Source organism: Saccharothrix sp. CCNWYY140, assembly GCF_037401995.1.
In the GTDB taxonomy this organism is placed as follows: Bacteria; Actinomycetota; Actinomycetes; order Mycobacteriales; family Pseudonocardiaceae; genus Actinosynnema.
Map to the genome: position 1 here is coordinate 1 of NZ_JBBEGC010000001.1, position 57671 is coordinate 57671.

Consider the following 57671-nt stretch of genomic DNA (forward strand, 5'->3'; position numbering starts at 1 on the left):
ACCAGTTGGTGAACAACCCGAAGTTCATCGAACCCCAGCTGTCGCCGAAGTCGTGCGTGGTCCCGTAGACCAGGTGCTTGCCGTTGTGCATGACGGTGGTGAAGTCCTTGAGCGACACCCAACCCGACCTCGGGTTGGCCAGCACACCCGTCGACGTCCAGCGGTAGGTCGACGGCAGCGAGCACCCGCCGCCCTGCGAGGTGGTCGTCGTGGTGGTGCCGCCGCCGACGCGGACGAGCTGCCACTGCTGGTTGGCGCCACCCCAGTCGCTGTACTGCACGACGTTGCCGCCGTCGTTGGTCGCCGCGCCCTGCACCTCGACGGCCTTGTTGCTGTTGCGGTTGATCAGCCGCACGTAGCCGCCGTCGGAGTCGGCGAGCCGGAACTGCTGGTTGTTGCCGCCGTGGTCGGACCACTGGATGATGGCGGCGCCGTCGGCCGTGGAGGCGCCGGACACGTCGAGGACCTTGCCCGACAGCCGCGACTTGACCCGGTAGTAGCCGCCGCCGGAGTCGACGAACTGCCACTGCTGCTGGTTGCCGTCGTTGCGGGTCCACTGGGTGATGCGGGCGCCGTCGTTCGTGGCGAGGTTGTAGACGTCCAGCGCCTTGCCGCTGTTGCGGTTGATCAGCACGTACCAGGCGGTCGTGTCGACGGTCGCCGCGGACGCGGGCGCCGCGCTGAAGGCCGCCACCATCCCGCCGAGCAGCATGGCGACGGCAGCGGTGACACCGGCCACGCGACGCCCTCGGGATCGTCGAACGGCGGTGGGCGGGTGATGGCCAGATCCGACCATGTCCGTGCTCCTCTTCGCTGAGGTGGGTGCGAACCGCGGGCAACATTCACACGACCGCGTGCGCCGAGCGGGCCTTTGTGCGGACACTTGTCAGGTCGGCGTGGACAATCCCGGTACCGGAGGCGGACACACGGACAGGGATGCCACTGGCGCGGGTGCCGGTCGCATTCTCCAAACTCTGGAGGACGATCTCCGTTCGGTCAAGGTGCGACGAAAAAGTTTCGGACGGCATTGTCGATTGCTAAAAATAACGCGAATACGTTTAGCAGGTGAGCCCGCTGCGGCCGAGCGGAGTAGTGCCACAAGAATGCTTAGCCCGAAAAACAATCACGGAATTGGCGCGCGGTCGGGGACCCCCGGCACCGATACCCCCAGGGGGTGTGTATCCTGGCGGCGTGTTCAGCCGTGCGCGAGCTCTGCGGTGGGTCCTCGTGTGGGCCGTCGCGCTCGCGCTGGTCGGGATGCACCACCTGAGCACGCAGCAACCCGGCGGCCACGCGGCGGCGAGTGCCGCGGTCGCGGTCGACGACTGCTGCCCGCACGCCGGGACGTCCGAGCACGCGCCCACACAGGACGGTGGGCACGACCTGCTGCACCTGTGCCTGGCGATCCTGTCCGCCGCTTTGGTGCTGGCACTGACCTTGCTCGCGGCAAACAGCTTGGCGAACTCGACGAACGTCCACACCTTCGCCGCGCGGGTGGCGAGGCTGCGCGCACCTCCCTTAAGACCACGCGGTGCACCGGCACTGCTGGCGAGCCTCTGCGTCCTGAGGTTGTGAGGGTCTGTCCACAACGGACACGACCTTGTCGGACACCATTCACAGAGGACACCATGACCAGGAAGAACCTGGTCGGGGCGGCGCTTGCCGTCCTGACCACCGGACTCGTGCTCGCCGGCTGCGGCTCCGAAACCGGTAGCGGCCACGACATGAGCACGATGCAGAGCACGACCAGCGCCGCCGCCACGCAGTCCGGCGATCGCAACGACGCGGACGTCACCTTCGCCCGCGGCATGATCCCCCACCACATCGGCGCGCTCGACATGGCCAAGCTCGTCGAAGGCCGCACGTCCAACCCCAAGGTCCTCGACCTCGCCGCGCGGATCGAGAAAGCCCAGGACCCGGAGATCAAAATCATGACCGGGTGGCTGAAGAACTGGGGTGCCGAAGTGCCCGCCACGACCGGGATGCCGGGCATGGACCACGGCGACGCCGGCCACGGCACGGACTCGGCGGAGCTGGAAAAGCTCAAGCACGCCAAGGACGCCGAGTTCGACACGCTGTTCCTGGTGATGATGATCAAGCACCACCAGGGTGCGATCGACATGTCGAACACCGAGTTGCAGCAGGGTCGCAACGCGGAGGCCAAGGAACTGGCCCAGCGGATCGTCGACGGCCAGCAGGCCGAGATCGACGAGATGAAGAGCCTGCTGCCCGCGGGCTGAGTTCCGGTTCCCCCGCGTCACGCCCGGGAGGCGTGGCGCGGGGGCTCGGTCTCCGCGGTTCGCCACTGGGGTGTTTCGGGGATTCGCGCCGCGTCGGGCGTCCGTAGGTTTCGCCTCGTCACAGGCACTTTCCGAAGGGATCGGCGATGGCGGTCAGCGGGCACGAGGCGGAGCAGGTCGAGCGGGCCAACGGCAGTGGGCGGGTGCCGGTGGTGTTCATCCACGGGTTGTGGTTGTTGCCCGGCAGTTGGGCGCGGTGGGTGGGGGTGTTCGAGGACGCCGGGTACGCGGCGGTCGTGCCGGACTGGCCGGGGGACCCCGAGACGGTCGCGGAGGCCAACGCGCACCCCGAGACGTTGGCCGGGCACACCGTCGGCGAGGTCGCGGACCACGTGCAGGAGGTGATCGGCGGGTTGACCCGCAAGCCCGCGGTGGTCGGGCACTCGTTCGGCGGGCTGTTGACGCAGATCCTCGCCGGGCGCGGGGTGTCGGCGGCGTCGGTGGCCATCGATCCCGCGCCGTTCCGGGGTGTGCTGCCGCTGCCGGTGTCGTCGTTGCGGGCGGCGTTGCCGGTGTTGGGCAACCCCGCCAACCGGGGCCGGGCGGTGCCGTTGACCTACGAGCAGTTCCGGTTCTCCTTCGCCAACGCGGTGCCGGAGGAGGAGGCGCGGGCGTTGTTCGAGGAGTTCGCCGTGCCCACGCCGGGCGCGCCGCTGTTCCAGGCGGCGTTCGCGAACCTCAACCCGTGGACGGAGGTCAAGGTCGACACCGACAACCCCGAGCGCGGCCCGTTGCTGATCGTCAGCGGCGAGAAGGACAACACCGTGCCGTGGGCGATCGCCAACGCGTCCTTCAAGCAGCAGAAGGACAACCCGGGCGTGACGGAGATCGTGGAGCTGCCGGGCCGGGGCCACTCGCTGACCATCGACCACGGGTGGCGCGACGTGGCGCAGACGACGTTGGAGTTCGTGAAGCGGTTCGCCTAGCGCAGCACCAGGCGGATCTGGCGGCGCGAGGTCACGTCGAGCTTCCGGAAGACCTTGCGCAGGTGGTACTCGACGGTGCTGACGCTGAGGAACAGCGTGGTCGCGATCTCCTGGTTGGTGGCGCCGTCGGCGACCAGGGCCGCGATCCGCGCCTCCTGCGGGGTCAGCTCGGCGGTCTCGGGACGGGCAGCGGTCCCGGGACGGGCGGCGGCGGTGCGGGGGCTGCCGCCGGCGGTCTGTTCGGTGCGGGGGCTGCCGCCGGCGGCGCGCAGCTCCTGTTCGGCGCGGCGGGCGAACGCGGTGGCGCCCATGCCGGTGAACAGCTCGTGGGCGGTGCGCAGACTGGTCGTCGCCTCGGCCCGTCTGCGGCGGCGGCGCAGCCACTCGCCGTGGAGGAGGTGGGCGCGGGCGAGGTCGGGGGTCAGCGGGGTGCGGCCCAGGCGGTCGACGGCTTCCCGGTGGTGCGGCTCGGCGTCCTCGGTGGTCAGGACGCTGGCGCGGGCCAGCAGGCCACGCGCCCAGGGCGTGCCGCTCGCCTCGGCGCGGTGCGGACACGCCTCCACATGGATGACGCCATCAACGAAAACAATGACCCAAGGGCAAACATGTGCTGCGACCATTCTTGGTGTCATCCGTCGGCAAATCCTTCATCGCTCCGGACGGCGTCCCCGATCACCGTGCGGCCCCGGGTGGCCGGGGGTGCGAGGAGGCGAGGATCGAGCCGACCCGTTCGATCACGGGCAGGGTCTCGTAGAGCAGCCGGCCGAGGTTCAGTCCCTTGTCCCCGAGCACGACCATCAGGGACACACCCCCGATGGCGTACACGGCCATGTAGCCGGCGCTGCCGAACACCACGGTCTGGCTGAGCACGATCGAGTGAATCGACCTGTTTCGTGTAACTCGACAAGTCGACTGTCCGGTTTCTTTGCCCACATATTCGCGAATGATTGACACGGCTCCCACTCGGCACCACGGGCACCCGCCGGCCGGTCTGCCCGCCGGCCGTATCCTGGGTCGTCCACCAGCCCGTATCGAGCGAACGACGAGAGGCCGAGGGTGACGGCGACGACCAGCGACATCGAGAAGGCGGCCGAGGTGCTGCGCGCCGGTGGCCTGGTGGCGCTCCCGACCGAGACCGTCTACGGACTGGGCGCCAACGCCGAGGACCCCGCCGCGGTCGCCCGCGTCTTCGAGGCCAAGGGCCGACCGCCCAACCACCCGTTGATCGTCCACATCGGCGCGGCCGAGCAGCTGGACGACTGGGTAGCCGACGTGCCGGAAACCGCGCGCCTGCTCGCCGAGCACTGCTGGCCCGGCCCACTCACCCTGGTCCTGCGACGCGGCCCGCGGGTCCCCCTAGCCGCAACCGGCGGCCTGGAGACGGTCGCCGTGCGCGTCCCCGCCCACCCCGTCGCCCTGGCCCTCCTGTCCGCCTTCGGCGGCGCGATCGCGGCCCCCTCCGCCAACCGCTTCGGCTCGGTCAGCCCCACCACAGCCGCCCACGTCCGCGCGGACTTGGGAGACGCCGTCGACTTCGTGCTCGACGGCGGCCCCTGCGACGTCGGCGTCGAGTCCACCATCGTCGACGCCACAGGCGAAACCCCCACGATCCTGCGCCCCGGCGGCGTGACCCGCGAGGACCTCGAAGCGGTACTGGGCCGCCCGATCACCGTCGGCACGACAACCCGTGTCCGGGTGCCAGGACAACACCCTTCGCACTACGCGCCCCGCGCCCGGGTCGTCCTGGTCGAGCCCGACGAGATCCCCGCCGAAGCACAACGCGCACAGGAGGAGGGCCACCAGGTAGGCGTCTTCCTCCCGCCCTCCCTCTCCGACACACAGGTAAAGGCGCACGCCGTCGTGACGGTCCCGTCTTCCCCAACCGCTTACGCACGCGGCCTTTACGGATACCTGCGCGAACTGGACGAACTGGGCTGCGACCTCATCATCGCGTCCCTCCCCCCAGAACAAGGCCTGGGCCTGGCCCTGGCCAACCGCCTCCACCGCGCCGCCGGCCCCCGCTGACGACCCGAGGCTCCGCGGGGAGCAGGAACGCACGCAGCCGCCACCGTGCCGCCGGACGACCCGACCTCACCCCCTCGGTGGCACCTCACCCGTCGCGACCAGCAGCGTCCGTCTGCTCATTCCCCAGCATCCCCGTCCTGCCGAGCCGCACGCCGAACCCAGAAGTCCTTGCCGTCGCTCCACCGGATCGTCCCCTCCACAAGATCACGGACGAACAGGGCGAGGTAGTTGTCCGGGTGCGCCGCGGAAACGGCTTCGGCGGCCGGGAGCATGTCCTCCCGGATGATCCGCACGATGTCGGCTGCCTGCTCATCGTCGAACTTGGCCAGCGCGAAGATCAAAGTGGGGGTTTCCCGCAGGAAGGCCGCGACCTCCTGGTCCCGCACGCGATCCGCGATGAAGTAGATCACCCACGAGGCCGCCCCGCTGGTCGCATCCCAGCTGAAGGTCTCGTCCGGGTGATCACCCGGACGGTTGAGGAAGAAGCTCGCTGACATCGCAACGTCCTTACGGGATGATGATGAAAACGCGAGGCCCGAGGGTCTTGACGTACTGCTCCATGACCGCCAGTTGTTGCGGCGAGAGGTTGATCGCGTAGATGGGCACGTAGTCCGCTTTCGCCAGGTGCGACGGGATCTTCGCGTTCTGGAAGTTGGGCCACGCGGTGTCGAAGTAGGAGCCTGCGATGGTGAGCGCGTCGTAGGTCTTCCCGTTCGTGTCGATCCAGTCCGGGGTCGGCGGCGTGGTCTTGCCGTGGTGCACGACCGGCACCCGGGTCAAGTGCACGCCGAGGTTGTTTTCCAGCCACACCGCGATGTTGTACTCGTTGACATCGAACCTGTTCCCCGTCGCGGGGTCGATACCCAGCCACACGCGGCGCTCGGCCTCGGCCAGCTCCGCGAGAGAGATGACCTTGCCGGCCGTGGACTGGCGCACCAGGTGCGTCCGGGTGGTCAGCCATTCCATGACCCCGGCCAGTCGGAGGCCGATGGCGGCCGACGTGCCGCCCGCGTACGCGGCGGCCGTCCAGGCGTGGAAGAAAGCCATGCCCTCCGGCGCGAGCGACAGCATGATGCCGTTGCAGACCACCGACGCGATGCACGCCCCGACGGCGACCGTGGCGATCAGCAGCGTCTCGGCGACCAGGGCCGTCCGGACGATGACTCCGAGGACGTCGAGGAGCACGTTCGCCGCGTCCAGCTGGACCTTCGACGCGAAGTCCGGGCTGAGCACCTCCGCCGTGCAGTTCTGGTAGAGCGGGCTCTCCCGGACGTGCCCGTAGAGGTTGTCGCACAGCGCGCCGTTGACGAAGGCGCGTTCCGTGCGTTCCTCCGCGGTCGCGGTGATCATGCGGATGCACTCGGCGCGCTTGTCGGCGTCGCCGCTGTACCTGTTCTGGCAGTACTCGCCCTGGCGCAGCCTCTGCAACGCGATGGCGTCGTCGATCTTGCCGATGGCGGCCTCGAACGCCGCCTCCGCCGCCACCTGCGCGGCCCGCGCGTCCTCGCCGGCGTCGATCTTGGCGGCGTAGGCGCGCTTGGCCGAGTGGTAGGCGTCCTGCGCGAAGCCCGCCGCCTGGTCGGCCGACGCCTGCGCGTACACCGCCGACCTGGACGCCGCGCGGGCCGAGGACTGCGCCGACGCGGCGGCGGACGCGGCCGTGCGCGCCGAGTCCGCGGCCTGCTGGGCCGACCGTTCCGCCGACGCGGCGGACTCGCGGGCCGACTGCGCGTGACCCGCCGCCTCGCCGGCGAAGTCCCGCGCCTGCTGCGCGTACCCCGAGGCTTCCTCGGCCGCCCCGCGTGCCACGGCCGCGGCGGCCCGGGCTTCGAAGGAGTTCTGCACGGCGGTGGCCGCGGCGCTCGCGGCCTGGGCGAGGTAGCCGGACACCTCGGCGATGTGGGTGGCCGAGTCGGCGTCCTGCCGCAGCGCCGTGTACCGGCCCACTTCCAGGTAGTCGTGGACCACCGCGGGCGGGCCGTCCAGGGCGGCCTGCGCCATCGCCTTGGTCGCCGGGCCGCTGTCCGGCGCGGCGATGATCTGGTTGACCTTGACCCGGTCGTCCACCACGGCGGTGTTGAACCGGATCCGATTGAGGAAGTCCCGGTACGCGGCGCCGGTGCCCGCGTCCAGTGCCCGCTGCGCGGCCGACGCCGTGGCGGTGCGCCCCTGCTCACGCGCCGTGTTGAGGATGTTGTTGACCTTGACCCGGTCCTCGGTGTCGCGGCCCGGGTAGTCCTGCTCCCGCAGGAACCGGCGCACGTCGGCGTCGGAGCCCGCCAGCGCCGCGTTCGCCGCGTCGCGCAGCGCCTGGCTGCCCCGCTCGGCCACGGCCGCGAGGGTGATCCGGTCGTCCCGCGCGGCGGCGGTCTCGATGCCCGTCCGGACGTAGGCGGTCACCTCGGCGTCGGAGGCGATCAGCGCCGCGTCGGCCGCGGCCTTCGACCACGGGCCGCGCGAGTCGGCCAGCCGCAACGCGATCTTGCGGCCGTGCGACACGACGAGGGCCGGGTCGGCGCCGGCCGCGGTGGCCTCGGCGATCAGGCGGTTGGTCTCGGCGTCGCGGGCGGCGGCCTGTTCGGCGTCCCACGCCTGGGCGGCTTCGACCTTCTTCACGCCTTCCTTGGCGCGCATCGCGGAGACCCGGACCTTGTCCGCCTGCACGGCCAGGCGCTCGCTGTCGGCCGTGCGCGCGGCGCCGAAGATCTCACGGGCCTGGGTCGCGGCTTCCAACGCGGTGGTCGCGGCGGCGGTCGCGGCCTCCGCGTGCCTGGCCGCCTGCTCCGCGGCGTTCGCCGCGTTCCCCGCGTGCTCCGCCGCGTCGTCCGCGGCTGCCGCGGCGGTCAACGCGTCCTGCGCGGCCCGGCGTGCGGCGTCACGCGCGCGGTCGGCCGCGTTGGCCGCGACAACGGCGAACGCGTGCGCCGCGTTGGCGGCCCGAGTGGCCCGGTCGGCCATCGCTCGGGCGTGCGCTGCGGCGTTGCGCGCGGTGGCGCCGTCCGCGCCCGCCGCGGTGGCGTGGTCGGCCGCCTCGGCCGCGGCCTCGGCAGCCGCCGCCGAATTGGCGCCCGCGCTGCTCGCGGCCTGCGCCGCCGCGTCGGCGTTGCGCGCCGCGTCACCGGCGGCCGACGCTGCCGCCGCCGCCTCCTCGGCGCCGTCGGCGACACTGCGCGCGAACTGCGCGGCCGTGCGGGCGTCGGACGCCCGGCTCGCGTCGTCGACCGCCGCAGCCGCCGCGGAGTAGGCCCGCGACGCGGCCTGTCCGGCCATCGAGGCCGCGGTCGCCGCACGCGACGCGGCGTTCGCGGCGATCCACGCCGCCGAGCTCGCGGCGTTCGCCGCGCCGACGGCGTCCTGTGCGGCCACCGCTCCCCGCTCGGCCGCGTCCGCCGCCTCGGCCGCGGCCTTGGCCGCCTCGGCGGCGTTGCCCCGCGCGCTCTCGGTGGCGTCCGCCGCCTTCTGCGCCGCCGCCTTCGCGAGCGCGGCCTCGGTGACCGCGCGGTCGGCGGCGTCCTTGGCGCTCTGCGTCTCCTGCGCGGCGATCCCACTCGCGACCTTGGCCACGCCGGCCAGCTCCGCGACGGTGGCGGTCTCCTGGTCACGTGCTTGACCGATGGCCCAGTCCACGTCGAGGAACTGCTGGAACGCCTCGATCGTGCCGGCGTCGAGCGCGCGCTGACCGAGCTCGCGGGTGCGCGGCCCGGCCACGGCCACCACCTGGTTGACCCGCAGCCGCAGGTCCAGGGTGTGCGGGGCTCGCCATCCGTCGGTCAGGAACGTGCTGAGCGCCTCGTCGGTGCCGTTGTCCAGCGCGGTCTGCGCCGCGGCCCGCAGCTCCGGTCCGCCACTGGCCATCAACTGGTTGACCCGGACGCGGAGGTCCACGGAGTGCGGGGTGACCCAGCCGCTCTCCAGGAACGCGGTGACCGCCTCCGCCGTGCCCGCGTCCAACGCCCGCTGCGCGGCCTCCTTGACCACGAGACCACCGGTGTCGCGGATCTCGGCGACCCGGGTCCGCTCGTCGGCCTTGGCCGGGCCCGCCACGCCGCCGTCGAGGAAGGCCGAGATGTCGGCGGCGGACCCGACGAGGGCCGCCGCGGCGGCCTCCCGCACGGCCGGACCGCCCAGGCGCCACAGGCTCACCACCCTGGCGCGCTCGTTGCCGCGATCGACCTCCTCCGCGACGGCCTGCGGTGCGACCAGCAAGCCGGCGGTCGTGGTGAGTGCTATTGCAAATCCCAGTGCACGCCGCAATCGGCGGGCTGACGAGCGCATGATCCCCCCTGGGTCACACAAACGTGGCCGAACCCGGGAGCGATCCACGGGCCGACCGGACCTTAGCCGGTGCCCGGAAGAGTGCGCCAGAACGATCCTCACGCAACGCCCGATCGGCCGTCGAACGACGACGCCACCGCGAAGGCGCCCTGCTCGACCGCGTCGACAGCTCACCGGACAGCACCCTCGGCGGGCGAATGCCGTGGGGTCGGGGCGTTACAGGACGTGGGCGCGGATTTTGTGATCTGGCCCTCCCGCTTTCTCGCTACGGCGTCGAGACGGGTCGCCGGTAACGTGCCTCCCCGGTCGGTCCGGACGTGGTCCGCGACCGGCGGGGGGCACGCGCGGAGGGGTCCGCGCGTCTTGATCGTGGGGGCTGTGGCACACGGCGGCGAAGACCGCCACTTGCCGACTCCTGCCTTGCCTACCCGGTAGCGCCAACCACCGTCGCGCGCCCGCGCGGCGGTGGGTTCGTTGCAGCGGAACGGAAGGAAGAGGGGGAGGAAGATGAAATCGTTGTCGCGCGCGCTCACCGCCGCGCTCGTGGTCGCCGCCGTGGCGGTCGGCGGCATCGTGGTCGCCCAGGCCCAGCAGTCCACGACGTCCGACGAACAGCAACCGCTCGTCGAGGACTTCGCGTACCCGAACGCGGACCGGATCCTCGCGGAGGACAACGTCAAGCTGATCTCCGGCGACGGGCACATCCTCTACGTGCCGTGCGCCCAGCAGCCGGTCAACGGCATCGGGCTCATGGAGGTCCGGTCGACCGACCTGTCGATCGGACCGGACGAGGACGGGCTGATCTGCTTCAAGGTCACCGCGTCCAGCGGCTACCTGACGCTGCTGGTGCCCGACGTGTTCGAGATCCGCGGCGACGGTTTCGGCTCGACCGCGGGCCACAAGGGCACCGCCGTGGTCCGTTCCGAATCCGGCGAGCAGCGGACCGTGGACATCAAGCCCAACGAGTCCCAGCAGGTCGGCATCGGTGTGCCGGGCGGATCGCCGGACACGTTGCTGCGGTTGGAGGTCAAGCCGTGAGATCGAGGACGAGCGTTGCCCGCTTGACCGCTGCGAGCGTGGTCCTCGCCGGCGCCGTGCTGGGCACCGTGCCGGCGTCGGCGGTGTCCGGGGGGACCGTCGTGCCGAACGGCCAACTCCCGCAGGTGGTCAAGGTGAGCCTGGAGGGCAAGGCGTGTTCGGGCGTGGTGGTCGGCTACCGGTGGGTCCTGACCGCCGCGAACTGCTTCCCCGGCAACCCCTTCGGGGGTGAGCCCGTCACACCGGCGAAGGTGGTCGTGGACTCCGCGGTGGCGGACGTCGTCGGCTTGGTGCGCCGCGAGGACCGCGATGTCATGCTCGCCGAACTCTCCAGGAATGTGACCGGTGCGCTACCGCTGAGCGACGTCGCGGTCGCGACCGGCGGGTCGGTGCGCGCGGCCGGTTTCGGCCGGACGGCGACCGAATGGGTGTCCGACCGGCCGAGCGCCGCGACCTTCACGGTCACCGCCTCGTCCACGACGACCCTGGCCCTCGCCGGTGTCGACGGCCGGGACCTGTGCAAGGGCGACGCCGGCGGTCCGGTGCTGCGTGACGTCGACGGCAGCCCGCAGGTCGTCGGGATCGCCGGCACGTCGTGGCAGCACGGCTGCCTCGGCGCCGCCGCCGACGTCCGGCAGGGCAGCACCGCCACCCGGGTGGACGACATCGCCGGCTGGATCCGCGAGACCGTCTCGCCCGACCGCGCCCGTTTCGGTGCGATCGTGCAGCACGGCTACTGCATGGAAGTTGCCGATGGCCGCACCGAGGACGGCGCGGCCATCCGGTACGCCGACTGCGCCACGACCGACGACGCCAAGCAGCGGTTCACCAAGGCCACGGACGGCACCCTGCGGGTGATGGGCAAGTGCCTCGACGCGGCCGGCGCCGCCGTCGACCAGGTCGACCGACGCGTCCGCCTGTGGACGTGCGACGGGTCCGACCAGCAGAAGTGGACGGAGACCTTCGGTGTGAAGTCGCCGTGGAACAACAAGTGCCTGAACTGGCGCACGATCGCCGCCGGCACCGCGGTGACGACCGGTGGGTGCCCGGTCGGGAACATCTACGACCCCATCCTGCCCATCCGGTTCGCCGGCTTCGGCAACCTGGTCGGTGAGGGCTCGCAGTGCCTCGACGTGACCGGTGGACGGACGGAGGAAGGCGCCCCCCTGCGCAACGCCGCCTGCGTCGCGCCCACCTACCTCGCCACCGGCTCGCGGCAGAACATCACGGCCGCGCCGGACGGGTCGTTGCGGGTGTTCGACAAGTGCCTGGACGCCGCCGGGTCCCAGACCTCCGGTGTCGTGGGGTTGCGCACGTGCAACGGCTCCAGCCAGCAGAAGTGGCAGATCCGCGCCAACCGGAACATCGTGTCGACCTGGAACAGCCTGTGTCTGAGGGCGACCACCACCGAGAACGCCACCACCGTCCAGTGCCAGGCGGTGCCGAGCCAGCAGTGGACGCTCCGGGCGCCCGCGTCGCTCCCGGCCGGCGGTGACCGGCTGGTGCGCGGCGAGGAGTTGCGGGCGGACCAGTCGAAGTACTCGCCCGACGGCCGGACCCGGTTGACCATGCAGCCCGACGGCAACCTTGTCCTGTACAACGCGGCGGGCACCGTGTTGTGGCACACCGCCACCTACGGCACCGGGGCGACGTTCGCCACGCTCCAGGCCGACGGCAACTTCGTGGTGTACACCGCGCAGCGCCAACCCGTGTGGCAGACGCACACCTACAACTCCGCAGCGCAGCGGTTGGTCGTGCAGACCGACACCAACCTGGCGCTCTACGGCCCGGACGCCACGGTGTTCTGGCACCGGATGCAGTAGCCCGGTGAACACCTCGCCCGCCGTGGTCCGGCGGGCGAGGTGTTTCGGGGTCGTGAAGTGCCCGTTCGTCCCAAGTCCGGCGCCGGGGACCCTGCCGGTCAACCCCCAGGTCGGCGGGGTGTCGTTCCACGACTGTGGCGGGAAGTTGGGGGAACCGTGAGCGCGCGGGGCGGTGCGCCTATAAGGTCTGTGCCCACACCGACGAAACCAGGGGGGCTGGCCATGTCGGGCGACGAACGAGCGCGTCTTGAGGCGCGCAACGCCGCCATGAAGGAGCAGGTGCACAGCCTGCTCGACACGTTCCACCGGCAGACCGAGATGCTGCGTGAGGCGCAAAGTGCCGCCACGCAGACCACGGCGACGCTGACCTCACGTGACGGGCTCGTGCGGGCCACTGTGGACTCCTCCGGTGTGCTCTCCGCCCTGGAGATCACGCCGTCCGCGTTCGAGCGGTCCACTCCGGAAGCCTTGGCGCGGTCGGTCGTGCAGCTGGCGCGGGAAGGTGCGGCGCAGGTCAAGCAGCAGGTCGCGGAGTTGATGTCGCCGCTGACCGCCGACCTCCCGGACCTGGCCGACCTGGTGGACGGCGCGCCCTCGCTGTCCGCCCTGCTGCCCCGCTTCGAGCAGCCCGAACCGCCGGTCGAGGCCGACGAGGGGTCCTTCGAGGACCGCAGCGCCCTCGCCGAGCGGCCCCCGGCACCGCAGCCGCCGCCGCGTCCCGCGCGACCGGCGACCGAGGACGAGGACCCGCCGGCCTCGTGGTTGCGAGGTGGGTACTGATGGCCGGCTTCAGCATCGAACCGGACGTCGCCAAGCAGTCCGCGACGACCCTCGCCGACGCCGCCGACCAGTTGGAGGCCGCGGGCACCGCCCTGTCCCAGGCGCTCGCGGCGGCCGGGGCGTGTTGGGGCGCGGACGAGTCCGGGCAGGAGTTCGCCAAGGACTACGTGCCCGGTTCCGAGGGCGCGGTGAAGGCGTTCGCCTCGTTGACCGAGGGGTTGCGCGCGATGCGCGGCAGCGTCGTGGACGCCATGACCGCCTACGAGACGGTCGAGGACGGCAGTGCGCGGACCTTCTCCCGTGGTGTGTGAGCGCGTGACGGTCGTGCGGCGGGGGCGGTAGCGCCGTGGGCATGGAGATCCCCGACGAGGTCAAGTGGCTGCTGCCCATCGTGGTGGGCGAGAGCTGGCCCGAGGGCGACGAGGACCTGTTGCGCGACCTGCGCGACGCGTGGCACCAGGCCGCCGCGGCTGTCCCGGACGTCGGTTCGGCCGCCGACCGGGGCGCCGCCGCTGTGATCGACGTGTGGACCGGCGAGAGCGCCGAGGCGTTCGAGCGGGCGTGGCAGAAGTTCGTGGAGGGCGACGAGGCCTACTTCACGTCCTTGGCGGAGGCGTGCCAGGCCTTGGGCGACGCGTGCGACGCCACCGCGCTGGACGTCGAGTACACCAAGTACCTGATCATCGCCTCGCTGATCATGCTGGCGATCTCCATCGCGGCCATGATCGCGTCCGCGGTGGTGACCTTCGGCGCGTCGACGGCGGGCATCGTGCCCGCGCAGATCGCGACCCGGGTCGCCGTGCAGATGATCTTCCGGCAGCTGTTGCAGAAGCTGGCGCAGCAGGGGTTCAAGAAGGTCGCCCAGCAGGTGCTCAAGCGGGTGCTGCGCGAGGTCGCGGTGAACGTGGCCGGCGGGGTCGCGCTGGACGTCGCCATCCAGGGCGTGCAGATCGCCTCCGGCGACCGCAAGTCGTGGGACTGGAGCAAGACCGGCGACGCCGCCGTGGGCGGTGCGGTCGAGGGCGTGGTCGGCGCGGCGTCGGGCGCGGTGCCCACGGGCGCGACCCGCGGGTTGTCCGACAGCGTCGGCGGGCAGATCGCGGACAGCGCGGTACGAGCCGCCACACGCGGCGCCGTGGAGGGCGTCGCCACCACCGTCGGCGAGGCCGCCGTCACGGGCGACTTGGACAAGCTGACCGCCAAGGACGTGCTGATGGGCGCGTCCGGCGGGGCAGTCGACCGGGGCGTGGGCGGCGCGACCGACAGCATCCGCTCGCTGGGCGACATCGACGTCCCCACCACCACCCCCGCAACCGGCACCACACCCCCGGAAACCCGCTCCCCCTCTTCCTCCTCTTCCTCGACACCCGGATCGCCTGTCGACCCCGACACACGCCCGGACTCGACACCAAGCCCACAACCCCGCGGCACGACCACCCAATCCGCCGCCACCACACTCGACCCTCCCGCACCCTCCACTTCGGGCACTGCTCCGGCTACTGCTCCGGGCGGCACTTCGGGCGGCACTTCGGGTGGCACTTCGGGTGGCGCTGAGCAGACGTCGTCCCAGCGGTCGACCGGCGGGTACGGCATGGCACCGCCACCTGCCGGGTTCGGCCCGCAGCCCGGCGGAGGCGGGGCCGCGGCACGCCCTGACACGCCGGGGCCGTCCACCAGCGGTCAGGGAGGGGCCGGGCCGCGCCCGGGAGGCATGCAGCCGTCGTTCCAAGGCGCATCCGGTCCCGCCACACCCGCCCACCAGTCGGGCGGACACCAGCCATCCGCTCACCAGGCATCTGCGCACCAACAACCCGGCCACCAGGCGCCTGGGCACCAGCAGCCCGGCGGCCAACAGCCTGGTCACCAACAGCCTGGTCACCAGCAGCCGTCTCCGCAGTCCTCCTCGGCGGGCGCGCCACGGCCGTCGTTCGGCCCGGGTGGATCGCCGGCGTGGGCGGGTCCCCAGCAGTGGCAGCCACCGCTCGGCGGATCGCCTCAGCCCGGTCCCACGGCTCCGCAGGCACCCGGCCCGCACCACGGACCTCCTCCCGGCGGCCCGGCCATGCCGCCTCACGCCCCACACCCCGGCGGCCCCGCCACACCACCCGGCACCGCCTCACCCGCGAGTTACACGACACCCGCGGGTCACACGACCCCTCCGGGCCACACCACGCCCCAGTCGACCGGCACCGCACACCACGCGCCGATGTCCGGCCCGCAGCACATGCCGATGTCCGGTCCACAGCACCCGACGTCAGGCCCCGGTGTGCCGCCCCCACCTCCCGGACAGCGCCCAGGACGCGGCCTGCCCCCGCTCGGCGGGATGCCCAACCCTCAGCGAGCCACTCCCGGCAACGGCCCGCACGGCTCGGCCACGCCACCTCGCCCCCTGCCACCGCGACACAGCGGCCCACCACGCGGACAAGCAGGAGCTGTACCCCCACACGCCCCGGCACGCCCAGCAGGCCCACCGACAAACCGCCCACGCCCAGACCTGCCACCACCACCGGCCACCCGCCCACGCCCAGACCTACCGCCACCTCCGGCCACCCGCCCACACCCACACCTGCCACCACCCACCAACCAGCCACGCCCGGACCTGTCGCGCCCCGCCAACCGGCCAGGCCCCGACCAGCCGCGAACCACCGACCGGCCAGGCCCGGACCAGCCGCGATCCGCCGACCAGCTCCGCCCGGACCTGCGGCCACCCGCCGACCAGTCACGCCCGGTGCGGCCCAGCACCACCCCACCCCCTGCCGGCCGCCCGTTGCCCGAGCGCACCCCGCCGCCGAACCAACCCACCGACACCCGCCGCGACACCTCGTCCCAGCCCGAGCCCGCCAGCCCATCGGAGCCCACCAGCCCGCCAGCGACGCGCCCGGTCCCGGACGCCGCCGACCACCACCAGCCGGCACACCCAGCCACGTCGAGCCCGCAGCTCGACACCACCCCCAAGCAACCGGAGACCCACACCGCCCCAGCCGAACCGCAGCCCGACACCACCCCCGCCGATCCCCAGGCCGACACCACGCCCGTCGACCCGCAGGCCGACACCGCGCCGGCCGCGCCGGAGGTCGATCACACTCCGGACCACGGTGCGCCCGAGAACGGCTCGCGGTCTGGCGAGGACTACCTGTTCGACCCCGACTTCCGGGCCACTGACACCGACCACTCCGCCCTCACCGACGCGATCTCCACCGACGACCGCCGCCAGGAGATCCATCAAGCGGCCGTGGCCAAGAGGGATGCCGCTCCGGCGCTCGCCGGGCTGTCGGACCGGGGTGCGTTTGCGCTCTACGCCTACACCGGGCACGACGTGTTCGACACGGCCAACACCGCGCACCGGCTCGGCGCGGACTCGTTCGGGCGGCTCGACGAAGCCGGTGCACGGCGGCAGGCCGAAGCGTTCGAGCGGGCGCAGGGGCAGGTTCGGGCGATTGTGTCGGCCATCAACGAGTTGCCGCCGTTCCGGGGTCAACTGGTTCGCGGCATCGACGTCGGGGGGAGGCCCGAGCTCGCACGCCTGATCGCCGCCCAGTACCAAGTGGGCCGTACGACGGTCGAGCCCACGATCGTCAGTGCCTCGATCAAGGAGACGCCCGACTTCACCTCGAAGTTCGGTGAGGACGTCGAGATCCACATCCTCTCCAAGACCGCCCGCGACATCCATGCGCTGTCGCAGAACACCGACGAGAAGGAAGCGGTCAGCAAGCCCGGCACGCAGTGGTTCACCCACGAGAACAAAACCGTGGTGGTCGAGCGGGACGGGGTGCGGCGGGAGAAGACGATCATCGTCGTCGAGGAAGTTCTGCCTGGCGACCCTCGCTACCTCGACCAGGCCGACGCCGAGCGGGAGATCGCCGCTCGTCGGGAGGCCAACAACGCCAACGTCGCCGCGTTCGACCGTGCCACGGCTGGGGACATCGGCAGCCGCCTTGGTGGAGGCGGTGGGATCGAAGAACCGCGAAGCGGCACCGAAGAAGCGCTAAGCAGCGCCGAAGAGCCGCTGAGCAGCAACGAAAAAGAGCCGGAGCGCAGCACGATCACGGATCGGCTGGGCGGTTACGCGGGTACCGATCACGCGCTCGACCACACGGCACCCGCGGGCGACATCGGCGGGCACGACTGGTCGCCGTTGGCGCGGGCGACGAACCCGCCGGCCGAGGCCGCGATCCACGCCGGTACGGCCACCCCCAACCAGTCCGCCAAGTACCTGGCCGAAGAGCACCCGCACCTGGCGGGCGTGAACCCCCGCTACCACGACCCCAACGGCTTCGAAGCGGGCTACCGCACCAACTGCACCCGCGGCGTGGTGGCCGCGGCGCTGCGGCACGCGGGAATCGACGTGGAGGCCGGGCCGGTGCGGCCCGAGGACATGGAGTCGTTGGGCACGCTCGACCACGTGCGGGACCGGTTGGGTGGCGAGTGGCAGTCGCACGACGGGTACGACGACGTGATCCGCTCGATGCGGGACGAGCCGCCGGGCACGCGCGCGGTCGTCGCGGTCAAGTACGTCGGTCCTGACGGGGTCGAGTACGGGCACGTCGCCGAGGTCGTCAACACCAGGCACGGTGTCGCGTTCGTCGACCCGCAGACCAACTCGCTGATGTCCCTCCCCCACCCGCCGACCAAGGTGGACCTGCTCCGCTACGACCCGGCGGAAGCCGTCGCCCGACACGACCAGTCCACATCGGACGGTTCAACGTCCACATCGGACACATCGGAGACCACAGACGCTTACAGGGCCGCAGCACAAAACCGCCCGACGCCGGAGGACATCGGCCGCTTCCTCGCCGAACCGAAGGTCCAGGACGCTCTCCGGGTCGCCGACGCGATCAGCCACCGCGACCCCGATGCCCGCATCACCGTGGACGGCGTCAAGCTGCACATCGGCGAGGCCATCGCCGCGCTGCTCCCCCGGCACCCGGAGCTGGCGGGGATGCTGCGCGACACGCCCCACCTGGAGAACTCCCTCCTGGCCCGCCCGCAAACCCTGGCCAACCTGCTGCGCCACCCCGAGGCCATCGACGTCCTGGCGGACTGCCTCGACCAAGTCCACCAAGCCGAACCAGGCGACCTGGCCGACCGGCTCGAAGCCGAGCCCGACCCGGAGGACGCACTGCTCACCGAAGAGCAGACCGCGCTCTCCGCCGAGGCCCGCGACGCGGTGGACAGCGCGTCCGCCCAGGACCGCCGCCAACCAAACTTCGACCGCTCCAGGGTCGACGACGCCGACTACCGCGCCCGCTACCTCGACGAGCTGTACCGGGACTGGCCGGGCAAACAGGCTCGCCTGCACGCCCTGGCCGAAGAAGTCGCACAGCAATCCGGCGGCGAAGCGTTCTCCCGTCAGACGGAGAAGAGCCGGGTGCGCGCCCTGGACAAGGTCACCGGCTACCGCGGCGAGGCGGACCGGCTCACCGACCTGGTCGGCTCCAAGATCCAGTACCGGACCGTGGCCGACGCCTACCGCGGCCTGGAGGTGCTGCTCGCCCGACTCGACGACGACGGTGTGAAGGCCGAACTGGTCGACTTCGACGACCGCATCGCCCACCCGGAGAAGAGCGGCTACCGCGACCTCCAGTGCAAGGTCCGCCTGGAACTCGACGACGGCACCTTCCACGTCGCCGAACTGCGGCTGCACCTGAAACCGATGGACGACGTGGCCGACTTCGAGCACGCCCTGTTCGAGGTCCGCCGCGACTTCAAGGCGTTGGCCAAGGAGGATGGTCGTGCGATGACCGCCGAGGAGCGCGCGTTGGCGAACTCGATCCTGGCCCGCGAGCGGGAGCTGTTCGCGGAGGCGTTCCGGCGCAGCGGGGGTCTCACGCGGGAAGGTGATCAGCGGTGAGCGAGTCCTACTTCCTGTACCACACGTGGCCGTTCAAGATCGAGGACGACGCCGACGGCAACCCGGCCGGCTACCTGCTCGACGTGCGCACCGGCTGGTTCGACCGGGACGACCGGCCGATCCCGGAGGTGCTGTCGGCGTCCCCGACCGGCGACCACACGTCGGTGGACCGGGAGCGGTTCGTCTGGCGGACCGAGGAGGAGCGAGCGCTGCACCTCACCGGTGACGGCCCGGTGTTCGCGCTGTACGAGACGATCGACGCCATCTACGAGCAGAAGGCGCGCGAGGGCCGGAAGCGGTTGACCGCAGAGGAACTGGCGCTGGTCCGCTCGCTCCGCCGGCGCACGTTCGGCATGTGGGAAGAGGAAGCCGCGCGCCGGGCGGCCGGGCAGCCGCCGACGTTCACCGTGCGGGTCAAGACCGGGAAGGACTGAGCGAGAAGTGGATGCCGCGCGGGCGGTGGCGAAGGTCGAGGAGTGGGTGCGCGCCGTCCACTCCTCCGGCGGGATGCGGGTGGACCCGGACGGGGTCCGGCGGGTGCCCGAGGGCTGGTCGGTGCCCTACAACACGGTGGCCTACCTGGACGGCGGCGACGCCGGCAAGCAGGTCTACCCGCCGCCGCGCCTGGTCGTGCGCGAACCGGACGGGCAGCTGCGGGTCCCCGCGCCCCGACCGGACGGCGTCAGCGTGCCCGCGCGCCTGCCCGGCGAGGGCCACTGGGCCGAGATCGTCGATCCCGAGTTCACCGCGTCCGGCCTGGGCTACCTCGGCGTGCCGGACATGGCCGTGGCCGGCTGGCAGTGGGTCGAGGCGGACGGCACCCGCACCGCGCGTGACCGGGTCAACCCCGGTTACCGCACCGGCCCGGTCCGCATGGGGCACCCCCGGCCGGTCAACGCGCTGGAGTGGATGCTGGTGTTCGCCGCCGTCGCCTGGTTCGACGACCGGCGGCTGGTCACCGGGCTCACCCAGACCGAGGTGCTGGTGCCGCTCGACGGCGGCGGCCGGGGTCCCGCCCTGGACCGCTACCCCGTGTACTCCTCCCCCCGCTACCTGCCCCCGGACACCACCCGGTGGCGTCGGGTCGACCTGGCCACCCTCGTCGGCGGGTTCGCCGAGCAGCCGGTGCTGTCGATCTTCGGTCCCGGCACCCTGCGGCGCGTGCCCGCGGCGGACGTGGCTGCGGCTCTCCAGGAGTTCCCCCGCGTCGCGCCGCCGGTGGACGTGACCGAGACCCGCTTCGAGGTCGGCCCCGAACTCGCGGACTTCGCCCGGGACACCGCGGCCCGCGTCGGGCTCGCCGAACCCGTGCCCGCACCGGTCCACGAGGCCCGCTACGCCCGCCTGAACGGCTTCGAGCTCACCGACGACGAGGTGCGGCGCACTGTCGTCGGCCGCACCTGGACCCGACTGGTCCGCGACACCGGCGACGCGTCCCGCCTGCCCGGCGACTGGGCGGCTCACGGCCTCCAGCCGGCGTACGCCGACGACGGCACGCCCGTCCCGGTGGTCGACGTGCACGGCAAGTACTGCCCGGACGCGCCCAAGGGCTTCCGCTACGGCTACCGCCAGGTCACCGGGGCCTTCCTCGGGTTCGCCCTCGGCGAGGCGCTGGGCGCGGCGGTCGACGACGCCGGGCTCGACGAGATCCGCGCGCGGTACGGCCCGGACGGCGTCCAGGACCTCGTCGCCGCCTACGACGCCCCCGGGCGCATCGGACCGCTGACCCAGCGGCTGCTGTTCCTGACCGAAGGCGTCATCCGCGCGCACCGGGCGGAGTCGTTCGCCGACATCGCCGCCGGTGGCCTGGTGCGCTGGCTGCACACGCAGGGCGACACCGTCGACCGCCCAGTGGACGGCTGGCTGGTGCACGTGCCCGGCCTGTACGCCGACCGGTTCCCCGACCCCGACGACCTGGAGGCCGTCCGCGCGCTGGCCGAGGGCCGGCCCGGTTCGGGCGTGGGCGCGTCCGCGCTGCTCGCCGCGCTGCCGGCGGCGCTCACCGAAGGCGGACCCGGGACGGGACTGCCCGGCGGCGCGGCGGAGGCCGCCCGGCTCCTCGCCGGCCTCACCCACGGCTCCGACCCGGCGGCCACCGTCTACCTCACGCACCTCTTCCAGCAGGTGCTCCGGGCCGACGAACCCCTGCCGCTGTGGATCGCGGGCCGTGACGTGCGGGTGGGGGGCGTGGACGTCGCCGACGCCCTGCCCGATTACGCCAAGTTCGGGCTCCTCGACGCGCCAAGGCCCGCCGACATGGGCGCGGGGCGCGACGCCGGCACGGTCCTGCGGCAGGCCCTGTCCGCCGTCGCGGGCCACGAGCACCACCCCGAGGCGGCGCTACTGCGCGCCGTCAACCACTCCGGCCGCAGCGCTTTGACCGGTGCGATCGCGGGCGCGCTGCTCGGTGCGCGGGTCGGTGTCCCCGGGCTGCCCGCGCGCTGGCTGGAGCAGCTGGACCTGCGGTACGTGGTGGAGAACCTGGCCACCGACGCCTACCGCCACTTCAACCGCTCGTCACCCCTCGGGCTGGGCCGGTGGGACACCCGCTACCCGAGGACGTGACGTGTTCCTGAGCGAGTCCGACCTCGAAGTCCTCGCCCGCCTGGCGCAGGCGCAGGCCGACGCCCCGCCCGCCGGCGGTGTCGACGTGCACCGGTTGGAGCTGCACATCGCAGTCGGCGCAGACGGCCGCAGGTACCTGGTGCGCGGCCCCCAGCCGGCGCATGCCGTCCTGCACCCCGCGAACCACAGCGCCCAGGTCGCCCCCGCGAACCTCAGCGCCCAAGTCGCCAACCGCGGTGCCCGGGTCGATCCCGCGCGCTGGCGCGGCAGCCTGCTGGGCGGAGCGATCGGCGACGCCCTCGGCGCGCCCGTCGAGAACAAGCCGATGGACCAGGTCCGCGCGCTGGCCGGGCCGCACGGCGTCACCGACCTGATCACCTCGGCGGACGGGCTGGGGCGCATCACCGACGACACCCAGATGACCCTGTTCACCGCCGAAGGCCTCATCCGCGCCCACGCCCAGCACCGCCGCCGGGGCCACGCCGACGTCACGCACTCGCTGCAAATGGCCTACCAGCGCTGGCTGCACACGCAGGGCACCCCGTGGGCACGCGCACGCGGCCCCCACAACACCCGGGACAGCCCGGACGGCCGGCTGATCGGCGTCCGCGGCCTGTTCAAGCGCCGCGCCCCCGGCGCCACCTGCTTCCTCACCCTCCAGCACTACGGCGTCACCGGCCGGGGCGGCAGCACCTCCCAGCCGCCCAACGACTCCAAGGGCTGCGGCGGAGTCATGCGCGCCGCTCCCGCCGCCCTCTGGTCCGACGACCCGGAGACCGTGTTCGACGTGGCCGTCACCGCCGCCGCCATCACCCACGGCCACCCCTCCGGTCACCTCCCCGCCGGCGTCCTGGCCGTGCTCGTCCACGGCCTGATCCGCGGTCACGACCTCCCCACAGCCCTGGCGACCGCCCGAGCCCACCTGTCCCGCCGCGCAGGCCACGAGGAGACCACCGCCGCCCTGGACGCCGCCCAGGCGTTGACCGGCCCTCCCACCCCGGAGCGGACCGCCACCCTGGGCACCGGCGCGGTGGGCGAATCCGCGCTGGCCATCGCCTTGTACGCCACCCTGACCACGGACAGCCCCGACGCCGCGCTCCTGGCGTCGGTCAACCACGACGGCGACAGCGACTCGACCGGCGCGGTGTGCGGCAACATCGTCGGCGCCCTCTACGGAGAAACCGCCCTCAACCCCACGTGGCTCGACCGCCTGGAACTCCGCGACGTGGTCACCGAGACAGCCGACGACATGCTCGCCGAGTTCGGCCCCACACCGCCCACCACCCCCGACTGGACCACCCGCTACCCGGACGAGTGACCGGTCAGCCGACGGCTTCGGCCGCGGTGAACCACGTCGTCGGGTCGGTGATGTCCCGGATCTCCAACGACCGGGCCATCTGTTCGACCTCGGCCTGCGCGTAACGGGATCGGTGGGTCGATCGGACGACGATCGCCACCCCGAACGAGCCGCAGTCGACGACGAGGCCGCCGTCCAGGGGTGTGGTGTGGCCGGTGGTGTCGGTGTCCCACCCGGGCCGGGCGGGGGTGAGGTTGGTCGAGGACAGGTCCACCAGCACGGCCTCGCCGTGACCGGTGGTGGACTCGCTCGCCTTGTCGTCGCACAGGTGCAGGTAGGCGTGCCAACCCTCGTTCGCGCCGCGCCACGGGTCGGTGAGCCCGTCGTAGGCGCCGCAGACGGCGAGGTTGCCGGGGACGTGCCCGAACCGGACGGGGAACCGGAGCTGTCGTCGAGCCCCGACCTCGACCCGGCCCGCCAGGTCCACCAGCGCGTCGCGCTCGGACCACTCGTACCCCCGCACGACGAGCCACGTGTCGGCGCCGTACTCCACGACGACCGCCGGTGTCGTGTAGGTCCACCCCGAGCGCGGGCGCGGGTCGGGGAAGTCGTCCAGGTGGAACGCGGTGCGCGGCCCCACGGTGAACGTCCGCCGGCCCAGGATCGCGGTGCGGTCGAACGTGCCGGGCGGGTAGAACTTCACGTTCGCGGCGTGGTGTCGCCCACGGTCGTCGTCGTAGTACACCGATTCCGACTGCACACCACCGAAAATGCCGGTGTCGGCGGCGAACGCACCGTTGGGCAGGCCGGTGATCGTGAAGGTCATCTGGGGGTCTTCGACGGACACCGGACGCGGCGGGCGTTGCGGCGGAACTTTGGACACGCTCGGGGTCACCACGGTCAAGATCATCTGCTGGGGCGGCTGCACCACGGCGATCGTGTACACCCCCAACAGAGCGGCCACCACCACGGCGACGAACCCGACCAGCGGACGGCCCCACGCCGGAGCGCGTAATCGCCCGAACGACCGGCGCCGGGTCGCGAACACCTCGCGCCACGCCGCCTCCATCGACGGCAGGTCCGGGTGGCGGCGCTCGGCGTCGCGGTGCAGCGCCCGCTGGAAGAACCGGGTCAGACCGGCCCTCAGGTCCGGGTCGAAGCGGTCGGCGGCCAGTTCCGGCCAGTCGGCGGGCACCGCGCCGGGGTGCGTGCTGCCGTCTCCCCACACCGGCAGGACCCCGGACGCCATCTCGTGCAGGCTGACCGCGGCGGCGTACCGCTCGGCGTGGCCGTCGTACAGGGGACGGCGGGCGGTGCCCAGGAAGGGGTCGAGGTAGCCGCCAGTGCCGACGGTGACCTCCGTGAGCAGGGCGCCGCTCAGGGAGAAGTCGTACAGGACCAGCCCCACACCGGCGCCCGGCCGTTCGCACAGACCGAAGTTGTCCGGCTTGAGGTCGCGGTGGAACACGCCTTCGGCGGCGAGCTGGGCGAGCCCGCGCAGCACGTCGAGACCGAAGCGCTCCAGTTCCGGGCGTTCCAGCCGCCCTTCGGCCCGCAGCCGTGCCCCGACCGACCGGTTCCCGGCGTACTCCAGTTCGAGCACCGTGCGACCGTGCACCTCGCGCGGACCGGCCAACAGCCGCACGACACCGGAGCCGCCGACGTGCCGCAGGACCTCGGCCTCGGCCCGCAACCGGGCGGCCCGTGCCTCGTCCAGCGCGACCTTGAAGACCCGCCGGTCCACGCCGCCGTCGTCGGTGGTGCGGGCCACCTGGAGGGCGCGGGCGGTCGAGCCGGTGCCCAGCACGCGCTCGACCAGCCACCGCTGCTCCAGGTACTGGCCGGGTTTGGCGACCAGCGGGTCGACGACGGGCAGGTGGTCGGTGGCGAGGTGCTCGCGTTCGAGGGCGTCGAGGCGCTGGAGGACGCCGTCGACCGACAGCCGCAGGCGCGGGTCGGTCCGCGTGGCGTCGAACACCAGGTCGGACAAACCTTGGGCCACCCCGCGGTGCGGGCGCAGCCCGTCCTCCACCGCGAGCCGGTCCCGCAGCTCCCCGCGCCGCCGCGCGGGTTCCTCGTCGGACAGCACCAGGTAGGCGATGGCGCCCAGACCGAACACGTCGAGCGCGACCGGGTTCGCGCCCGGGATCTCCGACTCCGGCGCCAGGTAGGGGTCGTCCGGGTCGGAGAAGGACACCGCGACGGTGTGCCCGACCGACGCGGCCGGCTCCTCCAGGCGGAACGCGGACCGCCAGTCCGCGATGCGCAGCACCGGCCGCTCGTCCGCGCTGACCCAGACCGATCGCGCCGACAACGCGCGGTGGCACAACGCGTGCCCGTGCGCGTAGTGGACGGCCTCGGCCAGCTGGCGCAGCAGGTCCAACCTCACCGCCAACGACGGTTCCCGCAGTTCGAGGTAGTCGTCGAGCCGCAGGTCGGAGGCGCTGTGCCGGAACAGGATCGCCCAACCGCCGGGGTGCGGGCCGAAGCGGACGGGCTGCACGACACCGCGGTGCACGATCCGCTGGAGCAGCCGGTACTCGCGTTCGGCGGCCCGTTCGACCGCGCGCCGGGCCGCGGGCGTGGCCTGCTCCGCCGACAGGTAGACGCGCAGCCTGCCCTCCTCGACGATGTCGCCGTCGCGGCGGGCGAGCCGGTCCTCCCAGTCGGCGCCCGCGTTGAGCGGCCTGCGGTCGAGCTCCCACTCCCCGCCGAAGCGCAGGTGCGCGGTGGCGGCGTCGATACCGGCCGCCGCCAGGAGCTTCGGCAGCACGTCACGGGCGAACTCGGGCGACACCTCGGTCCCGTCGACGCCGAGCAGGTCCCGCCACAGCCACGGCAACCCCGTGCTCTCCCGGTCGCGGGCGTAGACGCGGTGGCGCTGCACCTCATCCATGTCCGCGACGAGCCCGGGAGCGGACAGGAACACCACCGGCTCCACCCGCGGCACCCGCTCGGCCACGCCCAGCCGCCCGGCGGCGCGGTCCAGCACGGCCCTGAGTTCCTTGGCCTTGCGGTCCAGCAGGTGGAGTGGGTTGCGCAGGGTCCGCCGGGTGCCGCCGTCGTTGAACCGCCAGTTGCCGGTGTGCGCGCGCAGGGCGCCGGGGTGCGACTTGATCTCCACGAGGAACAGCCCGCCGGGTGCGGCGACGAGCAGGTCGCACTCGTTGACCCGCCCGGTGATGGCGGTGAACGTGAAAGTCGCCCAAGCGCGGTACGGCCATTCGCCGCGCACCGATCGCTTGACGTGCTCCAGGGCGTCCTGCTCCCACCGGAAGGGCGACACCTCTTCCTGGAACCACCACGAGTCGTCCCGTCGCACCACACCGACTCCCCTCGGTTGCTACCGGGTGACGATAAGGGGTGTAGCGTCGTCCTCATCGGGTCGGCTCGTTCGCCCCGAACACCGCGCGCCGTGAGACGGCTCCGACATCGTTCGTGATGAGCCGCGAGGGCGCGCAGAAGGACGGAAACCATGTCAGCGCAGTACGTTTCACGTTATGACGCGCGGGTCGAACTCGTGCGCAAGACGCTCCAGGAACTGTCCGAACTGGACGGCAAGACGGCGCAGCAGGTGGCAGTGCGCGTCGTGCACGAGCTGGACCACCTGCCGGAAACCATCCGGTGACGCCGCGTCCCGCGGGCGACCTGTTCAGCCACCCCGACGTCCACCGGCCGGCGCGTCCCGTCCCGCCGCAGGGCGATGACGGGCCGCTGTTCCAGGAGCCGCTCCCGACGCCCTCGGACCGGCCCGAGGGCGGGCGGGACGACGAGGTCTAGAGCGGCGGTCGGTGTCCTTCGGGTGCGGCGCGGTCCAGGTCGGCCGCCCGCAGCCGGAACACCTGGAGGTCCAGGTCGAAGTACTTGCGGGTCTCGCCGACCCAGTGCATCCCGTTGCGGCGCACCGCGGCGGCCGTGCCGGTGTTGTCGGGCCGCACGACGGTGAACACCTCGTCCAGGCCGTGCGCGAAGGCCCGTGAGGCGAGCGCGAAGGTGCACTCCCGGGCGTAGTGGTGACCCCAGAAGTCGGGGTGCAACTGCCAGCCCATCTCCCAGTCCTCGTTGCCGGGAGGCAGGGGCAGGAGCACGGCGCCGCCGATCACCCGGTGGTCGTCGGTGCTCTCCACGGCCCACCGACCGCCCGGTTCGGCCATGCGGGCGTCCTCGGCGATCCACTGCTGGAGCAGCAGGCGCATGGCGGGGAGGTCCGGGACGCGGTCCATGTCCGGACTCAGCCAGCGAGCGACGTCGGCATGGCCGTAGACGTCCAGCGCCGCCGGGGCGTCCTCGGTGCGCCAACCGCGCAGCACCAGCCGGTCGGTCCTCATCGGGCGTCGACGCGCAACGCGGCCAGCCGCTGCGGACGCGGCCACCGCACCTGCCAGGCCCAGCCGAGCTTCTCGAACACCCGGATGACCCGCGCGGACACGTCCAGCTGACCGCGGTCGACGCCGTGCCGGGCGCAGGTCGGGTCGGCGTGGTGGGAGTTGTGCCAGGACTCGCCCATCGACAGGATCGCCAGCGGCCAGAAGTTGGCCGAGCGGTCGCGGGCGGCGAACGGGCGGTCGCCGATCATGTGGCAGATCGAGTTCACCGACCAGGTGACGTGGTGCTGGAACGAGATCCGGGCCAGCCCGGCCCACAGGAACGCCGTCAGCGCGCCCCACCACGACAGCGTGATGACACCGCCCAGCACGGTCGGCAGGGCCACGCTCAGCAGCACCCACAACGGGAACAGCCGGTCGACCAACCGGATGTCCTTGTCCGCCGACAGGTCCGGCGCGAACCGGTCGACGTTCGTGGTGTCACGGCCGAACAACCAGCCCATGTGCGCGTGCCAGAACCCTCGCGCCAACGCCACCGGCGACGTGCCGAACAGCCACGGCGAGTGCGGGTCGCCCTCGCGGTCGGAGAAGGCGTGGTGCCTGCGGTGGTCGGCCACCCACCCGATCACCGGCCCCTGCGCCGCCAGTCCGCCCGCGACGGCCAACGCCACCCGCAGCCCGCGCTTGGCCTTGAACGCGCCGTGCGTGAAGTACCGGTGGTAGCCGATGGTGACGCCCAGGGTGGACACGGTGTAGAACACGGCCGCGAGCGCCAGGTCCACCCAGCTCAGCCCCCACCCCCAGGTCAGCGGCACGGCCGCGACCAGCGCCGCGAACGGGATCACCAGGAAGGCCCGGATGACGAGCATCTCGGTGCGGGTTCGGGGTTCGGCCAACAGCGGTTTCGGTGCGGTGAGTGTTGCTTGGGTCATCTGGGCACTACCTGACTCGAGAGCGATACGGCGACCGAAGCGTTCGGTCGTCCGAGATCGGGGCGAGGCACGGCCCGACCACAACGGGTCGGCCGGCCGGAAGCGGCGTGCGCGTCGTTCCGGCGACGGCTTCCGCGAATACCCAACGCTACACCGCCCGCCGTCCCACCACCGGTTGCTGCCCGCCGTCGCCCTCCCACCGGTCCTCTTCGACGGTCTCCCGTGCCGTGCCCGGCGTGGCGCCGTTCGCGGACAGGATGTCCGCCACGGTCGCGGTGGCGCTCGCGGTCGTCACGGACCGCAGCACCGCCCGCGCGACACCGCCGGGGGTGCCCGGTGGCACCACGAGCAGCCGGATGCGGGTGTAGTCGGAGTTCACCAGGGTGACGGTGTCGGGCTGGATGGTGTGGAACCCCTCCATCCGCACGACGACCTCCCCGGCGGCGAGCTTGCGGTCGGCCCGGTCCCAGGAGTCCAGGTGGTAGGAGACGCGGCGGACCCGGCCGTCGGCGTCGAGCACCGCGAGCAGCGGCGGGAACTCGGTCATGGGGTCGGCCGAGTGGGGCCACCAAGCGCCGTCGACCGCGCCGGCGGAGGCGCCGCGGGGTTTCATCGACAGCCGCAGCGCGGGCCGCTCGGTCTCGGCGGGTGGGGTGTTCAGGTCGAGGGTCATGGTTTCCCTGTCTCCGACGACGCGGAAGAGCCCGCCGGATGTCGTCGTACGCCCAAAGCGGAGCCGGCTCGACGGGAACGTGGTGCAAACCCGGGGACGCTCACGACCAGCCGAACCGCCCGCACGCCAGGGGCGCGGGGCAGTTCGGTGGACAGGTCCTCCGGCCGAGCTCGTCCCGCTTCGCCGACATGCCCCCTGGGTGAGCGCTTCGTCCGACTTCGGTCGAGGCTGCTCGGCGGCCATCGTGGGCCGGTGGGGTGGCGACGGGCGGTCCCGGTCTCACACGGGGTGTGCCGTCCCCGGTCGGGTGAACCGACCGGTCTGGCTCCTTGTCGAGCACGACGCACGGACTGCCCGACCAGGCTCACACTACCCCGTTGTGGTGGAATTCCCGCTGAAATTCTGCTGAGAACAACAAAAATCGTCCGGGATGCCGGAAAAAATCAAAAAAGGTGTAGCCTGGGAGGTACTCGACCACGGTGGAATTCAAGCTTCGCCGGTCACCGCCCGGACGATCAGACAAGCAGGTGCGCCGATGGCGACCAGCAGCAAGTACGTCTCCCCGTACGGCCTCACACCGGGCTCCGTGCCCCACGTCCTGCGGGAACCCCCGACCCTCGCCCACGACCTCGCCCGGTCCCACGGCGGCGGCACGGGCTACAGCCGAGTCCGGCCACCCCTCGGATCCCGGTCCAGGACCGACCTCGACGACGTGCTCGAGTTCCCATTCCGAAAAACTCGACCGGCGCCGTCGCGCGGTCCACTCGAAAAGTGACCGCGAACCAGTCCGACCCGACCGCGGGCCACGAGTGCCGGTGGGCGATGAAACCGCACACCGGTGCGGAGCGTTTCCTCGACGGCGGTTGGTGGCCGCGGTCCGCGGACCCGGCGGCCGAGTTCCCGCCGCTGATCACCGCCATGAGCGCGCTGGGCATGTCGGTGCTGGGGGTGTCGTTCCACCTCGGCACGTGGGGTCCCGGCGGGCGCCGGCTCACCCTGCACGACACGGTGGTGCAGCTGGAGGGTTTCCGCAGCGCGGAGCCCCACACGGTCACCGTGATCGGCCCGCACCGCCGCAGGACCCGCCTGCTCGTGATCCCGCCGGCCACCCCGGCCGGCGCCGCCCGAGCCGCGCTGCGCGCCGCCGCCGAAGCCGACACGGACGCGACCGCCGAGGACATCCTGCGGTGGAACAACATCCCCATCCCCGGCAAGCGGGCCGACAAGACCACGCTCGACTCGCGGGCGAAGCCGCGCCGGGAAGCGCGCCCCGCCGAAGACCGCAGCACGTCGTAACGACCCCACCGCGCCTCCCGCCCCCAAGGCGGGGGGCGCGCTGCCGTGGCGGCTGGTCAGGCCTTGTCGTCGAGGAGTTCGGAGAGCAGCGTGCGGACGCGGCGGTCGATGTCGTCGCGGATCGGGCGCACGGCGTCGACGCCCTGGCCCGCGGGGTCTTCCAGTTCCCAGTCGAGGTAGCGCTTGCCGGGGAAGACGGGGCAGGTGTCGCCGCAGCCCATCGTGATGACGACGTCGGAGGCCTCGACGTCCTCGGTGGTGAGCTTGGAGGGCACCTCGGCGGTGATGTCCAGGCCCAGTTCGGCCAGGGCCTGCGCGGCGGCGGGGTTGACGTGCTCGGCGGGGGCGGAGCCGGCGGAGCGGACGTTCACGCGGCCCATCGCGTAGTGCTGGAGGAGGGCGGCGGCCATCTGGGAGCGGCCGGCGTTGTGGACGCAGACGAAGAGGACTTCGGGCTTGGTGCTCAACGGGGTTGTCCTTCGGTGTCGAGTGCGTCGGTGACGGTCGCACTGGTCGCGGTCGGGTGCAGGACTCGCACCAGCGCGATCGCCAGGGGGACGGCGACGAGCTGGGCGACGACGTAGGCCGGCACGGAGGCCGGGGCGATGCCGGCGAAGGTGTCGCTGAACACCCGGCCGACGGTGATGGCGGGGTTGGCGAAGCTGGTGGAGCTGGTGAAGAAGTACGCCGCGCCGATGTAGGCGCCCACGGCCGCCGGGGCGAGGGCGGCGCGGCCGGTGCGGACCAGGGAGAAGATCACCAGCAGCAGGCCGACCGTGGCCACGACCTCGGACAGGCCGTGGGCGAGGGTCGCGCGGTCGGTGGTGCTGATGCTGACCGGCGCGAGGTCGAACATGGCGTTGGCCACGACCGCGCCGCTGACGCAGCCGGTGATCTGGGCGGCGGCGTAGGCGGGGACGTCACGCCACGGCAGGTTGCCGAAGGCGGCGTCGGCGAGCGAGACGGCGGGGTTGAAGTGGCCGCCGCTGACCGGGCCGAAGACCAGGATGATCGCGAAGAGGCCGACCGCGGTGGCGGCGGCGTTCTCCAGCAGCTGGAGGCCGACGTCGTTCGGCGACAGGGTCTGCGCGGCGATGCCGGAGCCGATGACCAGCGCGGCGAGCAGCAGGCTGCCGAGGTACTCGGCGACCAGGCGGTGGGACAGCGGGCGCATCAGGGCTCCTCGGACTGGCGCATGGCGGGGACCAGGCGGTCGACGCGGTCGGCCAGGTCCAGGTAGGCGGCGTCGAACGCCTCGCGGGTGTCGACCGCGGCGGGGTCGGCGACCGACCAGTGCAGGCGCCGCTCGGGGTCGCCGCCCAGCTCCTCGTGGGCGTTGTCGCACACCGCCACCACGAGGTCGTCGGGGCTCAGCGCCAGGTCGTCGAGGTGGTGGGTGCGCGCTCGGGCGAGGGAGAGGCCGTGGGCCTTCGCCGTCTCGACCGCCAGCGGGTGGACCCGCTCGGCGGGACGGGTGCCGGCGCTGGCGACGGGGATGCGGCTGCGGCGCTTCCACAGCGCGGCGGCCAACTGCGAGCGCGCGGAGTTGCGGCTGCACACGAACACCACCCGTGCCGCCTCCCGGGTGCCCGCGGGGGTCAGCCCGGACAGGACGTGGGGCCTCAGCCGGAGGTAGGTGCGGCGGTGGTCGCCCTCGGACCGGAACTTCTCCACCACCTCGGCCTGTTCCAGCAGCTTGACGTGGTGGGCGAGCAGGTTGCTGGGCAGGCCGAGGGCGCGACCCAGTTCGCCGGGCGAGGCGTCGCCGAGCAGGAGCCGGTCGACCACGGCCAGCCGCGCGGGCTCGCCGAGCGCCGCGTGCACCCGCGCACGGGCGACCAGGTCGGGGTGCCAGTCAGTAGTCATTGACTCAATGATGCTTGAGCGGTGTTGCACCAGTCAAGGCGGACCGCGCCGACGGCAAGCCCACGGCGCTGTTCCTGTGCGTCCACCTGAGCCTGCTCGACGAACTCGGCGTGCCGGCCGCCTGAGCCGCGACCCCGCGTGCAGATACGTGGTCCGACCCCCAAATTCACCCCCAAGTTTCCGCGCCCGGCCTTTGAGGGTTCCTCCCTCATGCCTCGGGGGTGGCGCAGCCGCGAGAGTTGCCCCATCGCCGCCGGAGGGGCCGGGGGCGCGACAAGGGGAGTCAGTGATGATGGTCAAGAGGGGAAGCTGGATCGCGGGGGCGGTCGCCGCGTTCCTGATCGCGGGGGCGGGATCGGCGCAGGCCGACCTGGGAGCGCCGCTGCCGGTCGACGTGGACACCGCGAAGGCCGCGCAGTTCCTGCACACGTCGCTGAACGGGAAGGCAGTGGCTACGCGTTCGCGATCGCCGAGAACGGCCTGCTGTCGCAGGCGGGGGCGAGCGGCAAGGCGCGGGTGGACAAGGGCACGGCGTTCACCCCGCACACCCGCATCGAGATCGCCAGCGCCACCAAGAACGTCGTGGCCGCCGCGCTGCTCAAGCTCACCGAGGCGGCCGGGCTCACGCCGGAAACGCCGATCTGGCCGTACCTGCCGCCGGACATGCGCTCGACCGCGCTCGACTCGTGGCAGCAGGTGCGGATCAGGGACATCCTCGCCCACACCTCGGGCCTCGGCCAGTACATCGCGAGCCAGCCCAAGACCGAGCAGGACAAGATGAACGCCCTCTACGGCGGCATCAAGTACGCGATGTCCAAGGCCCCCGTGGGCGCCGGCCTGGCGCCCGACTACGAGAACTTGAACTACGCCGTCGCCCGGGTCGTCATCTCCCGCCTGTGGCGCCTGACCGAGCCGGGTCTCAACCTGCCCGACTGGATCCAGCCCGGCAGCCAACCGCTGTCGCTCGCCTACATCAACAGCCACCTGTTCGCCCCGGCGGGCATCGCCCCGGTCGACTGCGTGGCGGCCAACCCGGACACCGACGCCCACGGCTACCTGACCAGCACCTCGAAGGTCGGGTCCCTCCTGGAGATGTCCGGCGCCTCCTACGAGGCCTGCGCGAGCTACCGCGGCCTGCGCATGTCGGCGATGGACATGGTCCGCTGGCAGGCACACCTGCGGCACGGCACCGTCGTCTCGGCCAACGTGCGCCTCCAGATGGACACGATCGTGGACGGCACCCCCGGCATGGGCTGGAGCTTCATGCAATCCGGCACCCGCGCCCACGGCGGCGACTACAACAACGGCTCCGGCCGCGTGGTGACGTGCCACGGCAAGTTCCCCAACAACGTCGAGGCCTCGGTGGTGGTCAACAGCGGCATCGACGGCGAGCCGCACCTGTGCACCCTCCTGGCCAACGCGATCAAGTCCGGGAGCTGACTCCCACCTCGACGGCGGTGCCGGTATTGCCGGCACCGCCGTCGAGCCGTGCCGTGACGGCGATCAGGCCGGGCTGTCGGGCGCGGTCAGTCCGACAGCGGTGAACAGGGCTTCGAGTTGCTGTTGCACGAGCGCTACCGAGTCCGGGCCGTGGAGGTTGCCGTCTCCGTGGGGGTGCAGCCCGAGGACGGTCACCTGGACCGGCGTGGTGAGCGGGGTCAGGTCGGCGAACCGTCCGTGCAGCCGGTCGTCCGCGGCTCGCAACAGGTCCGCGCCCCACTGGTCGAGGGTGGTCTCGTCGACGACGATCCTTTCGCCGGTGTCGTCGTCGACGAGGACGCCCTCCTCGGCGAGGATTTGCAGGGTGAGGTCGAGTTCGCGCTTGCCGTCGGCCAGTTCGAGCTGCTTGGTGACCGGGTCGTAGGCGACGCGCAGGCAGTGCTCGGCGCGGCGCAGCACCAGGTGCTCCAGCCCCCCTTCCCAGGTCGACTGCTCCAGTTCGACCCAACCGGCGTCGGCGAGCATCCAGGACGTTTGGTCGACCACCCGGTCCGTGTCGTCGTTCCACACTTCCCCGTAGAGCGCCAGGTAGGACTCGACCCGCTCGGCGTCGTACCCGCTGCCGACCGCCTCGGCGGCAGCCGCGGCGGTGACGATCGGCATGAGCAGCGCCGCCACCTCGGGCACCTCGTGATCGGGGCAGCCACCCCGGTGGCACCAGTGTTCGCCGGGACAGGACCAGGTCAACCGGTGGACCGAGCCGACCTGGTCCGTCCCGTCGGTGGCCCGGGTGACCACCAGGACGTAACCGTGCAGCGGAACCGGGTCACCGAGCAGGCCCTCGACCGGGTGCAGCGCCCCACCGTGGACGAACACGACCACACCGCTGCGGTGCCCGTCGGACCATCCGGCGATGGCGGCGCGAGCGACGGCGAGGGTCGCGGTGCCGTCACCGGGCACCCAGGCTTCCATGAGCCACTGTGGACTGTGACGCCAATCCTCTGCCGACAACAAGGCGTCGACCACAGGCATGCAGTCCTCGGATGTGGTGTCCAGAACGGAAATCCCACCCAGAGTCGCCGTCGTGGCCAGGAGTTCGCTTGCCACTCCGGGATCCTCACTAGCCCGGACAGGTCCCGACCGCTCCGACGGCCACCATCGCGACTCCTCGGGCACCAGCGCCTCGTTGGCCGCCGCGTCGAGCGTGATCACCGTGTCGGCAGCGCCATCACCGGCGAGACCGAGCACCGAGTGCAACGCCGCTTCCCACTCCCCGATGCCGCCCGGCGCCATCTCCAACTCCGGACGGTCCTGGTCCGCCACCGGGAGCTTGACGACCACCTCGCCGATCTCGGGGAGCGAGGTGATCTTCAGCGTGCGGTCGGGCATGGCGTCGTCCGGCGCCTGACCGGACGGGACGGGGTTGCCGTCCCGGTCGACCAGAGGCACCCACGCCGGGCGTTCCCGTTCACGCCGTTGAATCGACGCCACCTGCTCCAGCAACTCGCCCTTGGTCGGGTGGGAACGGAGGAAGCCGATGGCGGCAGGGCGCACCAACTCGTCGAGATCGGCCTTGCTCAGTTGGTCGGGGTGCTCGGGGATCTCGACGACCACCTCGGGCACGGCCAGCCTCGCCATCTGAACTTCCAGCGCGGCGGCGAACTTCGCCCGGAAGTCACCCCTTGTCGCCTTGAACGCTTTCTCCGCAAGCCCCACATCGATGCGGTCGCCCACGAGCGTGTCCATCATCGACTCCAATAAGGCGTTGTGCGACGCAGCACTGACCATGCGCCAACGATAGCGACCGTTGCAGAGCCGAACTCCGCGCGAGGTGATCGCCGGACGCGGTGTCACATGCTCGTGGGGCACCACCGCCCCGTGGCCGGTGGGTGCTAGCCGTTGTACTCGCTGACGACGTCGATGACCCAGACGACGCCGAAACGGTCCCGCAGCATCCCGTAGGTGGGTGCCCAGCCCGCCGGCCCCAGTGGGATCACGACGGTTGCGCCGGCGGAGAGTTTGGCCCAGTAGCTGGTGACCTCGTCTACGGTTTCGCCGCGAACCGACACGAAGAACGAGTTCTCGCCCTGGTCGTAGCCCATCGACGCGGGCACGTCGTAGGCCATGACGTGGAAGCCGTTTTCTGCCTGTACCTGGCCCCACATCACCTGGTCGGCGGCGGACTCCTCCTGGACGTTGCCGGCGTCGGAGTACGTGACGATGGCGAGTTGGCCGCCGAACACGGATTGGTAGAACTCCAGTGCCGCGCGGGCCTCGCCGCGGAAGTTCAGGTGGGTTGTGGTTGTGACGGACACGGGTGCTCCTTGACTCGGGACTGCTGCCGGACGTGACAGTCGCAGGAGTAGTGGTCAGGATGTGTCCTCTTCTTCGGGCAGGATGAGAACCATGCCGAAGACCTCTGCCCGGCTGCTGGCACTGCTGTCGCTACTCCAGGCACGCCGTGACTGGCCGGGGGCGTTGCTGGCCGAGAGGCTGGGGGTCAGCTCGCGCACGGTGCGCCGCGATGTCGAGCGGTTGCGCGAGCTTGGTTATCCCATCGCCACGGCCAAAGGGCCGGACGGCGGCTACCGGCTCGGTGTGGGCACGCAGCTGCCGCCGTTGCTGTTCGACGACGACCAGGCCGTCGCCTTGGCCGTGGGACTGCATCTCGCCGCCACCACCGGCGTTGGGATCGAGGAGGCGGCGGTGCGGGCGTTGCACACCGTGCGGCAGGTCATGCCGGCGCGGCTGCGGCATCGGATCGACACCCTCCGGGTCACCGCTGTCGACAGGCCGGCGGCGGTCGACAGCGCAGTGTTGACGGCGATCAGCGGTGCGGTCCACGCCTGCGAGGTGCTGCGTTTCGACTACGCCACGGGCGCGTCGCCGCGTCGCGTCGAGCCCTGTCACCTCGTGACCCGCGGTGGTCGGTGGTACCTCGTCGCGTGGGACCTCGATCGCGGCGACTGGCGGACGTTCCGCGTCGACCGGATCAGCCCGCGCACCCCGACCGGACCGCGTTTCACCCCGCGCGCACTGCCGGGAGGGGACGTGGCCGCCTTCGTCGCCGGGCGGTTCCGGGGCTCGGACGGCGACTGGCCCTGCCACGGTGAGGTGATCCTCGACCTTCCCGCAGCCGCCGTATCCCCCTACGCGAGTGACGGAGTGGTGGAGGAACTCGGACCGGACCGCTGTCGGCTCGTCCTCGGGGCGTGGTCGTGGCCGGCGCTGGCCGCTGCCATCGGCAGGTTCGACGCCGCCATCGAGGTGGTGGGGCCGGAGGAGCTGACGGACGCCTTCGCGCGGCTGGCACGGCGTTACGCCGACGCGGCGACCGGACGGACCCACTCGCACCGATCGGGCGCTATCCCGGGTCATCCCGAGGCGTGATGCTGGCGGGATCCGTGTCGGACGACATCACCCGAAGGGGTCTGATCCGTGCGAAGACTGTTACACGCGTCCGTGGCGATCGTGAGCGCTCTGTTCCTCGTCGTCCTGCCCTCGACAGCCCAGGCCACCGGGGTCGGGGTCATGGTCGGAGGTGGTCTGGAGTGCACCGTCTACCCGTACTGGACCTATCCGCCGGTCTACAGCAACTCCTGTAGCTCGCCGCGGCCGTCGTACACCTCCACCATCGACTTCCGGGTGCAGGCACCCTCGCCCGGCTACACCTACTCGTGGTCACTGACCGGCGCTCCGCTGCCGTCGAGCTGCACCACGACGGCGTCCTCGTGCAGCGTCACGGTGAACACCACTCGTGCGGACCGCTTCGTCACCGCCGTCGTGCAGGTCTCCGGGGGCGGGCAGACCAGTCAGTTCACGTCCGACGCCTGGGCGCTCGCGGCCTGCCCGGGACCGACCGGCGTCGAGTTCTGCTGAGCGGAGCCCGCCGGCCGCGGTGGCGGAACCGGGCCGGCGGCTTCTCCGCCTCGTGGACTACTCCTCGACGGTGATCGCCAGCGCCGGGCACATCACCGCGGCCTGCCGCACGTCCGCCAGTCGCTCGGCGGGCGGAGCGGCGTCCAGCAGCACCACGGTCCCGTCGTCGTCGCGCTGGTCGAAGACGTCGTCCGCGGTCAGCGCACACTGCCCGGAGCCGACGCACCTGTCCTGGTCGACGATCACCTTCACGACGTCCTCCTCCACGCTCACCAGGTCACGGGGAGCTCGGTCACGCCACCGGTGATGGTGGTGCGGACCTCCAGGTCCTCGACCCGCTTGACCAGCCGCAGGCCGGGCACGCGGCGGGCGAGGGCGGCGAACACGACGCGCAGCTCGGTGCGGGCCAGGCTCGCGCCGATGCAGAAGTGCCCGCCGTGGCCGAAGCCGAGGTGGGCGCGTTCCGGGCGGTCGGGGTTGAACGCCTCGGCATCGCTGTAGACCGCGGCGTCGCGGTTGGCGGCGTTGATCGACAGGACCACCGCGTCGCCGCGCTGGATGGTGACGCCGGCGACCTCGACGTCGACGTGCGCGTACCGCAGCAGCCCCAGGTCGCCGGGCGCGCCCAACCGCATGATCTCCTCGACGGTGGCGTTGACCCGGCCGTCGGGGTCGGCGACCAGCGCGTCCCACTGGTCGCGGTGGGTGAGCAGGAACAGCGTGCCCAGGCCGATGCGGTTGACCGTGGTCTCGTGGCCGGCGAACAGCAGCCCGACGCAGAGCTTGACCATCTCGAAGTAGTCGAACTCCGCGTCGGCGCTCTGGGCGCGCACGAGGTCGGAGATCACGTCCTCGCCCGGTTGCGCCCGCTTGGCCTCGACGAGCCCGATCATGTACTGGCTGAACTCCGCGAACGCCTGGTGCGCGTCCTCGCCGATGGCGAGGTTGGACATGCGCTCCGACAGCCCGGAGAAGTACTCGCGGTCGCTCTCCGGCGCGCCGAGCAGTCGGCAGATGACGGCGACCGGCAGCGGGAACGCCAACCCGGCGTGCAGGTCGACCACCCCGTCGGGGGATGCGGCGTGCTCGGCCAGGAGTTGGTCGATGTAGCCGTCGACCAGTTCGTGCATGTAGCCGGAGAGCAGGTTCATCCGCTTGGCGGAGAACGCGGGGGTCAGCAGCCGACGCATGCGGGCGTGGTCGGCTTCCTCGGTCTCGTAGTTGCCGGTGGGCCCGTCCAGGATCGCGGCGGTCGACAGGCGCGCGGCCTTGTCCGGCTCGGGGTGGGAGCGGCCGAACCGCTTGTCGCCGAGGAGGTCGCGCACCTCCTCGTAGCGGGTGACCAGCCAGGCCGGGTCCCCGGTCGGTGTGGTGACCCGCGCGATCGGCGCCTCCCGGCGCAGCACGTCGTACAGCGGCGCGAGGTCGAGGACGTTCGGCCTCGCGAACGGTAATTGCGGGCGCTCCGCGGCAATGCTCATGGGTCTCCTCCCGTGATCCTCAAGCACCCCCGACCGTAGCAGTTTGTTGGCAGTGGCTGCCGGTAAAGTTGGTCCGGGTGGGCGGGCATGTTTGAATCCCCCGGTGGAGGACGTCGCGATCGACGAGGACCGGGTGGAGGGACCCCGCCGGGGCCGTCCGCCGGTGAGCGACCGGCAACGTCAGCGGCGCCGCCTGGAGATCTCGCGCCACGCGGTCCGCCTGTTCGCCGAACACGGCGTGGCCGCCACCTCGGGCGAGCAGATCGCCCGCGCCGCCGGCGTCTCCGAACGCACGCTGTGGCGCTACTTCCGCAGCAAGGAGAGCTGCGTGGAACCGTTGCTGGCCAACGCGATCGACGCCTTCCGCGCGGTCCTGCGCGCCTGGCCCGCCGAACTGGACCTGACCGAGCACCTGCGCGAGGCGTACACGCCCATCCTGGACTCGGCGTCGGACGCGGACCTGGAGGCGGTGCTCGCCGTGGTCCGGATGACCCGCGACGAGCCGGCCCTGCGCGCCGCGTACCTCATGCTCCGGGAACGCTCGGAGCACACCTTCGCCGAAGTGCTCGCCGAACGCTCGAACACCTCCCCCGACTCCGTCGCGATCCGCGTGCAGGCGGCGGCGATGAGCGCCGTGCTGAAGGTGGCGACCGACCACCTGGCCCACGTCACGGCGGCGGGCATCACCCCCGAAACCCTGCGCCGCCACCGCGAGGACGTCGCCGTGGCGGTCGAACTGGTCATCCGGGGGCTGTCGGACCACGGGTGACGCGCCGGCCGTCGGGCAACCGGACCTCTCCCGGCTAGTAGTCGATGTTGATGGCCGCGATGTACCTGTTGTTCTCGGTGTTGTTCACGATCACCGCGCCCGCCCAACGGGATGACGGATAGGTCAGCGCGGTCCGGTGGCCGGGGCTCTCGAACCACGCGTCGACCAGGTCCTCGGGCTTGGGGTGCCCGCCGCCGGTGAACAACACCTCGTGACCGCAGTGCTCGAAGGTTCCCGCCCGCAGGTTCTGGGCCGCGCAGTCGTACGCCGCCGTGACCTGGTCGGTGCCTTCCTGCACCTCGGGCAGGCCGAGTTCGCGACGCCGTTCGTTGAGCCGCTTGAGCATCCGCGACGAGTTCGGGTCGAGCGCGAGGGCTGTGACTGCCGACGGGGCCGGCGTGGTCGTCGTGGGTTCGGGGGTGGGAGTCGGGGCGGCCGTGGTGGTGGTCGTTCGCGCAGTCGTGACGGGAATGCTCGTGGTTGGCGAGGTCGTGGGGTCGGGAGGGGTCGTGGCGATCGACGACGTGGCCGGCACCTCCCGGGTGGTGGTGGGCGCCGCGTCCGCCCGCTCCTCCGACCCGGGTGCCGCCAGCAGGGCCGCGCCGATCCCGCACGCCGCCGCCAGCACGACGCCGGCGGCCACCATGACCGGTTTGGCGACGGTGACACCGGCGATGCGGGTAGCGCCGACCGGCCGTGCCGCGTGGTGGCCGGCGGCGCCGAGCTGCGCGGTCGCCACCGAACCGTGCAGCCCCGCCAGCACCTTGGCCGCGTAGCCCACCGGAACCGCCAGCAGGGCCGCGCCGATGAGCAGGCGCTGGACGGGAACCAGGTCCGCCCCCGCCCGGCGGCAGTCCCGGCACCCGTCGACGTGGCGCAGCATCCGCTTGCGCCACAAGGGGTTCGGCTCCCCCGGCCACTGGTCGGCGACGGCGGTCAACCCGGGACAGCGCGGGTCGGCCGACAGCGCCCGCGTCAACAGGCGTGCCGCGTCCAGCCGGTTGCGCAGCCTTCCCATCTTGACCGTGACGTTGTGCGCGTTCGTCCGCAGCACGTCGGCGATCTCGGCGCGGGTGAGGTGACCGCCCCACTGGAGTGACCACAGGGACAGCAGGTCGCGGTCGGCCGGCGTCAACCACAAGCCGGCGGACTCCAGGTCCCGCCGCTGCTGCTCCAGGGCGAGCCCGTCCAGCGCCCGGTCGACGAACTCGGCCTCGGGATCGGGCTGCTCCTGGTGCTCGTCGCTCCACGGGAGGTCCTGCTGCCGCGAGCGGTGGTCGCGGATCTGGTTGACCGTGATCGCCACCAGCCACGACCGGAACCGCTCGGGCTCCCGCAGACCACCGATGCCCCGCACCACCCGGACCATCGTCTCCTGGACGACGTCGTCGACATCGCCGTCCGAGTGCAGCGCTCGGCGGACGATGTTGTAGACCAACGGCAAGTACTCGACCAGCAGCTCACCGAGCACCGCGCGATCGCCCGCCCGCGCGGCCACCACCGCCGACGTGTCCACCTGATCGGTCACCGCTCCCACAACCTCCGTCTTCGTACGGTACGACCCGACACCGTGGAGACCCGCCGGAGCCCGACGAGGTCACACAAATCCCGGTCGGATCGTCAGGACCTGCGGCGGCGGAGTGCGAGTCCGGTGAGGAGGACCCCGGTGAGCACCAGGACGATCGCCAGGACGATGAGGAAGCCCGGGGGCAACGTCACGCCGGTGTTCGCCAGCGCGCCTTGCTGGACCTTCGGCGATTCGGACGGCACGGTGTCGTTCGCGCCGTGGAGCCGGTCCGCGTCGGTGGGAGGCGCGGCCTGCGTGGTGGAGGGCTGCACGGGGGTGGTCGTCGACGGCGTCGTCGGGGTCACCGACTCCGGCGCGGCCTCGTCGCCGATGGTGATCCGGACCTCGGCCGCGTCCTCGGCCGTGCTCTGGACGGCGATCGACACCTTGGCGGCGGTGTCGGACATCGCCTTGCCGGCGGGCAGGAACGCGTCCCACCCGCTCCCACCAACGACCCTGGAGTCGAGCAGCACCGAGCCGTTGTAGCGCTTGTCGTGGACGCGGTAGACGTTCACACTCCGCGACCCACCTTCGTCCACTGTGGACTTGTCCGGCGTGCGGTACTCGATGACCAGGCTGTCCTTGTCCGTCAACGGCACCTCGGCGACCCGCACGCCGCTCGTGCTCTTGGCCGCGTGCAACGGCGTGAGCCGGAGGGTCGTGCTCGTGGACACGGACACGCGGCGGTCCTTCGGCACCCAGTCCTTGTGCAGCAGTTCCGGCGCGGAAAACCCGATCTCGCCCCCTCCGCCGCCCATCGGCGTGCGACGGCTGACCTCCTCCTGCTTGCAGTCGACCAGGTTGCCCTCGCCGCACACGTGCCGGTAGTGGTGCGGGAAACCCAGGTTGTGCCCGATCTCGTGCCGGGCCGTGGTGATGTGAAGCCCACCGGGGAACCAGCTGGTGTCACCCGGCATCTGCGCCAGACCGCCCCAGCCGCACCGGGCCTTGTCGTTGGGGAACACGATCGAGACGTCGTCCACCTTGACGTCGGACGGAAGCCGTCCCCACGCCTCCTTGGCCAACATCCCGGGGTCGCAGGTGGCCTTGGCGTCCAGGGTGTACGGACCGAACACCCCGTCGCCCGCGGGCACCGACCGGTACGCGCCCTGCGACTGGGTCTCGAGGTACCGCGCCACCGAACCGGGCGCCTCGAAGAACACCGAGCGGGCGCTGGCGCGCAACTCGTCGATGTCGGACAGCGCGCTGTCGGAGAACTCCAGCAGCACGATCGCCCGCTTGCGTTCGACGGGCTCGGCAGCCGACCGGGAAGTCGGGGCAAGGATTGTGGCGAATGCCGCCAGAAACGCGATGACCAGCGTCAACGCACGTGGCGGGGTTACTGCGCGCACCGCAGTTCCTCCTGGAGGTTCAAACCGGCGGTAGGTGACGGACCAGGTCCGTGAAACACCCGGACGCCAGGGAGACCTCCGACGGCACCAGCGGGTCACACAAATCCCGAAGTGTGAACCACACCGGCCCGCGGCCGGCTCGCCGATGACGAACTCCGTGGAGGCGGGACCTCAGGAGGAGCGGCGCGCGAAGAGGAACGCTTGCGGGACTTGTTCGTCCGGGTCGCACAGCCACTGGGCGTCGATCTCGAACCCGGCGTCACGCAACCACGAGGCCACCTTGTCCGGCTGACGGCGGTGGACGTGGACCGCCATCGGGTGGCCCCCGTAGCCCTCCGTCTTCAGCCGCGAGATGTCACCCACGTGGAACCCGAGGTGCAGCGGGCCGCCTGGACGCAGCACTCGGTGGAAGTGCGCGAAGACCGTCGGCACCTCGTCGTCGGGGACGTGGATCAACGACCACCAGGCGAGCAGACCCGCCACCGAAGCGTCGGCGAGGTGCAGGTCCGTCATCGAGCCCACCTCGAACCGCAGGCCGGGGTGGTCGCGCCGGGCCACGTCGATCATGCCCGGGGACAGGTCGATGCCGAAGGCGTCGACGCCGAGTCCGTGCAGGTGGGCGGTGACGTGCCCGGGGCCGCAGCCGACGTCCGCCACCGGCCCGCCGCCGGCGGCGCGCACGCGATCGGCGAACACGGCCAGAGCGGCGCGGAGGTAGGGGTCGCGGGCGATGGCGTCACGCACGTAGTCGGTGTAGCTGACCGCGACCGTGTCGTACGAGGTGCGGGTGTCGGCCAGCCAGTCGTCCGCGGTCATGGCCGGCACGATAATCCATGATCACGATCTCGCCGGCGTCCGACGCGGGTCCGGTCGCGGGGAGTGCTGGTCGGGTGGTGGCGGGATCTCGCCCGAACCGCGCTGGACGAGGGTGGCCGGGACGACGGCGTGCGTGGGTGGGGACTGGTCGCCCGTGATGCGGTTGAAGATCAGTTCCGCGGCCTTGCGGCCGAGGGCGGGGACGTCCTGGCGCAGGACGGTGACGCCGGGTTCGAGCATGTCGGCCAGGGGGAAGTCGTCGAAGCCGATGAGGGCGACCCGGTGGTGCAGGTCGAGGTCGCGCAGGGCGCGCATCGCGCCCACGGTGACCAGGTTCTGGGCGGTGAACAGCGCGGTCGGGGGCTCGTCGAGGTCGAACAGGGCCGCGGTGGCGGAGGCCGCGGCGTCGGGGCCGCGCAGGTCGGTGCGGACGAGGTCCTCGCGCAGGGTCAGGCCGGTGCGGGCGAGGCCCTCCAGGTAGCCGGTGTAGCGCTCCTGGCTGGTCCACACGGTCTGCCGGTCGCCGAGGAACGCGATGTGCCGGTGGCCCAGGCCGGCGAGGTGGAGCACGGCCTCGCGTGAGCTGTCGCGGTTCGTCGTGGTGACGCTGTCCGTGCCGCCGAAGGTGGGCGGGCGGTCGACCAGCACCATCGGCGTGCCGCGTTCGCGTTCCTGCTGGAGGGCGTCCTGGTGGCCGCCCACGGCCATGACCACCATGCCGTCCACGCGGCGGATGGCCAGGGACGTGAGCAGTTCGCGTTGCAGGACCGCGTCGTCCTCGCTGCTGCCCGCGAGCACCAGCACGTCGTTCTGCCGCGCCCGGTCCTCCACCGCGCGCAGCAGGGCCGCGTCGAACGGGTTGGACAGGTCCTCCAAGAGCACGCCCAGGGTGGCGCTGCGCCGGTCGGAGCGGCGCAGGCTGCTGGCGGTCAGGTTGGGCCGGTAGCCGAGGGTGCGCGCGGCCTCGCGGACCCGCTCGACCACCTCGGGACCTGCGCCCGGCAAGCCGTTGATGACCCGCGACACCGTCTTCGTGCTGACCCTGGCGAGTGCGGCGACGTCCCGCATCGTCGGCTCGCGGCGCTGATCCATGCTGCTCCACCCCGGGTAACGCTTGCGTAACGGCAACTTGTCGTGACTTCGGCCACGAAGCTAGCGTCAACGATGACTCAAGGGAAGCCCCGACCCCGTAACCAGTCCACAAACACCCTGATCACGCTCCACGACTGGTTACGTCAACGTTGACGTAGGAGGAGACATGGCGCGTTCGACCGCCAAGCGCACCGCGCTGGCCTCGGCCGCTCTGCTGGCACTGGTCGCGTGCGGGGACGGTGGCGAGTCCGCCGGCGGCGGCACTCTCGTCGGGTTGGTGACCAAGACCGACACCAACCCGTTCTTCGTGAAGATGAAGGAAGGCGCGCAGCAGGCCGCCGGGTCGACCGGTGCGACGGTGCAGTCCTTCGCCGGCAAGCAGGACGGCGACAACCAGTCCCAGGTCGACGCCATCGAGAACCTCATCGGGGCGGGTGCCAAGGGCATCCTGCTCACGCCCAACGACTCGAAGGCGATCGTGCCGTCGGTGGACAAGGCCCGCCAGGCCGGTCTGCTGGTCATCGCCCTGGACACCCAACTCGAGCCCGCCGACGCCGCGGACGCGACCTTTGCCACGGACAACTACCAGGCGGGGTTGTTGATCGGGCAGTGGGCCAAGGCGAAGTTCGCCAAGGAGGGCAAGCAGGCGAAGATCGCGCTGCTGGACCTCAACCCCAACCAGGTGTCGGTGGACGTGCAGCGCGACCAGGGGTTCCTGGAAGGCTTCGGGATCGACGTCATGGACAAGAAGAAGATCGGCGACGAGTCCGACCCGCGGATCGTGGGCCACGACGTCACCGATGGCGACCCCTCGGGTGGTCGGACGGCGATGGAGAACCTGCTCCAGAAGGACCCGGGCATCAACCTCGTCTACACGATCAACGAACCCGCGGCGGCCGGGGCCTATGAGGCGTTGAAGGCGGCGGGCAAGGAGAAGGACGTCACGATCGTCTCGGTGGACGGTGGCTGCCCGGGTGTGCAGAACGTGAAGGCCGGTGTCATCGGGGCGACGGCGCAGCAGTATCCGTTGAAGATGGCGCAGTTGGGTGTGGAGGCGATCGCGAAGTTCGCCAAGGACGGCACCAAGCCGCAGAACACCGCGGGCAAGGACTTCGTGGACACCGGCGTCACCCTGATCACCGACCAGGCGGCCGAGGGCGTGGAGTCCAAGGACTCCGCGTGGGGCCTCCAGAACTGCTGGGGCTGAGCATGACCACGACGTTGTCCACCAGCCACTCGCCGAGCGGGAACCCGCTCGGCGAGGGCGAGGCCAAGCGCTCACCCCTCGCCCGGATCCAGCACCTCCTGCACTCGCAGGCCACCATCGGCCCCGCCGTCGTGCTGCTGGTCGCCGTGATCGTGTTCGCCGTGCTGTCCCCGCGGTTCCTGACCCCGGGGAACATTTCCCTGATCCTGCAACAGGTCGCGGTCATCGGCACACTCGCGGTCGGCCAGACCATCGTCATCCTCACCGCGGGCATCGACCTGTCCTGCGGCGCGATCATGGTGCTCACCTCGATCGTGATGGCGAAGGTAGCCGCGGACACCGGACTACCCGGCCTTCCCGCACTGCTACTGGGCTTCCTGGTCGGCACACTGTGCGGGCTCCTCAACGGCCTGCTGGTCACCCGGCTCAAACTGCCGCCGTTCATCGTCACCCTCGGCACGCTGAACGTGTTCTTCGCCCTGAACCTCTGGTACTCCTCCAGCGCCACCATCCGCGGCACCGACATGCCGGCACTGCTGCTGTGGACCGGCCAGACCTTCACCATCGGCGGCACCCGCATCACCTACGGCTCCGTCATGATGGTCCTGCTCGTCGCCGCGATGGCCTTCGCACTCAAGAACACCGCATGGGGACGACACGTCTACGCCACCGGCGACGACGCCGAAGCCTCCCGCCTGTCCGGCATCCGCACCAGCCGCGTCCTCCTGAGCGTCTACGCGACAGCCGGGCTCGTCTACGCGGTAGCGGCATGGGTCCTGATCGGCCGCATCGCCTCCGCCAGCCCACAGGCCGGCCAGCTCGACAACCTCGACTCCATCACCGCCGTGGTCATCGGCGGCACCAGCCTGTTCGGCGGACGCGGCGCGATCATCGGCTCACTGCTGGGCGCACTGATCGTCGGCGTGTTCCGCAACGGCTTGGCGTTGGCCGGCGTCGACGTGCTGTGGCAGACCCTCGCCGTGGGCGTGCTGATCATCGTCGCGGTCTCGCTGGACCAGTGGATCCGGAAGGTGAAGCCATGACCACACCAGTCCTGCAAGCCCGCGGCCTGGTCAAACGCTACGGCCGGGTCACCGCACTGGCCGGTGCGGACCTCGAACTGCTGCCCGGCGAAATCCTCGCCGTCATCGGCGACAACGGCGCGGGCAAGTCCAGCCTGATCAAGGCCCTGTCCGGCGCGCTCGTCCCCGACGAAGGCGACATCCTCGTCGACGGCGAGCCGGTGTCCTTCACCTCCCCGATCGACGCCCGCAACGCCGGCATCGAAACCGTGCACCAATCCCTGGCCGTATCACCGTCACTGGACATCGCCGCCAACCTCTTCCTCGGCCGCGAACGCCGCCGCAAGGGAATGCTCGGCACGGTATTCCGGATGCTCGACCGCAACGGCATGCGCGAGGAGGCACGCCGCCAACTCGACGCCCTGGGCATCATGACCATCCAAAACCCAGGCCAAGCCGTCGAAACCCTGTCCGGCGGCCAACGCCAAGCCGTCGCCGTGGCCCGTGCCGCCGCCTTCGGCAGTCGGGTGGTCATCATGGACGAGCCGACCGCCGCACTGGGCGTCCGCGAGTCCCGAGCGGTGCTCGACCTGGTGCTCCAGGTCCGGGACCGGGGGCTGCCGGTCATCCTGATCAGCCACAACATGCCGCACGTGTTCGAGGTGGCCGACCGCATCCACATCCAGCGGCTGGGTCGGCGCAAGGCGGTCGTGGACCCGAAGTCGGTGTCCATGTCCGACGCGGTGGCGATCATGACCGGCGCGATGGAACCGCCCGACCAAGCCGCCTGACGCCGCTCCCGCGCAAGCTTCCACTAAGGACCCACGACATGATCATCGTTGGTGGCGAGGCGCTCGTCGACCTCGTGCCCGACCGCGTCGGCGGCTACCGGCCCATCCCCGGTGGAAGCCCGGCCAACACCGCCGTCGGACTCGGTCGGCTCGGCGCGCAGACCACGTTGTTGGCACGCCTGGCCAACGACCGCCTCGGCGCGGTACTGCGCACCCACCTCGAAACCTCCAACGTCGACCTCCGCCACACCATCCAGTCGACCGCGCCCACCACACTCGCCGTCGTGGACGTCGACCAGCACGGCGTGGCGGACTACTCCTTCTACATCGACGGCTGCGCAGACGGCGGTTGGCAGCCAACGGACCTGCCGTCCGCGCTGCCACCGGACGCCGCCCTGCACGTGGGCGGCTCCTTCGCCCTTGCGGTGGAGTCGATGGCGGCCACGTTCGAAACCCTGCTGTCCCGCGAACACCCCCACCGCGTCATCACCCTCGACCCCAACATCCGCCCGGTGCTCATCGACGACCCCGCCACCGTGCGCGCCCGGCTACAACGCTGGCTAGGCATGACCGACATCGTCAAGGTCAGCGCCGACGACCTGAAGTGGATCGCCCCCAACCGCCCCCTCGCCGACGTCGTGACCGAGTGGCACGAACAGGGACCCGCCCTAGTCGTGGTCACCCGCGGCGCGGACGGCGTGCACGCCTCCGGCCCCACCGGTCACGTCGACCTGCCCGCCCTCCCCGTCGACGTCACCGACACGGTCGGCGCCGGAGACGCCTTCATGGCAGGCCTGCTGGCCGCCCTGGACCGCAACGACCTCCTCACCCGGACCAACCTGAGCACCCTGACCCACGCCGAACTCGTCGACGCCCTCGCCTACGCCCAACGCGTCGCGGCCATCACCTGCACCCGCCCCGGCGCCGATCCCCCGTGGTTCGACGAACTGCTGCCCACCGACGTCCGCTCCGCGACCTGCTGAACGCGGGCGGCATCCACGCACACACCCCGGCACCAAGCGAGCTCCTTCCCACAGACGTGAAGTGAGGCAAGCATGCCCAGACACACCCTGCACCGGTCGTTGTGGCGTCGTGCCACCACCCTGCCCGCGGTGGCGGCCTTAGTCGCCGCCGCCGCGATCGCCGCCCCTGCGGCGCAAGCGGCCCCCTACCCGGAATACCCCTACGACGCGACGGACTACAACGAGCCGTACCGCGGCCAGTTCCACTTCAGCTCGCAGGGCGGCTGGATGAACGACGTGAACGCGCCGCTGTACTACAACGGCGTCTACCACTTGTTCTACCAACACAACCCGCACGGCACGTACTGGGACACGATGCACTGGGGCCACGCGACCAGCACCGACCTCGTGCACTGGACCCAAAAGCCGATCGCCCTGGAACCGGGTGTCCACAACGCCACGCTGTTCTCCGGCGGCGGTTGGGTGGACCACAACAACGTCACCGGCCTCAAGAGCGGCACCGACGCCCCGATCCTGTTGTTCACCAACACCAACGGCGTGTCCATCGCCTACAGCACGGATGGCGCCCGGACGTTCCGGATGTACAACGGCGGCAACAAGGTGATCTCCACGCCGTACGAGTCCCGCGACCCCAAGGTGTACTGGGACGCGGCGCGCAACCGCTGGGGCATGGTCTTCTGGGGCAACGAGGGCGGCAACACCGCGAAGTTCTACAGCTCCACCAACCTGCTCAACTGGACCTACCGCGGCGAGTACCGCGCCGACTGGCTGTTCGAGTGCCCCGACCTCTACCAACTCCCGGTCGACGGCAACACCGCCAACCCCAAGTGGGTCCTGCAAGACGCGAGCGGTGAGTACGTCGTCGGCACTCTCAACGGCGCGGGTGTGTTCGTGCCGGACGCCGGCTGGTCGCGTCCGCAACGGATGGACGTGGGGCACACCGACTTCGGCGGAACCGCCTACGCCGGCCTCACCTTCACCAACATGCCCACGAACCGGGTGGTCCAGATGTTCTGGCAGCCCGGCAACAAGGGCTCGACCTGGACCGGCAACGCGTCGTTCCCCGCGCAGCTCGGCCTCAGGACGTTCCCGGAGGGCATCCGGGTGACCCGCAACCCCGTCAGCGAGATCTCCACCATCCGCCAGCCCGCGCAGACCTGGACCAACCTGACCGTCTCCAACGACCTCGCGACCAACCCGTTCAACGGCATCGCCGCCGACACCTACGAGATCGAGGCGACCTACGACCTGACCGCGGCCACGGCCACCGACTTCGGCTTCGAGTTGCACCGCCGCGCCGACGGCACCCGGGACGCCGCGATCGGCTACGACCGCGTCCGGCAGACCCTCGCCGACGCCCCCATGCCACCGGTGAACAACCGGGTGAAGCTCCGAGTCCTCGTCGATCGCGGACAACTGGAGACCTTCGGCAACGACGGCCGGATCTCGGTCACCGACAACGTCAACTTCGACTCCTCCAGCGGCAGCCTCGGCATCCGCACCTACGCCAACAACGGCACCGTGCGCATCGAGTCCCTGACCTTCCGACGCCTGAGCAAGGCGTGGACGAACGCACCCAGCGGACCGGACCAGGGCGTGGGCATGATCAAGTGGAACGGCGCCGAGAAGTGCGTCGACCGCGACAGCGCCACCGCCACTGTCAACATCTGGGACTGCTGGAACGGCACCAACCAACGCTGGACGTTCACCGCCGCCGGAAAGATCAGGATCGGCAACGAGTGCCTGGACCAGCCCGGTGAGACCATCGGCAACGGCGCGAGGCTCAAGACCCATCCGTGCTGGGGCGGCGACAACCAGCGGTGGATCCGAATCGGCACCGACCAGTACCAGAACTCGTGGTCCAAACGCTGCCTGGACCTCGCCACCGGCGACACCACCAACGGCCGCCAGTTGCAGGTGTGGGACTGCGTGGACGGCCCGAACCAGACGTGGAGCATGCCGACCGGCTGACCGCACGTCCACACCGGTACCAGCGAGTTCCGCTGTCCGCTGGTACCGGTGTGCACGAGCCGTTCGGCGAATGCGCAGGTGGTCCAGTGGTGAGGTGCGAGGACCGCTCGTACCGTTGAGGGCATTGCCGACCGCCGGGGTACTCGGGCGCGTAGGGCGTCCGGCCCGTCACGGCTGAGGGAGGCGAGTGCCATGCGCATGCTCGCGATCGTTCAGATGGACACCGAGGCCGGGAACGAGGCCATCCGGAGCGGGGCCATGCCGAAGCTGATGGAGCAGATGAGGTCGGACCTCAAGCCGGAGGCGGCCTACTTCGGGCCCCTGGACGGCCTGCGCACGATGTTCCTGGTCTTCGACCTCGACGACCCGTCGCGCATCCCGCCGCTGACGGAGCCGTTCTTCGGCACGCTCAAGGCGACCGTCCGGATGATCCCGTTGATGAACGGCGACGACGTCCAGGCCGGCCTCGCCGCGATCGGTGACGCCGGAAGACGGTGAGGACGGAACAGGGCACCGTCGACAACCGACAGTCGATTGCGGGCCGCAGGCTGCCCGCTCACCCCTGATCGTCCAACTCGGACAACTCGCGCACGACGGCGACGAACGCGGCGACCACCGGGCTGCGGCTGGTCGACGGCCACGCCACGGCGATCCGCAACGGTGGCACGTCGCGGATCGGCCGCCACACGAGGTCCGGTCGGGCATAGTAGGCCGCCATCGACGCCGGGCTGATGCAGACCGCCGCGCCGGCCGCGACGTGTTCCAGCATCTCCTCGACGTTGTCGTTCTCCGGCCCCCACACCGGTGCGGAGCCGTCCGGGCGCGGGTTGACGGCCCACCAGTCGACCCACGCGCGCGGCGCCTTCCTGGTCCACACCAGCGGTTCGTCGCGCAACTCCAGGATGTCCACCTCCGCGCGGGACGCCAGCGGGTGCGAGCGGGAGAGGCCGACCACGCGGGGCTCGACGGCGACGACCGAGACGTGCAGGCCGGTGGTGTCGGCGGGTAGCCACAGGAAGGCGACGTCCACCCGGCCGGAGCGCACGGCCTCCGCCTCGCCGCCCCAGTCGAAGCGCTTGGGTTCCACGGTCACGCCGGGGTGGCGGTCCGCGAAGACCTGGCGCGCCCGCGTGCCGAGCAGTCCCCCGCCGGTGGCCGAGAACCCCACCCGCACCACCGACGCCGCGGCGGTGTGGGCGGCCAGTTGCGCGTCCCGCCAGGAAGCCACGACGGAACGCGCGGCGGGCAGCAGGGCCTCGCCCGCGGGGGTCAGCCGCACCTCGCGGCTGTTCCGCGCGAACAGCACGAGCCGCAGGTCGTTCTCCAGCTGCCGGATCTGCCTGCTCAGCGCCGGCTGCGACACGAACAGCTCCTCGGCGGCCCGGGTGAAGCTCAGCCGCTCGGCCACCGCGACGAAGTACCGCAGCACACGGGTATCGACATCCACCCGCCCCAGTATGCGGATTCCGCATGGCCACGGGCATTGGTCAGCCCGCCGGAACCGCACCTACGTTCGACGGCATGACCGAGATGACGCGAGCCGACCTGCTCAAGGGCCTGGGCCTGGCCGCGGTCGGCCTCACCCTGACCACGCCGACCGCGCACGCCGACGCCGAGCACCCCAACGTCCGCCTGATCAAGGACTACTACGCGACCTACGCGACCGGCGAGCCCGAGCAGCTCCGGAGGTTCTTCGCCCCGGACGTGCGCTGGACGATCCCCGGCCACCACCCGCTGTCCGGCACGAAGACCGGCGTCGACGAGGTGCTGGCGTTCTTCCGCGAACTGGCCCGCGCGGGCTTCCGCGCCGACCCGATCTTCCTGGCCGCCCAGGGCGACTGGGTGGTGGACCTGCACCGCGGCTGGAGCACCACCCCGGCCGGCCTGGACATCCTGTGGGCGCTGGCGTTCCGCATCCGGGACCGGCGCATCGCCGAGGCCGTCAACTTCGCCGCCGACCAGCACGCGGCCGACGCCTACTTCTGGCGCACCTACCCCCTCGCCAAGCTGCCTGACCGCCTCGCCCGGTAGCACCTACGTCAGACGCCGAACTGTGCTGCGACGGCGGCGATCAGGCGCGGGATGAGAACGGCGTTCACGTTCCCCAACGGCACCGAAACGGCCGGCTCCGACGCCTGGATGATCGAAACCCGGTTGTCGGCGACCCGCACGTCGCTGATCGCACGCCACGGCAGGGTCCTCCCATGCGCGTCGACCCCGCCCCGGTGCACCGACAAGCCGGCGATGTCGACCGTCTCGCCCCGGCGGATCCGGTCGACCAGTCCGGCGACCAGCCGTGGTTCGAGGTGGCGCTGTGCCAGGCCCACCAGGAACGTCCACGCCTCGGGTGGTGCGGCGTCCTTGCCGTCGGTGACGAATTCCAGGTCGATCGTGTTCTCGAACCTCGCCGGGTACGCGCCGACCGAGAAGTACCAGATGGTCTGGCGCGAGCCGAGGCCGAGGAAGCGCTTGGTCGTGACGGGGGAGCTGAGGTACCGGACGAATTCGGCCCGGTCGAGTGCGAAGGACCGGTCGCCGTAGGTGATGGCGCGGGCGTCTGCGCGTAACCGCCTCGACTCGACCTCGGTCTCGAAGGTCTCGGACGTCTCCCCTGGCTCGTCGGCTGTGGCCAGGTAGTCGGTGAGCCAGGCGGGCACCTGGTCGCGCGGGTAGGCGGCCAGGTCGTTGCGGTAGTGCTCGGGGGCCAGCAGGTCTTCGCGGGGGAACGGCTGGTCGCCGTAGTCGTAGGACACGGTCGTCTCGCCGAGGTGCGTGACGGTCAGCGACAGCCGCCACCACGGCCCGGCCGGCATCCGTGCCGCGACCTCGCGCTGCTCGCGCACCAAGGCCATGACGGACGCGGGCACCGTGATCGCGTCGACGGGACGGTCGAGCTGGAACCGCAACCGGCTCACGTCGGCGGACACGGTGACCGCGAACACCGCGTCGAACCGCCGCCACCCCGGCGGGCCGAGCAGGGCCAACTGCTGGACGATCGGCTCGATCAACCTCGACGCGTGCTCGGCGACGGCCTCCTCGGGCGGGGTGTCGACGATCGTGAAGCTCTGGATGGCGCCTTCGGCTTGCAGCTGCATGGCCGCCCACTCGATGTCGAGCATCCCGTTGGCGGCCCGCTCCTCGGCGATGAACTCGTCCTCCGCCTGCCCCGGCGGGACCGAGCTCGACGTCTCCTTGATCCTCCCCGAGTCGCCCACGAGGAACACCGACCGACCCACCGGCATGTCCAGGAACGCCATCGGGTCGCTCTCGTCCACCTCGACCGGCGCGTACACGCTCCACCCGGCCTCGAACCGATCCGCGACCAGCCCTTCGGTCGGGTAGTCCAGTCGACGGGACCTGATCCACTCCACCACCAGCGCGATCGCGGCCTGCGCGTCCACGACGGCCGAGCCGCCACCGGGGTCGTCGGTCACTTCGCGGTGCCCGAGGAACGGGAGGTCCTCCGGGTCCTGCCCGGCGAACACCTCGCCGAACCAGTCGTTCGCGAGGCCCAAGCCGAGGCGGTCCAGCACGCGCCGGTACGCGGCCGTGGCCGCCGGGTCGAGGTCGATGACGTTCAGGCGGCGCTGTTCGGCGTCGACCGCGAGGCGCAGCAGGGCCTGGACGTCCCCGTCGTCCGGGGACGGAGGCGTCAGCAGCGCGTCCAGGACGGCCTCGGTGGCGTCCTCGGCCGCGAGTCGACGCAGGGTGTCCAGATCGGCGTCCGCCAGTTCGGCGCGGCGCACCGCGACGAGCCGCGGGAACAGGTCGGCGACACCGCAGGCACGCCACAGGTGCAACGACTCGAGGCGGTCGTCGATGGCGTCGAACAAGCGGCCCGCGGCATCCGCGTCGGCGTCCGGTCGGTCGGGGCTGTCGAGGTCGTCGAGGTAGTCGCACAGCGCCTCGCCGGGGACGAGCAGCCAGCCCGCGGTGTCGACGTCGGGCAGACTCGCCGGGTCGACCGGCGGCCACGTCCGCCACACCGCGCTCGGGGACGGCCCCGCGCCGAGCTCGTCGCCGGGCTCCAGGAAGTCCATCAGGCGTTCGGCCGACGAGGTGTCCGGACGCCGGGCGACCAGGTGCCCCGGCCCACCCACCAGGCCGCCCAGCTCCCACAGGCGGTCGTTCAGCCAGCGGGGGAAGTCGCGCTCGTGGAGCAGCGCCTGGGCGAAGGCTTCGACGGCCTGGCGGTCGTGGGCGGCAGGACGACGAGGTGCGCGCGGCCGGACGAACCGGCTGAAGTCCGGACTGCTCTGCCCGGTGTAGCCGTCCTCCCCCACGGGCTGGCCCGCACCGAACCAGAGACACGCCTCCTCGAAGTAGGAGCGGGCGTCCTCCGCCGGCGCGCTCGACGACACCTCGTGGACCACCCCGTTCAGCCCGACCAGGTACACCGACCGCCGACGAGGGCCGGGCGAGTCGTCCGCCGGATCGGCCACCATCACCGGCGCGAACACGCACCACCCACCCCAGAACGGTTCGACCTCCAAGCCCTGGGTCGGGTAATCCGCCCCTTCGGCCCGAATCTCCTCCACCACCAGCGAAATCGCCTGCGCCGCGTCCATCGCCCGCCCTCCCACGCGTCGACGTCGGTCCCGTGGCGAACCGCCGCCGGGGTCGACCGTCACCCAAACTAGTCAGGACGTAAAGGACTCCGGCACCCTGACGCCGCCCGTGTCGGGGCGTTAGCGCAGGTAGTCACCGGCTCCCAGCACGTTGAGAAGGGCCAAGGCTTCGGCGTCGGGAGAGTTCGGGGGCGCGCTGTAGAGCACGAGGTGTTGGTCGCGGTCGGTGAGGGTGAGGGTGTCGCAGTCGACGGTGATCGGGCCGACGACCGGGTCCTCCATGAGCGCGGCGGCGAGGTCGTTCCACGCCAGGACCTCGAAGGTGGCGGAGATGACGAAGGCGGCCGTCTGCGGCAGTCGTTCGAGCAGCGCGAGGATGCTGGGGCGGACGTCGCGGCGGTGCAGTCCGGTGCGGCTCGGCGCGGTGCCGGCGAGGACGTGGAGGTGGTCGGATTCGGCGTCGGTGAGGCGCAGTGCGCCTGCGATGCCGGCGAGGACTTCGGCCGACGGTCGCGGCGCGCGGCCCTGTTCAAGCCGGACGTAGTACTCGGTGGAGATGTGCGCGAGGACGCAACGACAGCGCACCCATCGGCCTGCTCACCGGCAAGGTCGTGTTCATCACCGGCGCCAGCCGCGGCATCGGGGCGGCTGCGGCCCGCCTCTTCGCACGGGAGGGCGCGGCCGTCGTGCTCGCCGCCCGCGGCACCGACGCCCTCCAACAGATCGTCACCGAGATCCGCGCCGCCGGCGGCGTAGCCGACGCCGTCACCCTCGACCTCGGCGACCGCGCGAGCATCCGCGCGGCCGTCGACCACGTCGAGCAACTGCACGGACGCCTCGATGGCGCCTTCAACAACGGCGCGACGATCCAGCAGCCCGGCCCGCTGGACACCACGAGCGAGGAGGACATCGACGAGCAGTTCACGGTGAACTTCCGCTCGCACTGGACCGCCATGACCGCCGAGGCCGCACTCATGCGCCACCACGGCGGCGGATCCATCGTCAACACCTCCAGCATCGGCAGCCGCCGCGCCAACCCCGCCCTCCCCGCCTACGGCGCCATGAAACGCGCACTCAACAGCATCACCGAAACCGCCGCCGTGACCTGGGGACGCCAAGGGATCCGGGTCAACGGCATCACCCCCGGCGGCACCGCCACGGAGATGATCGAAGCGTGGGAAGCGGCAACCCCCGGCATCGTCGAACGCAACAACGCCGCCACCCCGCTCGACAGGATGGCCGAACCCCGCGAAGTCGCCGAGGTCGCCGCCTGGCTGCTCAGCGACCGAGCCTCGATGGTGACCGGCGCGATCGTGCCCGTGGACGGCGGCGCCGGCGCCTGAGCAGACACCGCCGCGGCACCCCGGCAGCAACGACGGCGAGACCCTCGCGTCCGGCCATGATTCAGCGGGTCAGCGCTCCTCGGCGACCAGCACGATGCCCAGGCCGCCCAGGGTCGTGTCCCCGAGTGCTGCACGGCGGGGGCCGGCACGCGCAGCGCGTTGCCGGCGGTGTCGTGCGGCTATGCGAAAGCGAAGTAGCGCAGCCACAGGTAGGGGGCGGCGAGCACGACTGACAGCGCCGCGACGACGAGCCCGTAACGGGTGAAGGTCCAGAAGCTGATCGGGGTGCCGTTGCGCGCGGCCAGTCCCAAGGCGACGACGTTCGCGCTCGCGCCCACGGCCGTGGCGTTGCCGCCCAAGTCCGCGCCCAACGCCAGCGACCACCACAACGCCTGGGCCTGCTCCGTGCCGCCCTGGGCCGCCACCAGCTCGCCCACGATCGGCGACATGGTCGCCACATAAGGGATGTTGTCCACAATCGCCGACAACACCGCCGAAATCCCCAACAACGCCATCACCGCGACCAACGGCTGCCCGCCCACCGCGTCGGCCAACGCGCGGGACACCTCGCCGATCACGCCGGTCTCGACCAACGCGCCGACCATGACGAACAAGCCCATGAAGAAGACCAAGGTCTCCCACTCGACGTCGGCGATAGCCTCCTCGGTGGTCACCTTCGAGATCAGGACCAACAGCCCCGCGCCCAACAACGCGACCACCGACGGCTCGACGTGCAGGGCGCTGTGCAACACGAAACCGGCCAGCACCAGCGCCAACACGACCAGGCTCTGCACCAGCAACGTGCGGTTGCGGATCGCCTCGCGCTCCGACAACGCCATCACCTCGGCGACGCGCTTCTCGTCGTAGTGGAACGCGTCGCGGAACAGCCACCGGCACACCAGCACGAACACCACCATCACCACGACCACGAACGGCGCGAGGTGGATCAGGAAGTCGTTGAACGACAACCCCGCGCGGCTGGCGATGATGATGTTGGGCGGGTCGCCGATCAGGGTCGAGGTGCCGCCGATGTTGGACGCCATCACCTCCGCGATCAGGAACGGGATCGGGTTGAGCCCCAACCGATCGCACACCAGGAACGTCACCGGCGCGATCAACAGCACCGTCGTCACGTTGTCCAGGGCGGCCGAAGCGACAGCGGTGATCACGACGAACATGACCAGCATCGCGTACGGCTTTCCCTTGGCGCGCTTGGCCGCCGCGATCGCCAGGTACTCGAACAGACCGGTCTGCTTGATCACCCCGACGATGATCATCATGCCCAGCAGCAGGAACACGACGTTCCAGTCCACGCCCGCGTCGAGCGAGTGGAACGCGGTCTCGCCATCGGTCAGCCCCAAGGCGAGCATAAGCGCAGCGCCACCGAGCGCGGCGGCGACGCGGTGGACCCGTTCGGT

51 protein-coding genes (1 of these 51 running past the window's edge) are annotated in these 57671 nt (G+C 71.5%); 27 read left to right on the top strand and 24 right to left on the bottom strand.

Features of this window, described 5'->3' with window-relative positions:
• Positions 1-796, bottom strand: a 796-nt coding sequence (locus tag WBN91_RS00005) for a non-reducing end alpha-L-arabinofuranosidase family hydrolase (protein ID WP_443217632.1), incomplete at its 3' end; no start/stop codon positions are given.
• A gap of 395 nt (positions 797-1191) precedes the next feature.
• Here WBN91_RS00005 and WBN91_RS00010 point away from each other — a divergent pair.
• The 3 genes from WBN91_RS00010 (at position 1192) to WBN91_RS00020 (ending at position 3226) form a co-directional block, all read left to right on the top strand.
• Positions 1192-1575 (top strand): hypothetical protein, encoded by a 384-nt coding sequence (locus WBN91_RS00010; RefSeq protein ID WP_337721762.1) that lies wholly within the window; start codon positions 1192-1194, stop codon positions 1573-1575.
• 53 nt (positions 1576-1628) lie between these two features.
• Positions 1629-2240: a DUF305 domain-containing protein gene (locus tag WBN91_RS00015; RefSeq protein WP_337721763.1), complete on the top strand. Its 612-nt coding sequence runs from the start codon at positions 1629-1631 to the stop codon at positions 2238-2240.
• Positions 2241-2386: 146 nt separating this feature from the next.
• Positions 2387-3226 (top strand): alpha/beta hydrolase, encoded by an 840-nt coding sequence (locus tag WBN91_RS00020; protein ID WP_337721764.1) that lies wholly within the window; start codon positions 2387-2389, stop codon positions 3224-3226.
• On the opposite strand, the gene WBN91_RS00025 is transcribed toward WBN91_RS00020, so the two are convergent.
• Positions 3223-3789 (bottom strand): helix-turn-helix transcriptional regulator, encoded by a 567-nt coding sequence (locus tag WBN91_RS00025; RefSeq protein WP_337721765.1) that lies wholly within the window; start codon positions 3787-3789, stop codon positions 3223-3225. The two genes, WBN91_RS00020 and WBN91_RS00025, sit on opposite strands and share 4 nt — an antisense overlap.
• A 109-nt stretch (positions 3790-3898) precedes the next feature.
• Positions 3899-4096 carry a hypothetical protein gene (locus WBN91_RS00030; protein WP_337721766.1) on the bottom strand — a complete coding sequence of 66 codons (198 nt, stop codon included), beginning with the start codon at positions 4094-4096 and terminating at the stop codon, positions 3899-3901.
• 186 nt (positions 4097-4282) lie between these two features.
• On the opposite strand from WBN91_RS00030, the gene WBN91_RS00035 reads away from it, so the two are divergent.
• On the top strand, positions 4283-5251 hold the full coding sequence (locus WBN91_RS00035; protein WP_337721767.1) for an L-threonylcarbamoyladenylate synthase: 969 nt from the start codon (positions 4283-4285) through the stop codon (positions 5249-5251).
• A gap of 116 nt (positions 5252-5367) precedes the next feature.
• Here the strand turns inward: WBN91_RS00035 and WBN91_RS00040 are convergent, their stop codons facing one another.
• Both WBN91_RS00040 and WBN91_RS00045 read right to left on the bottom strand, forming a co-directional pair.
• A complete protein-coding gene (locus WBN91_RS00040; RefSeq protein ID WP_337721768.1) occupies positions 5368-5748 on the bottom strand; it encodes a hypothetical protein in 381 nt (126 codons plus the stop codon).
• Positions 5749-5758: 10 nt separating this feature from the next.
• On the bottom strand, positions 5759-9457 hold the full coding sequence (locus tag WBN91_RS00045) for a hypothetical protein (protein ID WP_337721769.1): 3699 nt from the start codon (positions 9455-9457) through the stop codon (positions 5759-5761).
• Positions 9458-10033: 576 nt separating this feature from the next.
• Here WBN91_RS00045 and WBN91_RS00050 point away from each other — a divergent pair.
• The 8 genes from WBN91_RS00050 (at position 10034) to WBN91_RS00085 (ending at position 22901) form a co-directional block, all read left to right on the top strand.
• Positions 10034-10564, top strand: coding sequence for a hypothetical protein (locus WBN91_RS00050; protein ID WP_337721770.1), 531 nt, complete (start codon positions 10034-10036; stop codon positions 10562-10564).
• 23 nt (positions 10565-10587) lie between these two features.
• Positions 10588-12387, top strand: a complete 1800-nt coding sequence (locus WBN91_RS00055) for a ricin-type beta-trefoil lectin domain protein (protein WP_337721771.1) — start codon at positions 10588-10590, stop codon at positions 12385-12387.
• A gap of 222 nt (positions 12388-12609) precedes the next feature.
• Entirely contained in the window at positions 12610-13167 is a 558-nt protein-coding gene (locus WBN91_RS00060) for a YbaB/EbfC family nucleoid-associated protein (protein ID WP_337721772.1), read from the top strand.
• Complete coding sequence (locus WBN91_RS00065) at positions 13167-13478, top strand: WXG100 family type VII secretion target (protein WP_337721773.1); 312 nt, start codon at positions 13167-13169, stop codon at positions 13476-13478. The genes WBN91_RS00060 and WBN91_RS00065 overlap by 1 nt, the downstream gene beginning before the upstream one ends.
• A 41-nt stretch (positions 13479-13519) precedes the next feature.
• Positions 13520-19018: a WXG100-like domain-containing protein gene (locus WBN91_RS00070; protein WP_337721774.1), complete on the top strand. Its 5499-nt coding sequence runs from the start codon at positions 13520-13522 to the stop codon at positions 19016-19018.
• A complete protein-coding gene (locus WBN91_RS00075; RefSeq protein WP_337721775.1) occupies positions 19015-19452 on the top strand; it encodes a hypothetical protein in 438 nt (145 codons plus the stop codon). The genes WBN91_RS00070 and WBN91_RS00075 overlap by 4 nt, the downstream gene beginning before the upstream one ends.
• 7 nt (positions 19453-19459) lie before the next feature.
• A complete protein-coding gene (locus tag WBN91_RS00080; RefSeq protein ID WP_337721776.1) occupies positions 19460-21583 on the top strand; it encodes an ADP-ribosylglycohydrolase family protein in 2124 nt (707 codons plus the stop codon).
• A 1-nt stretch (position 21584) separates the two neighbouring features.
• Positions 21585-22901, top strand: a complete 1317-nt coding sequence (locus WBN91_RS00085) for an ADP-ribosylglycohydrolase family protein (RefSeq protein WP_337721777.1) — start codon at positions 21585-21587, stop codon at positions 22899-22901.
• 4 nt (positions 22902-22905) lie between these two features.
• Here WBN91_RS00085 and WBN91_RS00090 read toward each other — a convergent pair whose 3' ends face one another.
• A complete protein-coding gene (locus WBN91_RS00090) occupies positions 22906-26205 on the bottom strand; it encodes a protein kinase domain-containing protein (RefSeq protein WP_337721778.1) in 3300 nt (1099 codons plus the stop codon).
• Positions 26206-26355: 150 nt separating this feature from the next.
• Between WBN91_RS00090 and WBN91_RS00095 the strand changes: the two genes are divergently transcribed.
• On the top strand, positions 26356-26508 hold the full coding sequence (locus tag WBN91_RS00095; protein ID WP_337721779.1) for a DUF6307 family protein: 153 nt from the start codon (positions 26356-26358) through the stop codon (positions 26506-26508).
• On the top strand, positions 26505-26660 hold the full coding sequence (locus WBN91_RS00100; protein ID WP_337721780.1) for a hypothetical protein: 156 nt from the start codon (positions 26505-26507) through the stop codon (positions 26658-26660). Before WBN91_RS00095 ends, WBN91_RS00100 begins: the two co-directional genes overlap by 4 nt.
• On the opposite strand, the gene WBN91_RS00105 is transcribed toward WBN91_RS00100, so the two are convergent.
• From WBN91_RS00105 to WBN91_RS00115, 3 genes are all read right to left on the bottom strand, one after another.
• Positions 26657-27208, bottom strand: a complete 552-nt coding sequence (locus tag WBN91_RS00105) for a GNAT family N-acetyltransferase (protein WP_337721781.1) — start codon at positions 27206-27208, stop codon at positions 26657-26659. The two genes, WBN91_RS00100 and WBN91_RS00105, sit on opposite strands and share 4 nt — an antisense overlap.
• Positions 27205-28137, bottom strand: coding sequence for an acyl-CoA desaturase (locus WBN91_RS00110; RefSeq protein WP_337721782.1), 933 nt, complete (start codon positions 28135-28137; stop codon positions 27205-27207). The genes WBN91_RS00105 and WBN91_RS00110 overlap by 4 nt, the downstream gene beginning before the upstream one ends.
• A 148-nt stretch (positions 28138-28285) precedes the next feature.
• On the bottom strand, positions 28286-28810 hold the full coding sequence (locus WBN91_RS00115) for a DUF5994 family protein (RefSeq protein ID WP_337721783.1): 525 nt from the start codon (positions 28808-28810) through the stop codon (positions 28286-28288).
• Positions 28811-29581: 771 nt separating this feature from the next.
• Here WBN91_RS00115 and WBN91_RS00120 point away from each other — a divergent pair.
• Entirely contained in the window at positions 29582-30106 is a 525-nt protein-coding gene (locus WBN91_RS00120; RefSeq protein ID WP_337721784.1) for a DUF5994 family protein, read from the top strand.
• Positions 30107-30162: 56 nt separating this feature from the next.
• Here WBN91_RS00120 and WBN91_RS00125 read toward each other — a convergent pair whose 3' ends face one another.
• The 3 genes from WBN91_RS00125 to WBN91_RS00135 are packed head-to-tail and all read right to left on the bottom strand — an operon-like array spanning position 30163 to position 31972.
• On the bottom strand, positions 30163-30573 hold the full coding sequence (locus tag WBN91_RS00125) for an arsenate-mycothiol transferase ArsC (RefSeq protein WP_337721785.1): 411 nt from the start codon (positions 30571-30573) through the stop codon (positions 30163-30165).
• On the bottom strand, positions 30570-31280 hold the full coding sequence (locus WBN91_RS00130; protein ID WP_337721786.1) for an MIP/aquaporin family protein: 711 nt from the start codon (positions 31278-31280) through the stop codon (positions 30570-30572). The genes WBN91_RS00125 and WBN91_RS00130 overlap by 4 nt, the downstream gene beginning before the upstream one ends.
• Positions 31280-31972, bottom strand: a complete 693-nt coding sequence (locus tag WBN91_RS00135; protein ID WP_337721787.1) for an arsenate reductase/protein-tyrosine-phosphatase family protein — start codon at positions 31970-31972, stop codon at positions 31280-31282. The genes WBN91_RS00130 and WBN91_RS00135 overlap by 1 nt, the downstream gene beginning before the upstream one ends.
• A gap of 210 nt (positions 31973-32182) precedes the next feature.
• Between WBN91_RS00135 and WBN91_RS00140 the strand changes: the two genes are divergently transcribed.
• Positions 32183-33412, top strand: a complete 1230-nt coding sequence (locus WBN91_RS00140) for a serine hydrolase domain-containing protein (RefSeq protein WP_337721788.1) — start codon at positions 32183-32185, stop codon at positions 33410-33412.
• A 63-nt stretch (positions 33413-33475) separates the two neighbouring features.
• On the opposite strand, the gene WBN91_RS00145 is transcribed toward WBN91_RS00140, so the two are convergent.
• Both WBN91_RS00145 and WBN91_RS00150 read right to left on the bottom strand, forming a co-directional pair.
• Positions 33476-35200, bottom strand: a complete 1725-nt coding sequence (locus tag WBN91_RS00145) for a hypothetical protein (RefSeq protein ID WP_337721789.1) — start codon at positions 35198-35200, stop codon at positions 33476-33478.
• 104 nt (positions 35201-35304) lie between these two features.
• Complete coding sequence (locus WBN91_RS00150; protein WP_337721790.1) at positions 35305-35727, bottom strand: VOC family protein; 423 nt, start codon at positions 35725-35727, stop codon at positions 35305-35307.
• A gap of 91 nt (positions 35728-35818) precedes the next feature.
• Here WBN91_RS00150 and WBN91_RS00155 point away from each other — a divergent pair, with 91 nt between their 5' ends.
• Together WBN91_RS00155 and WBN91_RS00160 are read left to right on the top strand one after the other, a co-directional pair.
• Entirely contained in the window at positions 35819-36802 is a 984-nt protein-coding gene (locus WBN91_RS00155) for a helix-turn-helix transcriptional regulator (protein ID WP_337721791.1), read from the top strand.
• Positions 36803-36850: 48 nt separating this feature from the next.
• Positions 36851-37291: a hypothetical protein gene (locus WBN91_RS00160; RefSeq protein ID WP_337721792.1), complete on the top strand. Its 441-nt coding sequence runs from the start codon at positions 36851-36853 to the stop codon at positions 37289-37291.
• Between the two features lie 57 nt (positions 37292-37348).
• Here WBN91_RS00160 and WBN91_RS00165 read toward each other — a convergent pair whose 3' ends face one another.
• Together WBN91_RS00165 and WBN91_RS00170 are read right to left on the bottom strand one after the other, a co-directional pair.
• A complete protein-coding gene (locus tag WBN91_RS00165; RefSeq protein ID WP_337721939.1) occupies positions 37349-37543 on the bottom strand; it encodes a ferredoxin in 195 nt (64 codons plus the stop codon).
• 17 nt (positions 37544-37560) lie between these two features.
• On the bottom strand, positions 37561-38772 hold the full coding sequence (locus WBN91_RS00170) for a cytochrome P450 (protein ID WP_337721793.1): 1212 nt from the start codon (positions 38770-38772) through the stop codon (positions 37561-37563).
• Between the two features lie 103 nt (positions 38773-38875).
• On the opposite strand from WBN91_RS00170, the gene WBN91_RS00175 reads away from it, so the two are divergent.
• On the top strand, positions 38876-39541 hold the full coding sequence (locus WBN91_RS00175; protein WP_337721794.1) for a TetR/AcrR family transcriptional regulator: 666 nt from the start codon (positions 38876-38878) through the stop codon (positions 39539-39541).
• A 34-nt stretch (positions 39542-39575) separates the two neighbouring features.
• Here WBN91_RS00175 and WBN91_RS00180 read toward each other — a convergent pair whose 3' ends face one another.
• The 4 genes from WBN91_RS00180 to WBN91_RS00195 form a co-directional block, all read right to left on the bottom strand.
• Positions 39576-41069: a sigma-70 family RNA polymerase sigma factor gene (locus WBN91_RS00180; protein ID WP_337721795.1), complete on the bottom strand. Its 1494-nt coding sequence runs from the start codon at positions 41067-41069 to the stop codon at positions 39576-39578.
• 92 nt (positions 41070-41161) lie between these two features.
• Complete coding sequence (locus WBN91_RS00185; RefSeq protein WP_337721796.1) at positions 41162-42460, bottom strand: hypothetical protein; 1299 nt, start codon at positions 42458-42460, stop codon at positions 41162-41164.
• A gap of 171 nt (positions 42461-42631) precedes the next feature.
• Complete coding sequence (locus WBN91_RS00190; RefSeq protein WP_337721797.1) at positions 42632-43276, bottom strand: class I SAM-dependent methyltransferase; 645 nt, start codon at positions 43274-43276, stop codon at positions 42632-42634.
• Positions 43277-43297: 21 nt separating this feature from the next.
• Positions 43298-44368: a LacI family DNA-binding transcriptional regulator gene (locus WBN91_RS00195; RefSeq protein WP_337721798.1), complete on the bottom strand. Its 1071-nt coding sequence runs from the start codon at positions 44366-44368 to the stop codon at positions 43298-43300.
• A gap of 166 nt (positions 44369-44534) precedes the next feature.
• Here WBN91_RS00195 and WBN91_RS00200 point away from each other — a divergent pair, with 166 nt between their 5' ends.
• From WBN91_RS00200 to WBN91_RS00225, 6 genes are all read left to right on the top strand, one after another.
• The gene (locus WBN91_RS00200; protein WP_337721799.1) at positions 44535-45575 is read left to right on the top strand and encodes a sugar ABC transporter substrate-binding protein; all 1041 of its coding nucleotides are present in this window, start codon (positions 44535-44537) and stop codon (positions 45573-45575) included.
• The gene (locus WBN91_RS00205; RefSeq protein ID WP_337721800.1) at positions 45548-46618 is read left to right on the top strand and encodes an ABC transporter permease; all 1071 of its coding nucleotides are present in this window, start codon (positions 45548-45550) and stop codon (positions 46616-46618) included. Before WBN91_RS00200 ends, WBN91_RS00205 begins: the two co-directional genes overlap by 28 nt.
• Positions 46615-47388, top strand: a complete 774-nt coding sequence (locus WBN91_RS00210) for an ATP-binding cassette domain-containing protein (RefSeq protein WP_337721801.1) — start codon at positions 46615-46617, stop codon at positions 47386-47388. Before WBN91_RS00205 ends, WBN91_RS00210 begins: the two co-directional genes overlap by 4 nt.
• 38 nt (positions 47389-47426) lie before the next feature.
• Positions 47427-48371, top strand: coding sequence for a carbohydrate kinase family protein (locus WBN91_RS00215; RefSeq protein WP_337721802.1), 945 nt, complete (start codon positions 47427-47429; stop codon positions 48369-48371).
• A gap of 72 nt (positions 48372-48443) precedes the next feature.
• On the top strand, positions 48444-50342 hold the full coding sequence (locus WBN91_RS00220) for a GH32 C-terminal domain-containing protein (protein WP_337721803.1): 1899 nt from the start codon (positions 48444-48446) through the stop codon (positions 50340-50342).
• 192 nt (positions 50343-50534) lie between these two features.
• A complete protein-coding gene (locus tag WBN91_RS00225) occupies positions 50535-50840 on the top strand; it encodes a hypothetical protein (RefSeq protein ID WP_337721804.1) in 306 nt (101 codons plus the stop codon).
• Between the two features lie 58 nt (positions 50841-50898).
• Here the strand turns inward: WBN91_RS00225 and WBN91_RS00230 are convergent, their stop codons facing one another.
• The gene (locus WBN91_RS00230) at positions 50899-51789 is read right to left on the bottom strand and encodes a LysR family transcriptional regulator (protein WP_337721805.1); all 891 of its coding nucleotides are present in this window, start codon (positions 51787-51789) and stop codon (positions 50899-50901) included.
• A gap of 74 nt (positions 51790-51863) precedes the next feature.
• On the opposite strand from WBN91_RS00230, the gene WBN91_RS00235 reads away from it, so the two are divergent.
• Positions 51864-52373 (top strand): nuclear transport factor 2 family protein, encoded by a 510-nt coding sequence (locus WBN91_RS00235; RefSeq protein WP_337721806.1) that lies wholly within the window; start codon positions 51864-51866, stop codon positions 52371-52373.
• 8 nt (positions 52374-52381) lie between these two features.
• Here the strand turns inward: WBN91_RS00235 and WBN91_RS00240 are convergent, their stop codons facing one another.
• On the bottom strand, positions 52382-54910 hold the full coding sequence (locus tag WBN91_RS00240) for a hypothetical protein (protein WP_337721807.1): 2529 nt from the start codon (positions 54908-54910) through the stop codon (positions 52382-52384).
• Between the two features lie 120 nt (positions 54911-55030).
• Positions 55031-55495, bottom strand: coding sequence for an MmyB family transcriptional regulator (locus tag WBN91_RS00245; protein WP_337721808.1), 465 nt, complete (start codon positions 55493-55495; stop codon positions 55031-55033).
• A 26-nt stretch (positions 55496-55521) separates the two neighbouring features.
• Between WBN91_RS00245 and WBN91_RS00250 the strand changes: the two genes are divergently transcribed.
• The gene (locus tag WBN91_RS00250; RefSeq protein WP_337721809.1) at positions 55522-56253 is read left to right on the top strand and encodes an SDR family NAD(P)-dependent oxidoreductase; all 732 of its coding nucleotides are present in this window, start codon (positions 55522-55524) and stop codon (positions 56251-56253) included.
• Between the two features lie 179 nt (positions 56254-56432).
• On the opposite strand, the gene WBN91_RS00255 is transcribed toward WBN91_RS00250, so the two are convergent.
• Positions 56433-57671, bottom strand: the 3' portion of a protein-coding gene (locus WBN91_RS00255) for an ArsB/NhaD family transporter (RefSeq protein WP_337721810.1). 60 nt of this gene lie beyond the right edge of the window; only the last 1239 of its 1299 coding nucleotides appear in the window; the start codon falls outside the window, past its right edge — the gene reads right to left on this strand; its stop codon occupies positions 56433-56435.

Coding starts and splice junctions, on each gene's coding strand:
- WBN91_RS00115 (WP_337721783.1), bottom strand. CDS start 28,810: ATGACCCTCGACCTGAACACCCCACCCGCCGAGACCGAGCGGCCCGCG.
- WBN91_RS00220 (WP_337721803.1), top strand. CDS start 48,444: ATGCCCAGACACACCCTGCACCGGTCGTTGTGGCGTCGTGCCACCACC.
- WBN91_RS00140 (WP_337721788.1), top strand. CDS start 32,183: ATGCCTCGGGGGTGGCGCAGCCGCGAGAGTTGCCCCATCGCCGCCGGA.
- WBN91_RS00190 (WP_337721797.1), bottom strand. CDS start 43,276: ATGACCGCGGACGACTGGCTGGCCGACACCCGCACCTCGTACGACACG.
- WBN91_RS00155 (WP_337721791.1), top strand. CDS start 35,819: ATGCCGAAGACCTCTGCCCGGCTGCTGGCACTGCTGTCGCTACTCCAG.
- WBN91_RS00060 (WP_337721772.1), top strand. CDS start 12,610: ATGTCGGGCGACGAACGAGCGCGTCTTGAGGCGCGCAACGCCGCCATG.
- WBN91_RS00020 (WP_337721764.1), top strand. CDS start 2,387: ATGGCGGTCAGCGGGCACGAGGCGGAGCAGGTCGAGCGGGCCAACGGC.
- WBN91_RS00015 (WP_337721763.1), top strand. CDS start 1,629: ATGACCAGGAAGAACCTGGTCGGGGCGGCGCTTGCCGTCCTGACCACC.
- WBN91_RS00050 (WP_337721770.1), top strand. CDS start 10,034: ATGAAATCGTTGTCGCGCGCGCTCACCGCCGCGCTCGTGGTCGCCGCC.
- WBN91_RS00110 (WP_337721782.1), bottom strand. CDS start 28,137: ATGACCCAAGCAACACTCACCGCACCGAAACCGCTGTTGGCCGAACCC.
- WBN91_RS00200 (WP_337721799.1), top strand. CDS start 44,535: ATGGCGCGTTCGACCGCCAAGCGCACCGCGCTGGCCTCGGCCGCTCTG.
- WBN91_RS00225 (WP_337721804.1), top strand. CDS start 50,535: ATGCGCATGCTCGCGATCGTTCAGATGGACACCGAGGCCGGGAACGAG.
- WBN91_RS00070 (WP_337721774.1), top strand. CDS start 13,520: ATGGAGATCCCCGACGAGGTCAAGTGGCTGCTGCCCATCGTGGTGGGC.
- WBN91_RS00170 (WP_337721793.1), bottom strand. CDS start 38,772: ATGAGCATTGCCGCGGAGCGCCCGCAATTACCGTTCGCGAGGCCGAAC.
- WBN91_RS00145 (WP_337721789.1), bottom strand. CDS start 35,200: ATGGTCAGTGCTGCGTCGCACAACGCCTTATTGGAGTCGATGATGGAC.
- WBN91_RS00235 (WP_337721806.1), top strand. CDS start 51,864: ATGACCGAGATGACGCGAGCCGACCTGCTCAAGGGCCTGGGCCTGGCC.
- WBN91_RS00040 (WP_337721768.1), bottom strand. CDS start 5,748: ATGTCAGCGAGCTTCTTCCTCAACCGTCCGGGTGATCACCCGGACGAG.
- WBN91_RS00105 (WP_337721781.1), bottom strand. CDS start 27,208: ATGAGGACCGACCGGCTGGTGCTGCGCGGTTGGCGCACCGAGGACGCC.
- WBN91_RS00215 (WP_337721802.1), top strand. CDS start 47,427: ATGATCATCGTTGGTGGCGAGGCGCTCGTCGACCTCGTGCCCGACCGC.
- WBN91_RS00195 (WP_337721798.1), bottom strand. CDS start 44,368: ATGGATCAGCGCCGCGAGCCGACGATGCGGGACGTCGCCGCACTCGCC.
- WBN91_RS00095 (WP_337721779.1), top strand. CDS start 26,356: ATGTCAGCGCAGTACGTTTCACGTTATGACGCGCGGGTCGAACTCGTG.
- WBN91_RS00065 (WP_337721773.1), top strand. CDS start 13,167: ATGGCCGGCTTCAGCATCGAACCGGACGTCGCCAAGCAGTCCGCGACG.
- WBN91_RS00135 (WP_337721787.1), bottom strand. CDS start 31,972: ATGACTACTGACTGGCACCCCGACCTGGTCGCCCGTGCGCGGGTGCAC.
- WBN91_RS00210 (WP_337721801.1), top strand. CDS start 46,615: ATGACCACACCAGTCCTGCAAGCCCGCGGCCTGGTCAAACGCTACGGC.
- WBN91_RS00240 (WP_337721807.1), bottom strand. CDS start 54,910: ATGGACGCGGCGCAGGCGATTTCGCTGGTGGTGGAGGAGATTCGGGCC.
- WBN91_RS00130 (WP_337721786.1), bottom strand. CDS start 31,280: ATGCGCCCGCTGTCCCACCGCCTGGTCGCCGAGTACCTCGGCAGCCTG.